Genomic DNA, 56,587 nt, shown 5'->3' on the forward strand with positions numbered 1-56,587 from the left:
AAGAAAATGATCCAACGGGGGGATGCCAATGTTTGGCACGTCTTGGATGAAGTAATCACGGGACACCCGGTGATGTTAAACCGCGCCCCCACCCTGCACCGTTTGGGCATTCAAGCGTTTGAACCGATACTGGTGGAGGGCCGGGCGATTCAGTTACATCCCCTCGTCTGTCCCGCTTTTAACGCTGACTTTGACGGGGACCAAATGGCCGTACATATTCCCCTCTCCCTGGAGGCACAATCGGAAGCGCGCTTATTGATGTTGGCCTGTCATAATATTCTCTCACCGGCGACCGGTCGCCCGATTGTTGCCCCTTCTCAGGATATGGTTTTGGGTTGTTATTATCTCACGGCCGAAAATCCCAAGGCCCAAAAGGGTGGAGGTCGTTATTTCGCCAGCATGGATGACGCTATTCGCGCTTTTGATCAGGGATTGGTGGATCTGCACGCTTCTGTGTGGTTGCGTTTACCAGTCGGAGAAAAGGTGAAAACCAATAAACCCGATGAGGAAGTCCTGGAAACGGAAACTCTCCCCGATGGCAGCATCTGGAAATATTATCGGGAGCGCAAAACCCGGGAGAAGGATGGTGAGATAATTTCTCAGTATGTGCGTACTACTGTAGGGCGAATTATCTACAATAAGACGATTCTAGAAGCTTTGGTGGTCTAGAGAGAGATTAGGTTAGGGTGGGCAATGCCCACCTTAATTTTTAGGCTAAAGCGGCAATACATTCTATTTCCACTAGCACATCTTTGGGAAGACGGGCCACCTCCACACAGGCCCGGGCCGGGGCAGTTTCCGGGGGGAAATAACGGGCATAAACTTGATTCATCGCCCCGAAATTGGCTAAATCCGAGAGAAAGACGGTAGTTTTCACCACATTTGACCAATTAGCCCCGGCAGCGGTTAAAATGCCCTCTAGATTGGCCATAACTTGTTCGGTTTGGGCGCTAATTTCCCCGGAGACGATTTCACCCGTGACGGGATCTAGGGGAATTTGTCCCGCAACAAAGAGAAAAGGACCGGTAGCGGCGATCGCTTGATTATAGGGACCCACAGGGGCCGGAGCTTTATCAGTACGGATGACCTGATTATTCATGGGCAGGATAGTTAAAAAAGATGACATTGAATCAATTGAATATTTTCCCAGTTTTTCGATCGCTTGCAGTTAATTTTCGCCGGTTAGGGGGTTTAATTTTGACTGATTGTCTTTGTCGAAGGTGCGCTAAAAGCGATTGTACGAGAAATAAGTCAACATTTATGACGTTGCAATTCTGCATCTAACTCTGTTAACAAAGCATATATTCTATCAAAATCATGTTGAGTTTTAGAAGGAGCGTCATAGGTTCTCAAAGTACCTTTAGTATGAGTATGAGCCGCTCGATTGCGACTTCTCTTTAGATTAACAAGATCACCTTTTAAAGCACTAATTTTACCGGTTTTTTCTAACTTTTTTTCGATTTTTTCTAATGTTGCTAAACCAATAACCATAATCAACATTTTTCTAAAAGCTTCATATTGAAAGTTAGAGTTAGGCTTAATAATCTCGTCTTTGATGAATTTTTGGTTAGCTGGGGACTTTAAGCATCGTTTAGCACATCTTAAAACTATATCATCCATAGTTTCCTCGATCCAGCCACATAATTCTATAAGAGCTAGTTTGGAATAAGAAGAAGTTTTTTGATTATCAGCTGTAGGGTCATTATAGAGTTGATCAAGCCTGTTTAACGTCTTGAATAAATAACTTTTAGTAATCATTACCAGTAGATGAAAAAATTTTGATAGATGTATTAATTCTCTCTAAAGCCTTATCTTTTTGATAAATACCACTAGCTAAATTTTTAGTTAAAAATGGTTCAGATTTTATTAATCTAGAATACTTGTCTTGTAATTCATCATTGGAGAGATTGACTAAAGTATCTAAATTTTTGGCAACTCCTAAAAGAATTCCTTCTGTAATAACTTTACTGGTTTTGATTGGTTCTCCTGTGGAAATTTTATCATAAATTAAGTCAACAGTTTGCTTAAATAATCTATCTTTAGATTGAATAAAATCTTCATGAGCCAATCTATGTTTATACATATAATCATTTAAAAATCTGGTCAATTTCCCCTTGTAGTTGTGGTATCCATCATAAAAAGCAAAGAAACGAAGCACTAATTCTTCATCTTCAAATCGAGATGCTTTTTGATGCTTTCGATCCATCAGCAAAAGCCAGTTTTCATATTGAGCGCATTCTTTTAAAAAAGTATTAAACTCGCCATTATAGATACAATTTCTGATCTCCTGATTATTAAGTTTTACTCCACCGGTATTTAAGCGATGGAAAATGTTAAAAATATAATTATTATGAGCTTTTTTGCTGGAGTCATAGCGAATCATGGTGATGGGAATAGTCATATTTTCTACGCGTTCATATAATTCTTCATGCTGAGTTTTTATTTCCTCAACTGTTTTTCCAGAAATAGACGAATCTACATCGGGTAATTTTGATAGCTTCCAATCTTCAGTAGTTAAAAATTTGACGATGGTAGTAATTCGTTGTAATCCATCGATGATATAGCGTTTATCTGTCTTATAGTCAAGACTAATACACATACTAGGAATCGGTAACTGTTTCATTAAACTATCAATAAAACGAGTTTGTTGTGGATCAGTCCACACCACATCTCTTTGAAAATATGGATCGATAACCAATTGTTTTTTTTGATACATTCTAACTAGATCAGAGCAGGATCGCTGCTCATTGTAAGCAATAATATCTACAGGAGGAAAATCCACATCATCTTCTTCCTCTAGATACTTTTCTTCTTCGGCTGCTAGTAATTTCTCTTCTTGACTGAGATAATTAACCATAATTTTTATCCGTCCTAATATTGCCAATTCAAAAATGAAACGCACGACTCCTTAAGAGTTGACAGAAAAAGGCTCATCAGGTACTGTCTGATCAATACAACAACAGATCAGACCCAAAAACGAAGCCGCCAACATCTTAACATAGAACAAAGAAACTTGCTCTATCAAATTGGTCAAGAGGGAAATTTATCTCAATGGCAAATGGCAGCTGGGATGTCATCAAAGCACGACCAAAGCGAGAATTAAGAAGGAATCAAGGTTCCCTCGGATGCTATCTACTGAAAATTGGTATCTTCATCGATTAAGTTAGCAATGGGAGTATAATAATCCAGTAATCCAGTGACAGGATAACGGTCTGCTAGAGCGATCGAGGGAATATAAGGTATGATTAGATAGTCTTCTGAATCTATATCTAAATCATGATCGGTAGTTTCATCTATATCTATATTTTTGTCAATATGTTTTTGTAAAATTTGCCAAGCATGAGTAACTTTAGTTATTCCTGTATCACTTAAATCAGGAACGGGTGAAAAAACAAAATTAAGCGAAAGTCGGCCAAAAGAAGTCAAAGATTGCAAAAGAAGCTCGATTCCTTTTTGATTTTGTTCGTTAGGAAATAAAAAAATAATTGCTTCGTTGGCTGCCTGTAGTAAAGATAAAGCTCCCCATTCATTGATTCCAGTACACGAATCTACTAAGATAAGATCAGGTTTTAACTGATTTTGAATCTCTCGACTAAAATTTGACCAGAGTGTTTCCCCATTATCGAGAATTGTTGTTGCTCGCAGATCATCAACTTTAGTAATGTAATCAAGACTCAAATCACCCGCAGGAACAATAAATAGTCTTCCCGTTGCATCGGGAATATTAACTTCTCCAAATATTTCAGTGATATTAATCTTTGCTGTTACACCTTTTGGTAAATAGGATTTTTCATAAAAATAGTCCACAATTCCGTATTTCGGTGAGGGATTTAAGGGGAAAGCTGTGCTTAACCCCGGTGCTTCTAAATCCAAGTCAACAGCTACTACTTTACGACCTCGCATCGCTAAAATCCAAGCAACATGAATTAAAGCAGTTGTCCTACCTACTCCCCCTTTAAAAGAATAAAAAGTTACGGTTCTAGGAAGACAAAGTTCAGGAGAAGACGGTGATTGATTTTGTGGATTAGCTGACCACAAGGCTAAATCTTGCCAAGTGTGAATTGATTTTTCGTCCAGAAGTTGTGGAGCTTTTAGATCGAGAGAGGCTGCCTCCTGAATAGTATATAAAGATATAAAACCTAAAGATTTATGCTGTTGTTCTATGTCATTTTTAACTGCTTCTCTTCGCTGAGTTGTTGATAAATTTTCAAACTTATCACTGACGATAGTTATATTCAAAAGTCCAGCAGTAGATACATTGAGATCAACCCATTCTTGTGCTTCTTTTTGAACATATATATCTGTTAATTTTTGTTTCAGTGATCTTAACCAAGTTTCTGACATAACTATCTCCTTAAAGTTGAGTAGCTTGTTTCTGAAGCCATCTTTTCAGACCTGTATAAGCTGATAACCACTCTTTGTATTTATCGTCATTCGGTTCACTGCTGGAATAACGCATATCTATAAAATTTTGACTAGGATTTTCTACTATATTAATCCATTTTATCACGTCTGGATAATTTTGAACTCTCGAATAGAGACGATTATTACTTTTTAGAGCAGCTGTCAAACTGTGACCCGGATTAGTTATGGTATGTCCGGGGTTATTGGACTTAGTTTTCCATTCTTTATTGGATACCGAAGCTAAGATCATAGATTTCAGCAAACATTCGATCGTAATACCTCCAAAGTGCATAGCAGCTATTTTCCTATTAGATTTACACAGTATTTCTGTATCTTGATGACGTTGTAAAAAAGCTGATTGGTAATCTTCCATCCCTAATTATCTATTCCCTAGAGTTAATACCTGTGAATAAGTTTTTAGCTGAGTATTAAACAAGGGTACTTTATTAAACAATAAAGCACCCTTTTAATTTAGCTTAGAACTCTCCTTTTAAAGCGGCATTACAGCGCTCGCAAATAGTGGGATCATCGGCAAATTTTCCCACTTGAGTGGAATAATTCCAACAGCGATCGCATTTTTCGCCGTCTGCTTTGACGATTCCCACCGAAACAAAGTCGGATTCTCCTTTATATTCTGCGGTTTGAATCGCGCTAATATCACTGACTAATTCCACTTGGGAAGAGAGAAATAGATAACGCAATTCATCAACTTTATTTCCCGTTAAACTATCACAATTGTTGAATAATTCTAACTCCTGTTGTAAGGTTTCATCGGGAACATAAAGTAAAACTTTTGCCTCTAAAGAAGCACCGATCGCCTTATCATTTCTGGCAGTTTCCATCACCTTATTAACTTCGGTGCGTAGCTGCCGGAATTTGGCCCATTTATCGGCCAATTGGCGATTATTCCAAGCAGGATCGATGTTTAGCCATCCTGACTCAAATACCGATAAATAAGGAGTTTTGTAGGGTAGAAATTGCCAGATATCTTCCGCTAGATGAGACAGGACCGGAGCGATCGCTTTAGCAAGATTTTCTAAAGCAATAGCATAAACTGTTTGACAACTGCGACGACGGAAAGAATTAGGATCGGAAATGTATAAACGATCCTTAGCAATGTCGATATAAAAGTTAGATAAATCGACAACACAAAAATTCTGTACCGTCTGGAAAAAGCGGAAAAATTGGAAACTTTCAAAAGCTGCCGTTACTTCCGTAAACACTTCCGAGATACGATGTAACATATAGCGATCAATCTCCGGTAGTTCTTCATAAGCTACCGCATCCTTAACGGGATCAAAATCATTTAAACTCCCCAGTAAAAACCTGGCAGTATTCCGGATTTTATTACGGATATCTACCAACTGTTTAAGAATATTTTGACCGATATTCACATCATTGGTATAGTCCACCGAGGACACCCATAACCGAATCACATCTACCCCATAAGCGGGTTCTTTTTTCTGGTCTTTACCACCATTAATGATCACATTGGGATCGATGACATTACCCAGAGATTTACTCATTTTTCGTCCTTGTTCATCCAAAACAAAACCGTGAGTTAACACCGTTTTATAGGGAGCAATACCATTAGCAGCGACACTGGTTAATAAACTCGATTGAAACCATCCCCGATGCTGATCCGATCCTTCTAGATACATATCCGCAGGATAACTTAATTCTGGTCGAGCATTAGCCACCGCATTCCAACTAGAACCAGAATCAAACCACACATCCATAGTATCCATTCCCTTGCGATAACTGCGACCATTATCGCGATAACTGGGAGGCAATAATTCCTCTACAGATAACTCCCACCAAGCATTAGAACCCTTGACTGCGAAGATAGCTTGAACGTGATTAATCGTCTCCTCGGTTAACAGAGGTTCATTCGTTTCTTCGTCATAAAAAACAGGAATAGGAACCCCCCAACTGCGCTGACGAGAGATACACCAATCGCTTCTTTCACTAACCATAGAAGTGATGCGATTCTTACCGGTTGCAGGAATCCAACGCACCGAATCAATTGCTTCTAAAGCTAATTCCCGGAATCCTTCCACGGAAGCAAACCATTGTTCTGTTGCGCGGAAAATTGTCGGTTTTTTGGTTCTCCAATCGTAGGGATATTTATGCTGATATGCTTCTTCTTTGAGTAAGGCACCCTTTTCTGTCAGTGCTAAAATTATCGCTTCATTAGCATCTTTCAGGACATTTAACCCCGCAAATTGTCCCGCTTCTGCGGTGAAATTTCCCTTATCATCCACGGGAGAAAGTATCGGTAAACCGTAACGTTGGCCGACGATATAATCCTCCTGACCATGGCCGGGAGCAGTATGAACTAATCCGGTGCCGGAATCAGTGGTGACATAATCCCCACCGATGAGAATAGCACTTTCTCTGTCAAACAAAGGATGACGATATTTAGTATGTTCTAATTCCAGACCTTTAACCGTTGCTTTAATCGTCAAAGTCCTGTTAAAAGTATCGGCCAATTTTTCGACTAAATCCGTCGCTACGATTAGATAATTAGACTCGCTAGTTTCTACCACTGAATAGTTTAATTCTGGGTTTAATGCGACGGCTAAATTCCCGGGTAAAGTCCAAGGGGTAGTCGTCCAGATAGCCACGGATAAATTAGGCAAAAATGGCGTTAAAACCGGGGTTGAAACTGATGTGATCGGGAAAGCAACATAGACACTGCGGGAAGTGTGACCTTCGGGATATTCTAATTCTGCCTCAGCTAAAGCGGTTTGAGAACTAGGACTCCAGTGAACCGGTTTTAGTCCCCGATAAATATAACCTTTTAGGGCCATTTTTCCGAATACGGCAATTTGAGCGGCCTCGTATTCAGGTTGTAGGGTTAAATAGGGATTTTCCCAGTCTCCCCAGACTCCATACCTTTTGAAACCTTCACACTGTTCTTTTTGCGTTTGAAGGGCAAAATCGTGGGCTTTCTGACGTAATTTCAAAGGGGTTAGACCCTCTTTTTCCGAGCTTTTGAGACTTTGTAAAACCTTTAGTTCGATCGGCAACCCGTGACAATCCCAACCAGGCACATAGCGCACTTTGTAGCCTTGCAGCAGTTTATATTTATTGATAATGTCTTTGAGAATTTTATTTAAAGCATGACCGATATGCAGAGACCCGTTAGCGTAGGGTGGTCCATCGTGGAGAATAAATAATTCTTTGGGGTTATTTTGCGCTAATTTCTCATATATTTGCTCATCTTGCCAGAATTTCTGGATTTCTGGCTCACGTTTGCTGGCATTTGCTCGCATATCAAAGTCAGTTTGGGGCAAATTAACGGTATCTTTGTAACTTTTAGCGTTGGACATTCTAGCAAACCTATGGATATCAATCGTTTTCGGGATTCATTCCTAAATAACGTCCCTTTGAGAGTCGTTATCTCTAGTCTGTCACATAACTGTAATATAAATATTACAAGTGACAATCATCGATCTATAAGTCTAGCGAGATTGTGTCCAAGAGCGATGATTCCGAAAGGCTATAATTCAGTTATTCAAGGATAGGGAGCATGGGGACGATGGTGACGAATCCTAATTTTTTTTATGTCTCTCCAGAAGTGTATCTAGAAGGGGAAAGAGTCAGTCCGATCAAGCATGAGTACCGAAAAGGACGGATTTATGCGATGGTAGGCGCAAAAAAGCCCCATATTGTCTTAAATACAAATCTAGCCACTTTATTGAGTATCCATCTCGATGATAGTCCCTGTCTTGTTCTCACTTCCGATATCAAAGTCCGGTTAGAGGAGGCAAATTGTTATTATTATCCCGATATTGCGGTGGTTTGTGACGAGAGAGAGATTAACAATACCGATGATTTTATTCTCTATCCCGTTCTGATTATTGAAGTATTATCGAAATCTACGGAATCCTTTGATAGGGGTGATAAATTTAGCGATTATCAAACCTGTCCCACCTTAAAAGAATACATTCTTATTCATCAAAATCAGATGAAAATTGAATGTCACCGTCGCGAGGATTCGGGAGTTTGGCAAGAACAGATCTATGAAGCGGGAGATGAGGTAGAATTTACCAGTGTAGGATTCCGGGGATCGATCGCTTCTATCTATCGCAAAGTCCCCGGTTTGGTATGATTGCCATTCTTTCTTGACATCGCACTTTTATGTGTCTAGGGATAGGGGGATATCTGTCTCCCTTTGCCTAAAAACCGAGATTATCAAGCATTTAATTCTATTTATCACACCTCTAGGAAGTTTTCCTTTTCGGTAGCTGTTCGTCAATACCAATTTAGGTTATACTTTATGTCTATGGGAAGCGATCGCTGTTAGTTTCCCACTGTCCTAGGGAACAATAAACATAGCTGAAAGACAGCACTCGATCATGTAAGGTCAGGTGAGGTGACAATGGATAAATCAAACCTAAATAAGCAATTAGTAATTAATAATATTCAGGAATTTGCCGAGCTTGTTGGTAATTATGATCAAGCTTGGAAGCTTCTTGTGGGTAAAAAGGTTAGTCGTATTCGTGCAGAAGTGAAATACAAAGGGAAAAAGACGGGGATAAAAGGCACTAAGAATTATAAATATGGACAAATCATCAACATAAAATACGAGGATGATACCGTGTCTGTGCATATTAAGTATCAGCGTAATTTTTTTGCTGAATATAAAATCGAGAAAATTATTAATCAATTTAGTGATATATTTCCCTTTATTACCGTACAAGAAATTTTCCAAAAAGTACCAGAAATAAAAAATAAAATACTAGAGGAGATTTATCAAACTCTTGAATATGATTTCCTTAATGTCAATAAACTTTATCAGGAAAGATTGTATAAATATCTGACTAAGGAAGAATTTGGACAAGAAAAATATAGATTTGTGCAATCTTGGCTAGAAAAAAATCTAGGAAGAAAACCAGATTTAGAGCAGTCTGTAGCCATTGGAGAAGTTAATAATAATATCCAAGTCTTAGCGCGTGCGGGGAGTGGCAAAACTAGCACATTAGTCAACAAAGCTTTATTTTTGCAGAAACATTGTGGTATTTTACCAAGGGAAATATTAATACTAGCTTTCAACCGCAAAGCAGCCGAGGAAATAAGAGAAAGAATTGAACACAATTCAGCAAATAACATTCCCTATGTGATGACATTCCATGCTTTAGCTTATGGGTTAGTTCACCCAGAAGAAGAACTAATTTTCGATCAATCCGGTGGGGAACAAAGAAAAAGCAAAGCTTTACAATCAGTAATTGATGATCACCTCAAGTCTCCACAGTATTTCTCAAAGATTCGTGATTTAATGATGGCTAAGTTTCGCGGAGATTGGGAAAATCTAGTTAGAGGTGGTCATTTATTAAATCGAGAAGAAATGTTATCTTATCGTCGTTCTCTACCCAGAGAAGGATTAGATGGTAGATACTATAAATCCTTTGGCGAAAAGGCGATCGCAAACTTTTTATTTGAGCATAATTTATTCTATAGCTACGAACGTAACTATGATTGGAATGGCATAAATTATCGGCCAGACTTTACCATATTTACTGGCAAAAATCAAGGAATTATTATTGAATATTTTGGATTACAGGGTGATCCAGATTATGACGAAATGTCCGCAAGAAAACGTCAGTTTTGGCAAAATGCTCAAAATCAAGCTCGATGGCAATTTCTTGAATTTAATCCTGGGGATATAAAAGCATCACAGGAGCAATTTGGTAATTTACTGAAGCATAAACTTGAAAGTTTTGGTTTACTCTGTAATAAACTGAGTGAAGATGAAATTTGGGCAAAAGTCAAAAGACGCTCGATCGATCATTTTACCAAAGCGATGGTTCAATTTGTGCAACGCTGTCGCCAGCAGTTTTTAACCACTGAAGAATTAGAGAATAAAATTTTTAATCATAATTGTCTAGAGGAATTTGAGTCACAGTTTCTAGAATTAGGACAGGTTTTTTATCGAGCGTATCTAGAAAGATTAAAAGCTACAGGAGAAGAAGATTTTGACGGATTAATGCAAACAGCATCTAAATTGATCACCTCTGGACAAACAATTTTTAGACGGAAATCCAGTGGGGGTGATTTAAGATTACTTAAATATATTTTAATTGATGAATATCAAGACTTTTCCGAACTATTTTACCGCTTGATCACAGCCATTAGACAGCAAAATTCTCAAGCTTGTTTTTTTTGTGTAGGGGATGATTGGCAAGCTATTAATGGTTTTGCTGGCTCAGATCTTAACTATTATCAAAACTTTGCTAATTATTTTCCCAATTCTCTAAAATTAAATATATCAACAAATTATCGTTCAGCCTCTGCAATTGTCACCACAGGAAATAATTTGATGAATGGTTTAGGAAAACCCGCTCAACCTCATAAAAAAGAGTCGGGATTTGTTAAACTGGTTGATCTACAAGATTTTGAGCCAACCCCAAGAGAGATTGAAGATCATAATGGGGATCATATTACTCCTGCTTTATTACGTTTAATCAAGAAGATTATTATTGAAAATAATCAAGAAGTGGTTTTACTCAATCGCAAAAATAACCTGCATTGGTTTGTCAATTATCAAAATAAATTAGAAGACTTTCTTAATGCAATCCGTGGATATCTCCCCGAAAATTTGCGAGATCATTTGACTATTTCCACATCCCATAAATATAAAGGATTAGAAAAACAAGTTGTTATAATTTTAGATGCGGTTAATCGTTCCTATCCTTTAATTCATCCCGATTGGGTTTTTACTAGAATTTTTGGCAGTCATCCCGAGGGAATTGTTGCCGAGGAACGTCGTCTTTTTTATGTGGCTATCACCCGTGCGATCGAGCAACTCTATATAATTACAGAAAGTCCTAACTATTCGCCCTTTCTTGCCCATTTAAATCTGAATAAAATTAATTGGCAAGAATATCCAATACCAGGAGATAATTCAAAATATATAACTATTGAAATCGGCAATCAAAAAGGGAAGGGTTCTCACCCGACTATTCAGATTAGAGACTTGCTAAAAGCTCAAGGATATAAGTGGAATTCCCATCAACATCGACAAATTTGGTATCGTCATGATTTAAGGGCTAGTTTCACCACGGTGGATGATTTCTTCCATCAGTCTTCTTGGTATGCTATTGCTGATGGAGTTGAGGTGTGTTTTTATGACGATTTTCGCAATTTATTATGTGTTTGTCACGTTAACAATGGACAGCATGATTATCTGAAAGCACCGAATATTGAGTTATATTCTCAGGATTTAGAGCCTTGACATACTCCCAAGTTATCAATTGTTTCTCCCCGCTCCCCTCTCCCCTATCACCCCACTTCCCCCCGCATCGCGTACGCAGTAACCACCCCACTGTCCTATACTTTTTAAACAGGATTTAGTATTACTGTGATCATCTTTAAGTAGGTAGGCGTTAAAAGTTGTCAGATCCCCCCGCCTATCGGCATCCCCCCTTATCAAGGGGAGATCAAGGGGGGATTAAAGGCAAAATCCATTTTTAATTTAATTATAACCAGCTACTTATCAAAAAAAGAGGAGAAAAAAGCAAGTTTTGCCCTTCTCTCCTCCAGTCTAGCGATTCATTACATTGAAACAGCAGTGAGTAATTTTTAATTACTATCCACCGCTTTAGTAAGCACCATTATTTTTGGGAAAAACCACAACACCGATAGTTTTGAAGACTACCCAGATATCGGTTAACCAGTTACGGGAATTAACGTAATACACATCCATCTGCACCCGCATGGGATAGGGGATGTCATTACGTCCAGAAACTTGCCATAAACCAGTTAAACCGGGGCGAATAGTTAAAACTTTGTCGATGCGATTGCCATATTTCTGCAATTCTTCGGGAACTAAAGGCCGCGGACCGACGACGCTCATATCTCCCCGCAGGACGTTCCAGAATTGGGGAAACTCGTCTAAACTGGTTAAGCGGAGAAATTTGCCAATCCAAGTTATGCGGGGATCGTCCTTCAGCTTGAAATTATCCTCGAATTCCGCTCGCAGTTGGGGAGAGTCTTCCATCAGTCTCTCTAACACCTTATCGGCATCCATTACCATAGTACGGAACTTGATACAGTTGAAAGGCTGGAAGTTTTGACCGACGCGCTTCTGCATATAGAAGACTGGACCGGGGGAGCTAATCGCGATCAGTAAGGCTAAGATTAAATAAAGCGGCGAAAAGAAAATTAGAACCGATAGGGAGAAAACGATATCGAATAATCGTTTTGAGGTATCGCCGTCTAAAGCTATTAACCAAGATTTTTGATGCCGTCTACCAGAGACCGAAGGTTTGAACCCTCGCTTCATCAAAGCTTGTAGAGCCTTGACGGAGATAAGTTGGCTATTAGCAGTCATCTTACTCCTTCACATCACACACACCACACAGTAACCATGATAAAGCCACAAGACTGAAAAAACAAGTCTTCTGGCCAATAACTGGCACGGGTTATTTTAGAGCCTTTGTACTGAAAAATTTCTGATTAGGGTTTGCGGCAAAAAGTTCCTGGCTGGGGTTAGGAGTCAGTCCCGATGAAAAAATTTTCACCCCCACAGATGAAAGAGGTTTCCTTCCCTACACCCGTTCGGACCTCGGCGTGAGCTTTTGTCGAACGCTGAGCTCACGGCCGAAGCCCACACCCTACACCCTTTTTCCAGTCAGGAGTCAGTAGCCGGTCGTCAGGAGGGGAAGTCAGAATAACAGAATGACCTTGCCCACTGGCAAGCAGAACCCTTTGCAATCGCCTCTGGAAAGTGCAAGGGTTTTGAGTCTCTCGGATCGATTTCTCAACCTTCGTTTCTGGCACTTTTTTGGCTAAAAAAGTGCCAAAACCGTTTTCTAGTAAGGCTTTCAGTAATTTTCAGCAAAAATTAATTATGCAACAGGTTTAATAGATAAAAGGGCATCATTTGCTGATACCCTTTGTGGCTGAATATTTAAGTAGTCACAGATTTGACCCTAAGGATGAAGTATGTTCTTATGTGCGCTCGTCTCCTGACTCGGAGAATTCTGACTCCCGAAAACGAAAACTTTATACTTCATCATTAAGATAAATCCCCTGCTTAGGCAGTGCGTTTTTTCATACTACCTAGTTCTCGAATGCCTAACCAACCGATCAAACTATAGCAAATCGATAGCAACATACTTTGAATACCAATTCTTAACCACTGTTTCAAAGCCTCCAAGTTAGCTTGGCTTTCTGCCTGTTTTCGCCGATCTTGCAGCTGAGTTTGTAGCTGATTTTTGATCTCATCTAATCGCTGTTTAAACTCCTTCGGTTTTTTGGATAAATCCCGTAAATTAGTTAATTGTTCTCTTTGTTGACGTAGGGTCTGTAACTGTTCTGTGCTGATCGTTTGTCCTTGGAAACGACCAGTTTCAATTACTTGATTTCTCTGAGAGATCTGCTGTTCTAATAGTTGGGGATTTTGCGATAGAGTATTCAACTGGGCTAAGAAAGCCTGAATTTGTCCCTCTCCTTGATCAACACCCTGTTCAATTTGAGTCAAAGCGTTGTTTTTAATCTGGTTGATATTATTGATGTGAACAGGAATCATCAACAGAAAAACTAAACCCAACAGTGTAGAAAGAATAAAGATCGGCCAACGCAATTCAAAGCGGGATTTCCTAGGAATAACATCTCTATCTCTATTGTTAGCTTCAATCCAGTAAGCAATTAAAACGAGAATGATACCCAGGAGAGGAACAATTCCTCGATCAACAAAGGTGGTGACGAACCCTACCTGCCATTGGGATTGACTGAATTGATAGGGCAGCGGCAGGATAAACCCATCCAAAAGGAAGGAAATAATGAAAACCAATCCCGTTAATTTCAGGGACAAAGAAGTAAAGCTGTTCATCGCTGTTTCTGTAATGGTATGTCAATGAATAGATTCATTAGTCTGTTTAAAAGTTCTCGCTGGGGATTCCCAGAAGGATTTTGCCGAGAGGCCCTCTGACAAACTGCAATTTCTAGTTAACTCTCGTTTAACCTCCCGCTAAACCCTACGTTAAACCCTTCGGCTTGTCAACCCCTGTCGAGAATCGACTTTAGAAATATTACCTCAATATGGTATCGGTAAACTTATCCCTGTCAAAGAATAGCTCTCTCGCAAAAATCAAAAATCTTCCTTTAGCTGAGAAGACGGTCGCCAGGAGGAGAAAAAAGACAATAGAAAACTATAATATCGATAAAAACTAAGATTATAGCAAATTTATCCGAATTTTTAGATATTTTGACCCGATAGCACTTCGATAACTTACTTTTGCCGCAGGTCTAATAAAATTTTCCCAAGCTCTCAGACTGGGTTTCCCCCCGTATCTCTTACCTAAGACAGAGGCTGTCAAAGGATAAAATTTTCCCAAGCTCTCAGACGAGTCCTGAATCGTTAGCCTATAGTAAAGACAGCCCCCCTGAGTCGATAACAAAACCCATGCAGAAATTGGTGGAAATTTTAGCCGATAAACAAGCTCTGATCGCAAAATCTCTGGCGCTGGTTCTGGAAAAAATCACAACCAGCCTCGACCAACAGGACCATTTTACGATCGCTCTGTCCGGCGGTAGCACCCCGAAACCTCTCTACGAAGCTTTATCCTCTCAACCCCTCGACTGGTCAAGAATTCACGTTTTCTGGGGAGATGAACGCTACGTTAGTCCCGATCATCCCGACAGTAATCAACGCATGGCCCGGTTAGCATGGCTCGATCGCATACCGATCCCGGCCGCTAATATTCATCCTATGCCCACGGATGACCCCGATCCCCACCGGGCTGCCCAAAAATACGATGATCATCTCCGCCAATGGTTTGGGGTCAATTCGCCCGATTTTCCCGTTTTTGACCTGATTTTATTGGGAATGGGCGATGATGGTCACACCGCCTCTCTCTTTCCCCACACGGCAGCTTTAACGGTCAGCGATCGCTGTATCACCGTCGGCGAGAAAGATGGTAATCCCCGCTTGACTTTTACTGTTCCCCTGATCAATCAGGCCCGTTGTGTGATCTTTATCGCTGCCGGCGAAAGTAAACGCCCCGCTCTACATGAGATTTTCTCTGCCTATGGTGACTCTTTCTCCTATCCTTCCCGTCTGATCCACCCCCCGGCCGGGGAATTATACTGGTTACTCGATGCCGCCGCCGGTTCCTCTTTTGTCTAGAGAATAGGGAAATGGGGGAATAGGGAAATGGGGGAATTCAACTAAAACCCCAACACCCCCCGCAACGCGCACGCAGTGACCACCCCAACACCCCCCGCAACGCGCACGCAGTGACCACCCTAACACCCTAACACCCCAACACCCCAACACCCTAACACCCTAACACCCTAATCGGCTTTTTTAGTTTTTCCTTTTTTCTTAAAAATGATCGTTTGTCCCAATTGCGAACATACTAACCCCGATGAGGCCACTCAATGCGAGGCCTGTTACACTCCCTTGCCACGGATGTCTTTCTGTCCTAGTTGTGGGGCAACCATCCAAACTGATGCCACCTTTTGCGGTCAGTGTGGCTACAATTTACAGCCTAATTCTGTCCCCATGGTGGCAGCCGAGGCCGAACCTGAACCTGAACCCGTCCCACCGGTCCCTACAGCCACCGGCGCCTCGATCGCACCTCCTCCTGTTGCCCCCCCACCGGTTCCGGCTGCCACCCGCCTACAGATGGAAATGGCTAGTCTCCAGCACCTACAAACCGATAGCAAAATTGAATTACCCCTACATCTATCGGTAATTCATATCGGCAAACCTAACGCTCGCATTCCCCCCGATATCGATGTTTCCGGTTTTCCCGATTCTGATATCGTCTCCCGGGTTCATGCCGATATCCGCGTCGAAGGAGGCATCTATTACCTCGAAGACAGCGGCAGCGCCAACGGAACCTACGTTAATCACACTCCCCTACCCCCCGGCAATCGTCATCGTCTCCGTGCTGGCGATCGTATTTCCCTCGGTAAAGGGGACAAAATGACTTTTATTTTCCAAATGTCTTAAAAGGGTACAGGTGTTAGCGGTTAGGGGTTAGGGTTTTAGGGTTTTAGGGTTTTAGGGTTTTAGTTGAATTCCCTCATTTCCCCATTTCCCCATTTCCCCACTTCCCACTCCCCACTTCCCACTCCCCAATTCATAATTCATAATTCATAATTCATAATTCCCACTCCCCAATTCATAATTCATAATTCATAATTCCCACTTCCCACTTCCCCACTGAAAATTATGGGTACAAATTGGCGAATCGGCTCTTTATTGGGCATTCCTCTCTATATTGATTCCTCCTGGTTTTTGATTTTGGCTTTTGTCACCCTGATCAATGCCACCGATGCAGAAATTCAGTCTCAGGCTGGCCAAAGTTCTATTTTAGCGTGGTTACTTGGTTTAATCATCGCTTTATTGCTGTTTATCTCGGTTTTACTCCACGAATTAGGTCATAGTTTCATGGCCCGATGCCAAGGTATCAAGGTCAATTCCATTACCCTATTCCTCTTTGGGGGTATGGCCTCGATCGATCGAGAATCGCGGACTCCTCCAGAGGCCCTGCAAGTAGCGATCGCTGGACCCCTCGTCAGTTTTCTCCTGTTTTGTCTCCTATCCCTAGCCAGTCACTTACCCTATTTAAACGCCAATTTAACTTATATATGCGGGCATTTAGCGATAATTAACCTGTTTTTGGCTTTATTTAATCTTATCCCTGGTTTACCCCTCGATGGCGGTCAAATTTTCAAAGCAATCGTCTGGCAAGCGACTGGCGATCGCTGGAAGGGTTTACATTGGGCTGCGATCAGTGGTCAATTAATCGGTTGGTTGGGGATTATTTTGGGGATTTTCTTGGTTCTCTTGACGGCAGCTGTGGAGGGAGCTTGGTTAGGATTAATGGGCTGGTTTATCCTCAGAAATGCCCGCGCCTACGATAATTTAACTAATTTACAGGAAAGTCTCCTCAATTTCACGGCAGGAGAGGTGATGAGCCGACATTTGCGGGTTTTAAACGCCCATCAAACCCTAGAGGAATTCGCCCAAGAATACGTTTTAGACCGAGCGGCTGCCAATACTGCTTATTTTGCCGCATCCGAGGGGCGTTATCGGGGATTAATTCGGGTGGAAGATTTACAGGCGATCGAGCGGAGTTTCTGGTCAGAAAAACAACTGCTTGATCTTGCCCATCCCCTCGCGGAAATTGCCACTGTTGAGGAAAAAACCCCCTTAGTGACGGTGGTGCAGAAATTGGAAACCATCCCAGACCGCATGATCACGGTGTTAACACCAGCCTCCGCCGTAGCGGGAGTGATCGATCGCGGCGATATCCTCAAGGCAATTGCGATTAAATACCAAATTCCCCTAGAGGAAACGGATATTGAACGCGCTCGCGAGGGAGTTTACCCCAGTTATTTGCCCTTAAATGTTATTGCTGCCGCTCTCGACAAGAGTGAACCGCCAAAAATCGGCGAACCTTCCTTAATGTCCTGACCTAGAGAGGATGGACGGTAATAATCTTGAATATGGCTAATGCGAAAATTTCCTCGCTGGTTAACCTGCCACAATTTCCCCGTTTCCACATCTAAACAACTTAACCAGCCTTGGCCGTAGGCCCAAGTATCAATACAAATGGCATGGCCGAGATTAACCGGTTTACCGCTTTTTTGGCTGGTATGGCCGCAAATCATGGTTTTTCCCGAACTATGGGCGGCGGGATATTGAAATTTCTCCCAAAAGAGTTTGTATTCTGGTTGTCTGGCTAGGGGTAGATTGGGATCGAGACCAGCGTGAACAAATAAATGATTTGCAGTTTCGTAGCTATTTATACAGACTTTTCCTAAAAAATCCCAGTGGGATTCAGGAATTTTAATCAGGTGGCCTTCGCTATAGGATTTGAGGGTGGCTTTACCGCCTTTTTCTAACCAGAGACGCTGTTTGAGGGGGTTATTACGGGCTTGCAGCATGATAATCTCGTGATTGCCTTTGAGGGGAATCAAATTTCCCTGTTTATGTAGGGAAATCAGGCGATCGATCACCCCTTTCGAGTCTCTGCCCTTATTAACGTAATCACCGAGGGTGATTAAAGTATCTTGCGGTTTGGGGTTGACGATCTCTAGCAAGTGATCTAGAGCTTTTGAGCAACCATGTATATCGCCGATCGCTAAGGTTCGCATGAGGATTTGGTAGGGGATTAGGGCATAGGTAGGGTTTGCGGCAAAAAGTTTTTCGTGGGGGCAGGGTGTGGGGTGTGGGGTGTAGGGTGTAGGGTTTTACCGATTTTGAGGTGGTCAGTTACCTAATTTTCAGGGAAAAAGTCCAGGAATTTTACCCCCGATCCCTCCAATGGTAGGCACTTTTTGAGGTCAAAAAAGTCTAAAAGCCTTATCAAACAAAGTTTTTAGATTTATTCAGCAAACCCTAGGTAGAGGTAAAAGTATTAAAGAAATCTGTTCACGACAAACAGCGATTATCGCTGATCTTGCTTAGGGTAACAAAAAGGCTTAGAGTAAAATGTACCATAAATTATCAAATCTACTAAATTAATTAAGCTGTGCCGAAAGTTGTTATTGCAGGTAACTGGAAAATGCACAAAACCCAGAGAGAAGCTTTGGAGTTTTTGCAAGATTTTAAATCCCATCTAGATGAAACCCCCGACGACCGAGAAGTAGTTCTTTGCGCCCCTTTTACAGCTTTAGCTGTCCTCTCTAAAACCCTCCACGGTGGTCGTATTCGCTTGGGGGCGCAAAATGTCCACTGGGAAAAATCGGGGGCTTATACGGGCGAAATCTCGGCGGATATGTTAACCGAAATCGGGGTTCACTATGTGGTTATCGGTCACAGTGAACGCCGGCAATATTTCGGCGAAACCGATGAAACCGTCAATTTAAGGGTTATATCTGCCCAAAAACAAGGTTTAATCCCGATTATCTGCGTGGGAGAAAGTAAAGCCCAAAGAGATGCCGGAGAAACGGAAAAAGTAATTATCAAGCAAATTCAAGCAGGTTTAGTCAATGTTGACCAAAAAAACCTCGTTATCGCCTACGAACCCATCTGGGCGATTGGCACGGGGGAAACCTGCGAAAGTGAGGAAGCCAATCGGGTTATCGGTTTGATTCGGCAACAATTAGACAATCCCGAAGTCACCATTCAGTACGGGGGTTCGGTAAAACCGGATAATATCGATGAAATTATGGCTCAATCGCAGATAAACGGGGCTTTAGTCGGTGGGGCGAGTCTAGACCCCGCCGTATTCGCTAGGATTGTTAATTATCGTTAATTGATTTCTGCTGCCATGACGCTATTTTCCAAAACCCCGATGCCTTCTATTTCCACCCGAACCTTATCCCCCACCTGCATCGGTCCGATTCCTTCGGGAGTTCCCGTTAAAATCACATCCCCCGGCAGCAGGGTCATCACTTGGGAGATATAAGCCACCAAGACATCGGGGGGAAAGACCATATCACTGAGATAACTGCTTTGTTTGGGTTCGCTGCCGTCATTGAGAAAAGTGGTTAATTGCGCCCCGATACTCAATTCCCGGACAATCCAGGGGCCGAGGGGACAAAAACTGTCAAATCCTTTCGCCCGCGTCCATTGGCTATCTTTTTTCTGTAAATCCCTAGCGGTGACATCATTAGCAATGGTATAACCCCAGATTTTGCTTCTGGCCTGGGCTGTGGTGCAGTTTTTGGCGGTTTCTCCGATAATTAATGCTAATTCTCCCTCATAATCTACTCTTTCCGATTGGGGCGGATAAAAAATTGTTTCACCATCGGCGATAATTGTCGTCGGTGGCTTGAGAAATAAAAGCGGTTCTTCCGGTACAGGTGTTCCCATCTCGGCGGCGTGGGCGCGGTAATTTTTGCCCACAGCAATAATTTTCGACGGGAAACAGGGGGCTAATAGTTGGTAGCTATCAGGTTCTAATTCTATTTTGGTTAGTTGCCCTCCTTGCCAGGGAGGGGCATCAAAGACAGCAACGCTACGGTTTAGCTGTAACAGTCCGTAGAAGATTTGTCCTTGACGATGTTTCACTCGTACATAGCGTTGCGCCATATTTTTCTGGGAATGACTAGCGATCGACTCTCGGATAGTAGTATGATCATATATCCTTGCTTCTTTATTAAAAGCTAGAGAGTTATTAAAATCAATTAACCTCTGGCCTTGACAAAGAAGCCTTCTAGTCCATAAGGATTCTGACATGAGCAATAACTACGAAACTCTTTACATTCTCCGTCCCGATTTAGGGGAAGAAGTCGTTCAGCAACAAGTGGAACGTTATCGGACTCTGATTAGCGAACACAGCGCCACAGACATTGAGGTTAAGGTGTGGGGTAAAAAACGCCTGGCCTATCCCATCAAAAAACTCAATGATGGTGTCTATGTGCAGATGAATTATCAGGCCAGCGGCAAACAAGTCGCCCCCATGGAACGGGCCATGCGTTTAAGTGATGAGGTTATTCGTTATTTAACCCTAAAACTCGATCGCGTGGTGGCCCCCCCGGCCGATTTATCTCCCCTAACGGAAATTCCCCCCTCTCCTATCACCGAAGCAGTGGTGGAAGATGACGGTATCTCCGCTGAAGATTAATTATAGTCACAACTGTGTCGGGTCAATGCCCAATTCCCGTAATCGGGCAAAAGCGCGGTCGCGTTCTTGTTGTGCTTGGTCGCGTTCTTGTTGTGCTTGGTTGCGCTCCTCAAAGAGGGTTTCAGGGTCTTTAAATCGTTCCCCATCCGGATAAAAGACCTCTAAACCCTCTTCAAACATCTCAAACCGAATCCCTAGGATTGGGGAAGTCCAGGGAAAATTCAAGGCCGTTACTGGGAAAAAATCCTCTTGCTGATTGGGTCGCACCAATCCCCAGAAATCATGGGAGTCTGGGTCATAGAAAAACATTTCTAATACCCCATACTCCCGATAGAAAGACTGCTTTTTGAGCATTTCCCTGGCACTATTGCTCGGAGAGAGGATTTCAAACACTACCTGGGGGGCAATATGGTCTTCTTCCCATTGTTTATAGCTGCCGCGCTCACCAGGTGGACGGCCGAAAACTACCATGGCATCGGGAGCTTGACGGGGAGCGGGTGGTACAGTTACCTGCTGGGGATACCAGAGCAAATCTCCGGCAACAAAGACGGTTTGCCCTTTAAATAAATACCTGAGATTGGCAACCAAGCGAACAATCCAGCGATATTGAACTGTGTTGTCGGCCATAGGTTTACCGTCGGAGTCAGGATAGAAAAGTTGGGGTTCGATGGGTGCTTGAACCATGCTTTATCTCTTGCGATCGCATTTTTGCCTAACTTTATTGTATCACCGCAAATCCTGGGTTTAAAACCCCATCCTAAAAGGACGGCTTGGCCTTGTACTAAATCCGTTGAGTATGGGCTACATATCAGGAGAGGCACTCATGCAAAAGGCAAAAGTCAAAGGGGAGAATAAATAATCATTTAATAACAGGATTTAGTATTATATCTAAATTTTTAATAAAGTCGAGGTTGAAAATTATCGGGAATATCCAATTCAAATACTTGGTCATGAATCCGAGCCACATAAAACCCTTCTTGCAGAATTTTTTCCCGTAATTCTGATGATAAATGAACTGCCGCTAATATGCCATAGAGTTTTTTATCTTTGTGTTCAGGAAAAAAGCGGCGAAACCGTTGCAAAATACTTTTTAATTGTGAAATAGACTCCTCTCTAGCATGACTTTTAACCTCGACGATATAAGCAGTATTTAGCTCACCATTGGTATAGGCAAGGACATCAATTTCTAGGTGTTTTCCATCTTTACTGACTCGCACACTGGGACTAACAACTTCCATACCAAAGCGTTGTCTGAGAATCTTTTCCATTGAAGGGAGGGCAAGTCCTTCGGTAAAACTGCCGAATTTTGCACCGAGTCCCCCAATTTGCTGACCTAATTCTTTGAGTTGTTTGTCAGTTTTCTTCTGTTGCTGACTAACTTCCTTCAATAGTAGGTCAGTCTCCTTCAGTTGTTTGTCGGTTTCTTTTTGAGCAGTCGCTAATTCGGCTAAGAGTCGCCATACGTCTTCGGATGTAGTTGCCACAGCTAATTTTTTCTCTCTGATTTAGTCTATTGCTATTTTACTGAATTTTGCCGATTCATGAAGAAGATAGTGCTTTTGCCTTTGAGTAAGAGAGCGATAAGTAGGGCGTGTTACGCTGTCGCTAACATACCTTTATTTTTATAAGTAACTTAGAGTATTTTTAAGATTTGATAAGTTTAACGGCAAGAGCTTGACATCTACAGACAAAAATGCCATTATAGCAACCGAAAGGCCATTTTTTAGGAAGCATTTAGTTATGACATTAGCAAAACTAAATTGATTGTCGGGGGGGAGGCAAGAATAGCTTATCAAAATTAGCCATCGCTTCCTCTGCCATTGCTTTTAGCACTCTAGCAATATCACCAGTTCAAGCTGCTCAGCTAATTATTCCCAACACAACTGTTTTAGGGACTAATGTTTTTTCTGGGCCAACTTTCACGGTTTCTCAAAACTTTCTTCCGTCAGACACCTTAAGTGTTAATGTGTCTGGAACAGTAGATATCTGGGCTGGAACATTGGCTATGAATGCTGCGGGTATTATTACCCAAACAACACAGCCAGGATTCAGTGTGGGACAAACTATCGCGGCGGGTTCCGGGGCAACACGTCCGGGTCAACCCAGTGGTTCTCTACTTATTGGTAATAGCACACTGGGATTTTTTCCTCTATTCTCAGCTAATGCAGCCAATGGTTTAGGCAGTGCCAATCCACCAACAAATTTATCATTATCTGGTGTGCCTTTATCCAGCATATTTACAAATGTAGGCTTTACGGGTATTGCTAATGGCACTGTTCTTCAGTTTCGTATCAACGATATTAATTCTTCTGATAATAGCGGTCAATTTGTCATTTCCTCCCCTCCGCCATCTACCTCAACCCCTGAACCTAGCACAATTTTAGGCTTAGGTGTATTAGGATTGGGTGCTTTCTGCCAGCGCAAACTATCTCAAGGGAAGAAGTCAAAACAGGACAATTGAGTTGAGAACTTTGGGATTTATCCCCCCTTAATCTTCCCTGAATAAGGGGGATATCTGACAGTTTTTAACACCTACCTACTTATATAAAAATAGGGGTTGGGTTGAGCAATAGCAAGGACTAACCTGCTATTTTGTAATTTTCAAAGGTAGGTCTTTTTCTTTTCTAACTTCTCAACATAAGTCAATGGCCTCTTTGATATTTTGTAGAGCTTCTTCTTGAGTCTCACGAAGTCGTTCAGCAACAAGTCGCCTTCATGGAACGGGCCATGGGTTTAAGTGATGAGGTTATTCGTTATTTAACCCTAAAACTCGATCGCGTGGTGGCCCCCCCTGCGGATTTATCTCCCTTAACGGAAATTCCCCCCTCTCCTAAGTAGTCGTGCAAAATTAATTTCTTGGTTAGGATAGGCAAAAGGCAAAAGGCAAAAGGCAAAAGCTTTATCGAAATGTGTAATTAATTTTGCTTAGGTACTTATCACCGAAGCGGTGGTGGAAGATGACGGTATCTCCGCTGAAGATTAATTATAGTCACAACTGTGTCGGGTCAATGCCCAATTCCCGTAATCGGGCAAAAGCGCGATCGCGTTCCTGTTGTGCTTGGTCGCGTTCTTGTTGTGCTTGGTTGCGCTCTTGTTGTGCTTGGTTGCGCTCTTGTTGTGCTTGGTTGCGCTCCTCAAAGAGGGTTTCAGGGTCTTTAAATCGTTCCCCATTGGGATAAAAGACCTCTAAACCCTCTTCAAACATCTCAAACCGAATTCCTAGGATTGGGGAAGTCCAAGGAAAATTCAAGGCCGTCACCGGGAAAAAATCCTCTTGCTGATTGGGTCGCACCAATCCCCAGAAATCATGGGAGTCTGGGTCATAGAAAAACATCTCTAATACCCCATGCTCCCGATAGAAAGACTGCTTTTTGAGCATTTCCCTGGCACTATTGCTCGGAGAGAGGATTTCAAACACTACCTGGGGGGCAATATTGTCTTCTTCCCATTGTTTATAGCTGCCGCGCTCACCAGGTGGACGGCCGAAAACTACCATGGCATCGGGAGCTTGACGGGGAGCGGGGGGTACAGTTACCTGCTGGGGATACCAGAGCAAATCTCCAGCGACAAAGACGGTTTGCCCTTTAAATAAATACTTGAGATTGGCAACCAAGCGAACAATCCAGCGATATTGAACTGTGTTGTCGGCCATAGGTTTACCGTCGGAGTCAGGATAGAAAAGTTGGGGTTCGATGGGTGCTTGAACCATGCTTTATCTCTTGCGATCGCATTTTTGCCTAGCTTTATTGTATCACCGCAAATCCTCGGTTTAAAACCCCGTCCTTTTAGGACGGCTTTGCCTTAGACCTCCTGCCAAAGTTGTATAAGTAGGGTTTGCTACGCTGTCGCTAATACACCTTTATTTTTATAAGTAACTTAGAGTATTGTTAATATCGATTAAGGTCAATGGTAAGATTAAGTAAAATCAATGGTTAATATATATACTTCTAGGGGTATATATATTATAGTTTGGGCAAAACCACATTCTTTAAGAGGTATTTGCCTATGTCATTAGCAAAACTTATCAAAATTTCCATCGGGGGGGGGTAGCACTTATCAGTCTCGCCCTCTCTGTTGAAGCTGCTCAAGCCATTTCTTTTAACATTTCTTGGACGGGAGCTAATGGCTATAACTTGACAGGGATGTTTGGTTACAATGACTCCTTGATTGGAACAGGGCCGATCACGGGCGGTCAACTTGACTTTTTCATGATGGAAGTCTTCCAAAATACAACTTCTCTGGGGACTTGGCAGCCCAGCCAAGGAGGAACATTCAACTTTAACTTCAATACCACGACAGGACAATTTTTAGTTGGTGGATCAAGCGGTTCTACTACAGGTCAAGTGTGGGGACTATCTGGTCCCTCGGTTGGCTTCGCATCGGGCGATAATGGGCAAGTTGTAGGCAATCCCAGCTTTATTTTTAGTTCTTTTATCCCCATAGCACAAAGTACCCTAACAGCCACCGTCAAACAACCTATTTCCGTCCCCGAACCCTCAAGCTCTCTGGCTATTCTCGTTGCAGGAACGGCAGTCGGATTGGGGGCTTTCTCGAAGCGGAAGTTAGCTCGATCAAAGAATAAGTAGCCTGCTTTTTTAACTGGTATTATCCATAGAGTACAGCAGAATAGGTTCCGCCCCCACCCTACCTAGGGTGTTTTTTTGTCAACAAACTAGGGATTTTTGCGATTATATCCCACATTCCGCACCCTAAGTGTCACAACGTCTCGAAAGAGGAAGGGGCGTGAGTCAAAATACTTATCTAGAGGAGTGAGTTGGCGGCAAGCTGCCGCCAACTAAGCCGAAAAATTCAGGGTTCCCCGTTCATTCTCAATAAACAGCACTTGTTGAGAATGACCAGGCAATCAGACTTAACATCTAGCGGCGAGATGTTACAGTTGCTCGCTTTGTTTTGTCACCCCTGGAAGTCAATCCATCTGGTCAAGATAAGAGATAATATTCCTGGCAAGGTTTGCGGAAAAATCTCAAAATGTTGCGCCTCTCATCCGTTAAGTAGGGTTTGTTGAAAAAGTTTGTTGGTGGGGTTAGGAGTCAGGCTTCGGCCGTGAGATCAGCGTTCGACAAAAGCTCACGCGGCTCGACTGAGCGCTCGACAAAAGCTCACGCCGAAGTCTCGCCGAACGTCCGAGGTCTGAACGGAGTCAGGAGTTTCAGGCTTTGTTGCCCTCTCTTTTTGTACCAGTCTATGTACTACAGGAAAGATAATGCAAGATTTTTGAGGGTTCCAATCCTATTTTCGCAGCACGAACATCGGATTTTAACAGGTCAAAAGCCTTATTTTAAGAGGGTTTTACCATTATTCAGCAAACCCTAAGTAGTCGTGCAAAATAAATTTCCTAGTGAAGATAGGCACTCATGCAAAAGGCACTCATGCAAAAGCTTTGTGGGTCAGAATTACTCTAACCATCGAGAGTGATCAAGAGCGAGAATTTTGAATGGCAGTAATTAAACCTCTCACCTCCTCGGTTCCCTCGGAAGCTTCAAAGGAAGTGGGAAATTTACCCTTAGCAATCATCCGCAATCCCAAGGGAGCAATACTTAATAAACCCTGTAAATCGCGCCAATAATTGCCCAGCACATAGAGGCCGAATTGGCGTTCATCAACCCATCCCCCTGCTTTGACTAATTCCACTAAAACTTTCCGGTGACGAATGGGACGACTACTATCGGCCGACTTGCGAGCGAGTATTTCCTGTTTAATTTTACCGATCTGATCCATAGGAGCCACTTCCATAGGACAAACCGCATTACAGAAATAGCAACGGGTACAACCCCAAACCCCTGCGGTGCCTTGGTTATAAAGTTCTAGGCGACCTTCTTGATTACCATCGCGGGAATCTGCTAGGGTGCGCTGCGCTTTTGCTAAAGCGTGGGGTCCGACAAAATCGGGATTGACTTGCTTGGCGTTACATTCCGAATAACAGGCCCCGCACATAATGCAGTTACCCATCTGATTGAGATTGGCTCTTTCTTCTGGAGTTTGCAGAAATTCTCGTTCGGGAATGGTGCGCGCTTGACTACTAATATAAGGTTCAACCTTTTCTAAATCGTCCCAAAACGGTTGCATATTGACGATTAAATCCCGGATAATCGGTAAATTACCCAGGGGTGCGATCGTGATTTCGGGAATTTCTCCGGCATCTTTTTGGCTACAATGGTTTAATTCACTGGCGATATTTTGTTGACAAGCCAAGGCCGAACGACCGTTAATTTTCATAGCACAGCTGCCACAAATTGTGTTGCGGCAATTTTTGCGAAAGGCCAAAGTTCCATCAAGTTCCCATTTGATGCGATTAAGGCAGTCGAGAATTGTATTTCCCGCCTCCACCTCTAGGGTAAAATTTTCTAGGTAGGGGGTGTCGTTGGGTCGTTGACGCAGAATTTTAAAATAAACTTCCATACTCGGCACGGGGATGAGGGACTCCTAATACTCAGGATAATCGATGTTAACGGGCCAAGGGGGAGCTAGTAATGGTAATTAATCCTTAAGATTTTCCCCGGTCGGTTGAGCCAAGGGGTGGGTATCTAGGCCTAATGATAGATGGGCAAGTCGATCGAAAACAGTTTAATCCCCCCGGATTTACTGCTCTGGGTCATTAGTTTTTTGCCAACTCCAACCACAAGTATATTTTCTCAATTCCTTGCTAGGTATAGCTTAAACGGTTTTTTGTCCTCACTTTCTCCCCCCTGTTTTCCTCGCACCCGACCAAAAATTGCCAGAGTCTTGGCCAAAAATTTCCTCTCCCCCACAAGGTTTACACTTACTACCTAGTCTGGGGTCTTCTTAGCACGATTGTCATCACCGAACCATCAGTTTTAAAAAATTTATTATTCCCCTCTAGACATTTTTGGCAAGATTTTTGGTATGATCAATTTGTCAGTGTAAACTTAATTGACAGTCAGTCAAAAATCAAGAGACATTAAAAAGTACCATGAGTGATATCTCTCCTACTCCCCTAACCGGGAAAGCTCTACTTCAAAAAGTCAAAGAGTTATCCCACTTACCCCGTCGCGAAACGGCAAAACGTTGTGGTTACTACTCTCAAAGTAAAGATGGCCAAGTTCGGGTCAATTTAACCGACTTTTACGATGCTGTTTTAGGTGCAAAAGGGGTTCCTCTTGATCCCGAAGGGACTAAAGATGGCCGCGGCCGCGAACCCACTTTCCGGGTTAGTGTCCATAAAAATGGTCAAATCGTCATCGGTTCCACCTATACCGAACAAATGAACTTGCAGCCCGGGGATGAATTTGAAATCAAACTTGGCTACAAGCACATCCACCTCAAACAAATGGAATCAGAAGAACCGGCAGAAGCTTAAATGGGTTACGGAGTAGGGATAAGGATAAAAAAAATCGGCAGTCAAAAGGGCTAGTTTTGACAAGACCGACCAAAAAGACAATATAGATTCTTACCCCTAATTCTAACCCCTGACCGCCTCTTTTATCAACTTGAGGGGTTTTCCTTAAGCACTTTTTCTTCTTTTTCGCAACCCCCTAGGGATGGATTTTTGTTGGAGCTAGGCTTTAGCAGAGCAAAGTTCCACAGTTATTCTATCCCTAGAGGGTTTGTTTTATGGGTGTTAGGGGTAGGGGGTAGGGAAATGGGGAAATGGGGGGATAGGGAAATTCCAACTAATACCCCAAAACCCCAAAACCCCACACCCCAGACCCCACAACCCACACCCCCATCAGCTAATTGACAATGGAGATTGCCGCCTTAATAAAAATTATTATTTTCCTGTTAGTCTGGTTAATTCTCTGGCTGCCCATTGCCATTGGTTTAGGGAGTCGTTTGGGATGGCAACCGCTGCAAGGGACAAAACCTGACCAAAAATTACCCCTAGTGGCCTCTCTTTACGCCTTGGCTCCCTTAGTTATCTGGGGATTATTGAAGATAGAGGGGAGCAGCCTCGATAATTACGGATTAATTTGGTCATTTTCCCTCTTTATCTCCCTAACCAAAGGATTAATCTTGGCAGTGGTGGGATTAGGGATAATTTTTTTCCTAGAGGGGATTTTGGCCTGGGTACATTGGCAGCCCAAAAATCTAACTCGCGCTTTTTCCTTGAGTTTACCCCTGTTGATAGTGGCCCTCTGGGTGGGTATTACCGAGGAATTAATCTTTCGGGGCATCTTTTTGAGCCAATTAAGCCAAGAATACGGGTTTTGGGTGGCGGGAGCCATTTCTAGCCTAATTTTTGCCCTGCTGCACCTGCTTTGGGAACGTCAGCAAACGCTGCCGCAACTACCCGGTTTATTTCTGATGGGCATGGTTCTGGTCTGGGCGCGGGCGATCAATCATGGTAGTTTAGGATTAGCTTGGGGACTTCATGGCGGTTGGGTGTGGGGATTGGCCTTACTAGACAGTGCCGAATTGATGTCTTACAGCGATTCTGGGTTAGTTTGGGTTAAAGGTATCTATAACCAACCTTTAGCGGGGTTAGCTGGCATTCTTTGCCTCTTGGGGACAGCTTGGGGGTTAAACCTGCTGCAGTAGCCAAAAGCCGGTAAAAGTGCGGCCAGAATCATCCGGTTGTATGAGAAGAAAGTGCCAACCTTGGCTTTCCTCTTTGGTTGCCTGATAAACATTGGCTGCCCGGGCCACTTCTTCATCCTCGTAGGTTAGGAAAATCCAACGTTCATTTAGGCCCGATTCCAAGACCAAACCGCCCGATCGCCCCGTTTCTGTGGGAATATGATCGATAAATACTGGGTTAATTTCCTCCAACCAACGAGCGATCGCCAGAGATTTTTTACCACCGGTAATCACCACACCGGGGATCATTAAAGTGGAGGCTAAACCTAATTTTAAAGGAGAAAAGGCCTCTGGTAGGGAAAGAATCGGTATTCTGCGATCGCCAAAAAAATTAACTAAATCAACGGCGGGAAAGCGAGCAAAACGCCACTCTTGACCTAAAAATTGGTCTGGTAGGGGTTGCGGTGGAGGAGAGTCGATATTGATGGGGATTTGCCGTAATTCTAGCTGTTTTTTCAGGGCATTAACGTGACGGGTTAACCGGATTTTGATCTGTAAATTTTGACCAGCGAGGAGAAATAAATTGGCGCATTGGGGGCGAAAAACTTGGATAATTTCCGGAGGGGAGACTTGACAAGCTTGCCGTAACTGTTGGGTTAACCAGTCGCTATTAGCTTGGGATTGGGGACAGGAATTTTCATAGATAAGATGACCGAGAGAATCGAAAATTAACAATTGCCAGACTGTCTCAAGAGGAGAAGAAGATGAAGATTTATAAAAATCCGCTTGCCAAATAGTCATAATTCACTAAAAAGCCACCAGTAAAAAGTCAAAAAATGGGCACATCTCAGTTTTGTTGAAATATCTATAGGACATTTTGGGCGCACGCAATGCGCCCCTACCATTGGCGCGATAATATTATTGTCGGGGCGAATTGTATTCGCCCTCTTTTAATAACTGCTGCTGCTAACCAATATGTGAGAGAAAGTCACAAATAGGAGATGCACCCAACTAAAAATTTTACCTTACCAAGACTTTAAAAATCTAGGAGCGAGACAAAAAAGGCTATATACTAGGGAAAGCTATAGCAAAAAAGTCGAGACAATGGAAGAAAATTGGCTAGAAATTGGGACAATAGTAGCACCCCAGGGACTGGAGGGAGAATTGCGAGTTTTATCGGTATCAGATTTTCCCGAACGTTTTCAGAAGCGAGGGATAAGGGGAATACAAGGACCCCAAGGAGGAGAAATCCGAGAAATTGCTCTGCTCAGGGGACGTGATCTACCGGGCAAAAATGTTTATGTTATCAAGTTAGAGGGGGTTGAAAATCGTGAACAAGCCGAAGCTTTGCGCGGATATAAATTATGGGCAAATAAACTAGAAAAACCTCGCCTAGAAGCGGATGAATATCATGTTAGCGAGCTAGTCAACTTAGAGGTTTATCATCACCTGACAGGAGAAAAAATCGGGGTTGTAGTAGATATTTTGTGGGCGGGTAATGACATTTTAGCAGTGCAACTAGAAGCAAATCTCGCCCCCCTCAAGAAAAAAAGTTCATCCTCCGACTCAGGGGCCCGGGCCCTGATCCCCTTCGTCAAAGAAATTGTGCCACTGGTGGATCTAAAAGCGGCACGCATCGAGATATCGCCACCACCGGGGTTATTAGAGATCAATTTATCCTAGGCTGATTCTTGATGGTGGATTTTGACAAAGATAAGGTAACACTGGAACGGTGAGGATTAGCTGCTTTTTTAGCTAACTTAACAACACCTAGTCATCGTTACGGACTGCTAACCAACCGTGACAATTTTTGATTTTTAGAGGAGGTCCACTTTTGTCACGGAAATGGGTAATCTCAAAAGGAAAGACAGATATTATTTTGATGAAAGGCTATGGGTATCAGCATCCTGAGAATCTTGGCGATCGCAGCTAATAGTTTTCGCGAGGTTATTCGCGATCGCATTCTTTACTTTATCGGGTTTTTTGCCTTGTTGATGGCCTTCGCTTGGCGTTTATTACCAGAAATTGCGGTGGGAACCCATCAGAAAATCTTTCTTGACTTGGGATTAGCCGCTATCGGATTATTAGGGGTAATTGTCGCGGTTTTTGTGGGTACAGGGCTAATTAATAAGGAAATTGACAAGAAAACTATTTTAGTTTTGATTCCTAAACCCCTGAGTCGGGCCGAATTTATCCTCGGTAAACACTTGGGTTTATCCGGGGTTTTAGCGGTGATGTTGGGGGTAATGTTGGTGATTTACCTGCTGATGTTGCTGGGGATGAAAGTATCTTTTCAAGCTTTACCCCTAATTGTCTCGGTTTTCTATCTCGGTTTGGAATTAATTCTGATCGCAGCCGTGGCGATCGCTTTTGGGGTATTTACCAGTTCAATTTTAGCCACGTTAATGACTTTTGGGGTCTATCTCATGGGTCACATCAGCAAAGATCTGATCCAATTGGGTATAATCAGCAAAAATGCCAATATCCTCGCTATCACCAAAAATATTTATCTAATTCTCCCAGATTTGGAGAGATTAAATTTTAGAAACGAGGCCGTTTATGGTTTGCTGCCTAGTGCTGATGTCTTAATCGCTAATGCCCTCTACAGTCTCGTTTATACTGGTCTATTATTGGGTATCTCCATCCTCATCTTTTCACGACGACAATTTTAACTGGGGTTGCCGAATCAAGGCATGAATGTCATCGCCATCGATTAGTTTATAGAGATGATTAGCCATGAAATTAAAGGCACAACTGCATATTTTAAGTCGAGAGGCGGTCAATTACGGACTGACCACCGTAGTCATGGAAGAAGCGGTTAATCCCGTCCTCGCGGCCATGGCCAGACAGTTAAAACATTTACAATACTATGTGGTGCAGAATAGCCAGGGTGATTGGTTACTAACCACCTTAGCTCATCGGCAGCAGCCGCAACAGGAGAAAAGGGTAATCTATGCCTTTGCTACGGAAAAAATGGCCCTATCTGCCCAAAATACCGCCCATTCACCCCTATCAACGCTCCTGATTCCCGTAACCCATCTTTTATTCCAATTATTTGCTCTAGAAAAAGTAGATAGTATTATTTTTCTGGAAAATGCACACACCGCTCAAACGGGAAAAGAAATCACCCGGACCCAATTAAAGGCCAATATTGAAAAACAACTGCAAAAACTAGCGGTAATTCCTCCCCATCTTGCTTAATCTAGTGTCACCGGAGAGATTTTTGAGAAAGGAAGGTGTCGCTAGTGTAGGCCACACTTCACCCCATCAGATATAGTATAAGTAAAGTATATACATCCTCAACAATAGGGTGGTCAGGATGAATACAAAAACCCCCAACTACTAGACCGCCAGTGTCAGGATGATAAAACGGCCCTCGATTGTCAAGCTGTATCCCTAACAATGGAGCAGTTAAACTAGGAGCCGTCGGAGGCGAAAGTCTCACCCACGTTTCTCAAGGGGAGGAGATGGAGGTAACTCTATGATCAAACCCTAATAGATAGATTGGAATCTATCAGTATCCGCCGCCACTAATACCTTAAATCTTAGCCAGAATGCCAGATTTACACTTGCTTAATTCTCATCCACAGGCCCTAGAAACTGCCTTCATCGCCACTGCCGACCGGTCTTTTTCCTACCCTCTATCCCTCGACCTGGACACAATTAATCAACGTTTTGACTTCGCTAACGCTGCGGAAATCGTCGCTTGGTCCGCGGCCACCTTTGGGGAAGGTTTGGTGATGAGTACCAGTTTCGGCATTCAGGCGGCGGTGATGTTGCACCTCGTCACCGCAATTATCCCCGATATTCCCATCATTTGGATCGATACCGGCTATCTTCCCCCGGAAACCTATCAATTTGCCGAAGAATTAAGCCAACGCCTCCATTTAAACCTGAAAGTTTATCAATCTCCCCTCAGTCCCGCCCGCATGGAAGCAATCCACGGTAAACTGTGGTCAAATAACGATCTCGACTCCCTCAATCTCTACGACAAAATCCGCAAGGTGGAGCCGATGCAACGGGCCTTGAAGGAATTAAAGGCCACCGCTTGGTTAGCAGGTTTACGTCGCGACCAAACCGACCACCGCAAAACTCTCCAATGGGTCAATCAACAGGGCGAACGTTACAAAATATTACCGATCCTTGACTGGAATGCCAAAACCATCTATGACTATCTGACTAAATACGATCTTCCCTACCATCCCTATTTTGATCTAGGTTATGTCTCCGTCGGTGATTGGCACTCCAGTCGGCCTTTAACCGCCGATGATAGCAACGAACGAGACACCCGTTTCAAGGGTTTAAAACAAGAATGCGGTCTTCATTTACCCTTAACCCCCGGAGAAGCACAAAGTCTCGACGCAAGCTCCCTATAACTGCCGGGGTGGAAAATTTGCCGGTGCGATCGGTTCCTAGACGTTAGACAATGGTTAATGATTATTAATCCCCCATTAACCATGGCTATTTTAGAAAGTTTTCTCGAAGTCGGCTCTCTCAAGTGGTTCTATCGACAGGTTAACCCCGCTCAACAACCGGACACAACCCCCGTGATCCTACTCCATGGTTTACCCGCCCATGGCTATATTTGGCGGGAATTATTGACCAGTTTAGAAGAATATAACATTAATGCCATTGCCCCCGATTGGATCGGTTCCGGTTTATCCGCTAAACCCGATGCCAGAGATTTCGCCTACACACCTAGCGCTTTTTGTCAAGCCTTGGCCGATTTTATTCAAGCTCTCCAATTGCCGAAAATCTCCCTCATTGTCCAGGGTTTTTTAGCCTCCGTCGGGTTACAATACGCCCTAGAAAATCCTGATAAAATTGAGCGCTTGATCGTTTTAAATACTCCCCTCTCCAGTGATGTTAAATTACCCTGGATAATGAAACAATGGGGGCTACCTTTCCTCGGAGATATGGCAACTCAAGACCCCTTATTAGTCGATCGTACTTTAGAAACTGGTAGCGGTTTTGTGATTAGTGATGCAGATCTGGCTATTTTCCGTCAACCTTATCTAAAAACTTCGGCAGTGGGTCGCGCTTTACTGGCCACGATTCGCAATTTAAACCTATCGAAAACTATGGCAGAAATTGAGACAGGTTTAGAGAACTTTGAAAAACCTATCCTTTTTGTCTGGGGAATGGCGGATCCTTGGTTATCTTCTGTCACTGTCGAAAAATTAGCTACTAAATCAGGAGTGGAATTAATCCCCCTCGCGGAAGCGAAACACTATCCCCAAGAACATTGGTCAAAAGAAATTAGTCCCCGGATTATTAATTTTCTCGGACGCAAAACCTAAACCTCGATACTTTCTAGGAATTGATAGCAAAATTTCCCTAGAAAGTATTGATCAAGTTATCCTTAGTATATCTGGACTTCCCCGTTGACAAAAAGCCATAAGCTGTGCTGTAGAAGGGATTAAGAGAATTTACGCCGCCCCGTTACTGGGTACAAATCAGGGAAACTCCCAATAAATCTAACGCTTTTTGTTGCAGTTGGGTCGGTCGAGTTATCTTAGAAAAACGATAACTTCCCTCTCTAATCGTACATTCCACTGTATTCAAGCAAATTGTCCCCAGGTCTTCCAACAAAGTCCGAAAACTATGCACAGGAAAGTTCTCTTGATTCCGTTTTTTTCTCTCTTTAGACTGAGCGGATTCACTCCGATTGGCTTTAATCACATTCAGAGAACCATCATCAATTTCTTCATCCTCAAATAATAAAGGAGCCAAGCACTGTTTTAAATGCCATTCCACATAATAAGCCAACATACATAAAAAGATATGAGCTTTGACTCTATCACCCTTATAATGATAGATAGGACGTACCTTTAAATCAATTGACTTATAACAGCGAAATGCCTCCTCCACTTGAGATAAACTTTTATAAGCTTTAACCGTCGTCGCTGCATCCATCAAGGTTGACTCCAGAGAAGTTCTTAACACATACACACCATCCAAGGCCGTTTCTTGAGCGATTAATTCCCGCTTACGCTGATAAGAAAAGCCTTCTTCTGTTATCTCTAGGTTATAGTATTTATTGACCTTAAACTGATTAAGAATCTTGCCCACTCTCAAAGCTATCTTATCTTGGCCCTTTAAAGCTCTTTTCTCCCTTTGAGTCGCCTGAACAATCAAATCTAGTTCCTTCTCTACCGCTTCTAATAATGCCTCTCTTTGTAGTTGATTTTTCTGGGCGATTAAGGGATTCCGACAAGCAATTAATCTTTCTTCGGGATAATCTTCACTCTCAAATTCCACCAAGTTTACCTGATCAAATAATCCTAATTGAATCACTTCCACCTCAGCCAGTTTCCGAATTTGAGGCTTAGTTAAACCAGTAATATAGTCTAATCCTTCTATCGGTTTTACTAATTCCTTGATTTTCGAGTTAGTTAAAATTCCTCTATCACTTACCCAGACCACATTCTCAATCCCCCAACCCTTTCTGACTTTCTCAATTTGTCCGCTTAAAGTAGCACCATCTGAAGTGTTTCCTTCAAATACTTCTACCGCTATCGGACAACCCTTAGCTGAACAGAGCAAACCAAACACTATCTGAGTTTTCCCCTTCTTTTTATCTCGATTATACCCATATTTTCCCAGTTCACAACCATTTCCTTCTAGGTAGGTAGAAGTGACATCATACAAGACTAATGTTCCTGATTCTAAGTGTTTAATTGCTAGGTGCTTCTCAATTTTCTCTTGTTTTTCTAATAACCAATCTAAGGCGTTATATAATTCGTCTTCATCGCCTTTCTCTAAGTCTAACAATTGTCCTAAACTCTGACTACAAGTCTCACTATTAAACCCTCTCGCTGTGGCTAGTTTCGATTTAGGATTGATGATTCTTGCCACAATCATCGCCACCACTAAGTTTCTGATTCGTGAGGATTTTTCACTGATTATTTTATCTAAACCCAATTTTTTAATCGTCTCTAAAATAGCCATTACATGACCAGGAGGAAGACTTCTAATCACTTCAAAATGATTGGGAATGCCTTCATTCATGGACAGTGTTGCTCCTTTAAGAGCCAGTTTCAGATTTTCGATAATATCATCGGGTAATTTTGAGAGATTGGCAAGGGTTCTTTTTTTGACTTGATCTCCTTCTCGGTAGGATTCTCGAAGAAGAACAGCGGGGGGAGAATTACGGTTAGGAACTTTTTCTATATACATGGCTATCATTTTAGCAAATGGAGAGAATTCTTGTCCATTAAGAAATGTTACAAATTACATGGGTACATTAAGAAAAGTTAAGGGGGTGCATCCATTGATGGATAAGGGTTTTCGGCTATTATAGTATATATGTATGGGGGAAGTTCAGGTATATCACTGTAGTTCTGCACTGGCCACAGCATCTGGAAATACCAGCTTTAGGAAGGATAAATATAACAAATAATCCCCCAGATATTAATAATTTAACCGATTGGGAGCGAGTTAAATCGATGAGCGATGCAGAAATCGAGGCTAATGCTTTGTCAGATCCCGATGCGCTCCCTTTTGATGATGATTGGGAAAATGCGGCGATTATTCCTGCTTACAATAAATTAACATCTCAATAATTGCTAAAACTGATAATTGTCTCAGGGTTACTTGTTATGAAAGTTTAATAGACTGTTGATCAAGAAAATAGTGATAAAATTTTTTGTTAGCTCAAAACAATAAGCAGGGAATCATTTGATAGTAATCATTCTACATTACCCTCAAATCGAATTACTTAATATTAATTATTTGAACCATATTTTCAAGTCTATGTATATAGGCCTGATGATATCTCCATGCTTCTAAAATACTTTGTAATAATTCATCTTTTGAAAAACAACCAGAATCAGCTACATCTTCAATTTGTCTGATTAGATCATCTTCTAACTCCAATTCTAGCATACTCACTTGTTTTGTTGTGTCTGCCATACTTTTATCTATCTAAAAGTTGATGGAACTATCATACCATAGGAACTCAGCACTGTGGTATCTATTAAACCCCACAATATACCCATTGCTAGGTCTTGCATATATGTATATATAATACCACCTACTAAATACCCTATTATACCCCCTGTTGTACCTAATCATGAATAAAACCTAAGATTATTTTAGTTAAAATTTGCGAAAAATAGCCTTTTAATAGCAAATAAGTCGATAAGTCGATGGTATTTGACCTATTGCATCCATTAAGTACCATCAGGACTCGTTTATGTTGATTTGACATATCTGGTGCGATTGCTTGACATATCTGGTGTAATTGCTTGACATATCTGGTGTAATTAGGGTAAGATCAGGTACTGTACTTAGGATGCTAGGTTTCTAAAGGCAGACTATTATGAACATCTATAAGAAAGGACGATGACAACCCTTAAATCAGACTGTAGGGTCAATTCATGAATTGACCCTACTATAGCCCTCAATGGTAAAAATGGCTCTTCTCGACCTTACAGATAACACCATCGATACAATCCATTCACTGAATTAACAAAAAAAAATGGCCACCAGACAATTTCGAGTAAATCTTAGTCAAAAGGACTCTGAATATCTTAAAGAAATAGCTAAAGAGCTAGACTTAACAGAGTCTGAAGTCATTCGTAAAGGATTAAAACTCATGGCTTTATATGCTAAAACTGAGACGGAGGAAGATACTCAATTAATACTGCAAAAAGGTAATGAACAGAGACCACTACTAATTGTTTAGTTATGACCAGTGATTCAAAAAATGAGACAGAGGAAGTTAACAACCCAAAAGATCCCAGCGCTTCTTTGGTTCTTCCAACTGAAAGGAACTCTGTGCGTCATAATCTAAAGAAGAATCCGGAGCCTTATCATTTAGACAATGAAGTATCTGAATTTGGTAAACCAGCTACAGCTATATCACCCTCAGACCAAAGACATAATTTTAATACTAAAGTAGCTGGTTCCTTAGCAACGTGGCTTTGGATTGGATTGTTATTCACTGCTTTTTCACAAATTGTTTCTATTTTTTTCATTTCTTTTGCTTCTCTTGGAATTTTTAATTTAAATATAAATTTGAAAGCTATCGAAGAACAAGAAGTACAAAGTAGAGTGGATAAAGCGGCAACCCTAATTAATGATTCTTCTAAGACAATTTATACTTTTTTAGGGCCAATAGCTACAGCAGTCACCGCCTTTTATTTTAGTGGTTTGGGTAGTTCGTCGAAAACTAACGATGAAAACTCTGAAAATGAAAGAAATGAATAGAACTTTTAAAAAAACACGAAAAAATCTCTCCCATTGGTAATTTTAGTACAAAGGCTAGAAATCTCAACCCCAGAAACCTCTCCTCCCCACTCTCCTATACTTTTAGATTGGAAGAAAGTTTTAGCTTAATTAATCTGGCTACAGGCCTGTTTTTGTCGTTTCTAAATACCCCTGATAACTTGACCGGAACTGTTCGATCGATAAGTCCTTTGTCCAATATTCTACCAGAGCATGACCCCAGGCCCAAGCTTCCCTGTCGGCAGTGCTAGAATTTTCTAATAGTATTGGCCAAAGTGCCAATAAATCAAAACTTTTATTCTCTGGATTCAAGAGAGAAGAAAGCTCGTAGGCCATCTGTAATTTACCGATCGCTACTGGTAATTGTTCCACAGGAATTTGTTCAGCTAAAAGATAGGCTAAAGTCGGTCTTCCCGTGGCTAAAGTGGAGATAAAACCTAGAATAGGACTTTTTAATAGGGCCGTTAAACCTTGCCCCGTGGCCATCTGTAAAGTATAGCGATCAATTATTTTCGCCGCTGCCAGGGTTCGAGTTTCCAAATCCGCTAAAAAACGGGCTAAACGCAACTGTTTTGCGGGTGAAATTGCCCCCAGTAAAGCGATTGATAACTCCTCATCCCCCCAAGCTTCTCTATCTGGCTGTTGACTGACCATCGGCAAAATGCGATCGCAGAGATCCTCGAATAATTCCGCCCGATACTGCAAGCATTCGCGGATATTGACTTCTTTGGGACTTTCTCCCGTCAGCCAATTATAGGGAGGTTGCCACTCTCGCAGCGGACGCAGGCGATCGACTTGAGAAACACAGACTATAACTGGTAAATTGTCAATAGTTTGTTGCAAATCTTTAAGAAAAGCCTCATCCATGGCCAGGGCGGGATCGAGGGCGGGGGTGACAAGAATTAATAAATCGGCGTTTTTGGCATAATTAAGAACCTTTTGCCGATCATCAGCCCGATTTGCCTGTTCGTAGCCCGGGGTATCCCAGAGGATTAACTCGTCCCCTTCTGGGGTTTGCCAATGGTAGGATTGGATCGCGTCGGTACTGGGCAAGAGATCCACTTGGGCTAAATCGGCCCGAAAGAGAGTATTAATTAAACTGCTTTTGCCGGCCCCGGTGCGTCCAACCAGCAGAATGTTAACCGGTTGGCGATCGATTTCCGTGATCGGTTCCGCTTGGGCGAGAATTTCCTTGAGAGTAGTGGTGGCGATTTTCGTCTTGGTGGGGAGAGTTGGGGCGAGATTGCCGCCACTGTAGAGTAACACCGCTTGGCGAGAGAGGTTTCTTAGGGCATTTTCCCGCAAAACTTGCCCTAAATTGACTAATAATTGCTGATCCGCTCGATCGCTGTACTTTTGACTGGCAACTTTAGCCACAGCCGCAGCGGGATTGATCACCCATTGCGCCCAATTCCAGACCTGCCAAAGTTTCTGGGCCGAGGGTTGCAATTTTTGATAAACTTCGTAGGCCTGATAGGCTTGGCCGATGGTGATTTGATTCAGGGCCGGAGAAAGATTCTGCATCCAGCGATCGCTATCATCCACAGTTCCCCGAATTAAACCGTAGGCCTGGGGAATGTAAATATTTAATAAGGGGTACTTGACATCGGGGTAATATATATGGGCGATGGCACTGACCAAATCCTGACAGCGTTGCCAAAAAGTCGCCCAATCTTCCCAAACCGGGCGATCATTGCGGGCCTCGACGATAATCCTCTCGATAATTTCCTCGACATTGCCCCCGGAATCACCGCCAGGAGGGGTTAATTCTGCCTTAATTTCCCCAATGGTGGCCTCAATTTCCCTGACCACTGGGCGCGTCCATTTGACCAACAGGAAGCGCCAAGCCACAAAAATCAGGGTAAAAACTGCCCAAATCCAATTTAAACCCCATTGATTGATCTGGACACTGGCGGCCACGATCAGAAAAATCACCACGGCGGCGATCGGAACTGCTAAAATCAACCCTTGCCAAGTTTTTAACCGTAACATTGCTCGATCTGGTTTTTTTCCATTCTACCGATCTCTGATTCTCGGTTAGAGGGCAGAAATTAAGCTCTCTTGGGTTTGGTGGGTAAAATGTATTCTAAGATACAGTACCGCCGGCGAAGGACTAGAACAAACCACAAAGACACAAAGGACACAAAGATTGATCGCTCCTATATAAGTTAAACCGATCACACAAAGAATAAGAGAGCAGAAATTAGACAGTGGCATCAATTTGGGCGAGGATTGCTGTGGACAACTGACAAAGTTGTTGATGACAAGGACCATTACTGGCCATGATCCCCCCCCATTGCCGCACATCGCCGCGATTATAGCGCACGGGTTGACCGTCAAAATAGGAGAATTTGCCGCCTGCTTCCGTTAAAATCAACTCTGGAGCGGCAAAATCCCAGTCTTTAGCCGCCGATTTTCCCGATAGGGAGATATAAACATCGGATTTTTGTTCGAGGATCGTGGCTATTTTACAGCCCACACTGCCCACATAATTTTTACCGAAGAAGGGTATTTGACTTAATAAATTATCAAAACGTTGGTCGCGATGGGTACGACTAACCACCAGATAGAGGTCGGTAATTTTATCTTTATTGGCAACTTTTACCTGTGTAATAATTCCGTCGCTAGTTTCTAGAAAAGTACCTTTTCCTTTTTGGGCAAAATAGAGTTTTCCTTGATCCGGCAGGGCAACCACGGCGATGATCGGTCTTCCTTGATAACATAAGGCGATATGTAGGGCATATTCTCCCGTTTTGTCGATAAAATCGCGGGTTCCGTCTAAAGGATCGATAATCCATACCCAATCTTTCGGGATAGCTTCATTACCCTGGTGGGTTTCCTCGCTTAGATAACCAAAGTCGATATCAGAAAAATTGGCTTGTAATTCCCCTAAAATATAATGATTTGCCGCTAAATCCGCCGCCGTCACCGGTCCGCCTTTTTTTTCCTCGTTGACGGCTAAATCCTGTTCACCCCGGTGGTAGGATTGGAGGATTTTAGCACCACCCCAACCCACGGCACGAGTCACAGCTAAAATGCGATCGAGTGTTTCGGTATCTTGACAGGTTAAATTAATCATAAAATAGCCTCAGTTTTTCAGACTTATTATCCACTAAATTGAAAGACTGGCTTCTTAGCTTATCATCCCTTGCTTCCTAACCTCCGACTGGCTTAATTTTGCTCTTGCCAAAAATAATCGGCGGGTTTTTTGGTTTCTGCTGGTGATGATTGGGGAGCGTCTCCCAAGAAAACCGAACGCTGGATGACGCGATCGCCTAATCTTCTTTGGACTCGACTGGGAATGCCGTAACCGTAGGCAATATGACCTTTTCCTGCTAGGACGATGATCTGATATTCGGGATGAGCTTGCCAGAATTTAGCGATCGCATCGGCCATAGTTTCATCCCAGAGAACCTGTGCCAGAAAAAAGCGATCGAATCCCTGACTTTTGCCCCCCGTGTGTTGCTGATAAACGGCTAGGATCTGTTGACGGTACTCCTCGTTATCCTGGTTTATTTCGCTTTTAGGGGGGATGTAGGTCATTTCTGAGGTGGAGAGGCTTTCTAAGCCCTCCTGTGCCACTTTTCTAGTGATTTCCGTGGGTGTATTTAGGGCGATCGCTGGTAGTTTTTTCGCCTTGGCCAAGCGCAGGATCGGGGCGTAAAATTCCCAATCAAATCCCCAACGTTGGTCGTATTCACTTTTTTCTCTTAACTGATTTTCGCTAATTTTGCCGGCTAAATACTGATCCAAATAGATTTGGTAAGGACGTTGAAACATCTCGAAAGCGATCGCTATTTGGGGATTATTAGCCTGTAAATACTTGATAATAGCTAATTGGGCCTGATGATCGGCTTGACTATCGTGTCTTTCTCCCAGATAAATAATCTCGGCTGTTTTTAAATCTGCCAGAATTTGTTTTTGGCTATTAGTAAAACTCCAGGCCCGGGGCAGCAAAATAAACAGTAAGCAGAGGGCAAGGAAAACGGGAAAAAAGCGTCGAGAGAATTTCATCTTTTTAAAGGCCTTTTAAAAAACTGATCTTAACCGAAGCCAAGAAAAAAAGGGTGGACAATGCCCACCCCCAAAAATTTTCAGAGAACCTTTCTGGTTTAGTAGGTTTCTACGTGCCAGCGATGTTCTTTTTTCAGTTGTTTCTGATAGACAGACCAATCAGCGCCATTTTTAGCGGCAGCACCACTGATAGCATCGTCGATACCATCTTCCATCCCTTTCAGTCCGCACATATAAGCGTGGGTTTTGGGACTTTGGAGTAGATTCCAGATTTCGTCAGCGTGTTCGGCTACCCGGTGTTGAATATACATTCTGCCGCCCTGGGGATTTTGCTGTTCCCGGCTGATGGCATAGGTGAGACGGAAGTTATCGGGGAATTCCGCCGCGATTTGCTCTAATTCTTCTTGGTAGAGAATATTGGCCGTTTTGGGAACTCCGAAAATCAACCAAGCTAGACCTTTGAATTTATAATCTTCGTGTTGTTCCTTGAACATCCGCCAGAGGAAAGCCCGGAAGGGAGCGATTCCCGTCCCGGTGGCCATCATAATGATGGTGGCATCTTCATCACTGGGTAGCAGCATTTCTTTACCCACCGGACCAGTAATAGCCACATCGTCCCCCACCCCTATATTACAGAGATGGGTGGAACAAACCCCATAAACGGTTTCCTTGGTTTCTGGGTGTTGGTATTCCAATTGACGCACGCAGAGGGATACGGTTTTATCGTCTAATTTATCACCATGACGGGTGGAGGCGATCGAATAGAGTCTCAATTTATGAGGTTTGCCATTAGCATCGGTACCCGGGGGGATAATACCGATACTTTGCCCTTCTAAATAGCGTAAATCGCTCCCAGAAAGGTCAAAGGTGACGTGTTGTACGATGCCGATACCTCCCTCATCAACGAGAGCATAATTCTCGATACATTTGCCGATAAAGGGTTGATTCGGACGGTAGATGTTGACGGGGATATCTGTTTTTTCTTTCGCTTGGGTCATGGCCTTTTTCTTGGTCTGTTCGGTGACGGGCGATGATTGAGCGATTGGCTGTGGTGTGGAGGCACTAGAAACAGTTGCTACGGGGGCAATCCCATTTAAGGGTTTGATGCTGACGATACGACCACCTAAACGGGTAATCCGACGCATTTCTTGATTCATGCGACTGTAGGGAACCGTGAAAAACACGCTTCCACTCTGACGGATTGAATAATCCAAGCTGTCAGTATTGTCGTTTTGATTGAGACCCACCACTTCGTAAACAAAGAAACGGTTTCCCGCTAGTGTACTCGGACTGTACATTAAATATAACTCCCAACTCAAGTCACGATAATCGTTCCATAGTTTAGCCTACCATCGGTACACTACACCTAGGCCTAATTGAGAGTTATCTTAAAAAAACCACAGACATCGCTTTTATCCTTTTGGATAGGATAGGTTAAGTCTCTGGTTAAAATCTGTTACATTTGCAGCATTTTACTTTTTATTAAGATTTCTGCTACTTTTCCCTATTTATGCTACAAATCCCCCTAGTTTACCTGATCAGGACAAAAGCGGGGGACAGATATTACCGATAATTATTTTTTCAACTACTGGGCCGCAGCTGCGTTTAAGGGTTTAATGCTGACGATGCGAGCGCCTAAACGGGTAATCCGACGCATTTCTTGATTCATGCGGCTATAGGGAACAGTTAAAAAGACACTGCCACTCTTACGGATAGAATAATCTAGGTTATCAGTATTGTCATTTTGACTCAAACCGACGACTTCATAGACAAAAAGGCGATTTTCTTTGGCACTAGAGAGACTTTGCATCGAAATGGCTCCTACATTGATGTTATAGTTCTCTAGTTTAGCCTAGCGGGGAGACTAGCAATCTAGTTAATTGCTGATTTACGGCCGTTCATTGTACCATGACGCTCGATCGCAATTGTCCACAGGCCGCATCGGTCGCTAAACCTCTCGAATAACGGACAGTAACGGCGACTTTTTCCTGTTCTAAAATAGTTTTAAAAGCCTTAATTCTCTTTTCATCAGGCCGTTGATAATCCACCTCTTGAATGGGATTATAGGGGATTAAATTGACGTGAGACTGAAACCCTTTCACCAGTTTGACTAATTCCCTTGCGTGTTCCGGTAAATCATTCACTCCCGCTAAAAGAATGTATTCAAATGTCACCCTTCGTCCCGTGATTTGAACGTATTCCTGACAGTCTTGGATCAGATTACTTAGGGGATAATGGTCGGCACTGGGGATTAATTTAGCTCGAACTTGTTGATTAGAAGCATGGAGACTAACAGCAAAAGTTACTTGTAAATTATGTTCCGCTAGTTGCTTGATTTTATTGGGTAATCCCACGGTAGAAATCGTTAAACAACGCTGACCGATACCCACATCTTGATTAAGGGAATGAATCGCTGTCACCACTTCGGGGATATTTAATAAAGGTTCCCCCATCCCCATAAACACCACATGACTAACTCGCTGCTGAAAATCCTCCTGTACTGTTAACACTTGGTCAACTATTTCATAAGCTTTTAAATTACGAGTAAAACCCCCTTTTCCCGTGGCACAAAAATCACAGGCCATCGGGCAACCCACTTGGGAAGAAACACAGACTGTTAATCTTTTTTCGCTGGGAATTCCCACCGCTTCGATAATTAAACCATCCGCCAGTTTTAGCAGATATTTACGAGTGCGATCGGGTGCTACACTGCGATAATGTATCAGGGAACGACCGATAGGATAATCCGCCAGCTTGCTGCGCCATTCTTGGGGGAATACGGAAATATCCGCCAAAGAATGCGCTCCTTTTTCGTATAGCCATTGGTGTAATTGTTTCCCCCGATAAGCAGGTTGTCCCTGGTCTTTTACCCAGTCGGTCAGTTCCTCTAAAGATTTCGCTAGTAAAGTCATAAGTAGGTAGGCGTTAAAAATTATCAGACACCCCCGTTATCAAGGGTAGGGTTGATTCATGAATCAACCCTACCTTATTAAGGGGGGATTAAAGGCAAAATCCATTTTTAATTTAATTATAACCAGCTACTTAAACTTAGCCTGACGACAAAAACAAATCTAGTCTTAAGCTTGATCTTTTTTACTTTTCACCTAACCTAACTGTTCAAGGGGAACTGTCAGTGCCATAATAATCGATGGACTTCGATCGAGAGCAGAAATTTTATGAGTTGCCGGCCAAAAAAGCCAATATGGGGGAATAGAGAGCTATTCAGTTGTAAAATCAATATTTAAGCGAAAATTTATGAAAATCGCTATTTTATCCCAAGATGCTTCTCTTTATTCCACCAAGCGACTGAAAGAGGCGGGAGAAGGCCAAGGCCATGAGGTACGAGTGATCAATTATTTGCGCTGTTACATGAACATCACCTCCCATAAACCCACGGTTGTCTATAACGGTCAACCCTTGGAGAGTTTCGACGCAATTATTCCCCGCATTGGTGCCTCAAAAACCTTCTATGGAACCGCAGTCGTCCGGCAATTCGAGGTGATGAATGTTTTTACTGCCAACGACTCGCAAGCAATTTCCCGGTCGCGGGATAAATTGCGTTGTCTGCAAATCCTCGCTAGGGAAGGGATAGGTTTACCGGTGACGGGAATTGCTCACGCAATTGAAGATATCGATGGTTTAATCGAAACCGTCGGCGGCACCCCTCTCGTGATTAAATTATTAGAAGGAACCCAAGGTATTGGGGTAGTCTTAGCGGAAACAGACCAAGCAGCCAAGTCAGTTATTGAAGCTTTTCGGCAATTAGAGGCTAATATTCTAGTACAAGAGTATATTAAAGAGGCCAGTGGGGCAGATCTGCGCTGTTTTGTCATCGATGGAAAAGTGGTAGCCTCGATGAAACGACAGGGGGCCGAGGGGGATTTTCGTTCTAATCTTCACCGCGGTGGCAAAGCAGAAAAGATAAAATTAACCCCGGAGGAACGCAGTACGGCCATACGGGCCACTAAAGCCATGGGTTTACGGGTTGCTGGTGTGGACTTATTACGGTCTAATCACGGGCCTGTGGTTATCGAGGTCAATTCCTCTCCCGGTTTAGAAGGAATAGAAGCGGCCACCGGTGTGGATGTGGCCAAAAAAATTATCGATTTTGTCGCTAAAAATGCCACCCTAGTCCTAAATCGCGATCGATATCAATATTAGCCGTCAGCCTTGCATCAGTTATCAGTTATCAGTTATCAGTGGGTAAGTTATCAGTCAATAGTATTAAGCGATAAGCTCGGAGCTGCCTTTTTACTGAAAAAGCTCCCCACACCCCACACCCCACTTCCCCACTTCCCCACTTCCCCACTTCCCCACACCCCACACCCTACACCCCACACCCTACACCCCACACCCCTTAAACAGAATTTAGTATCAGTTATCAGTCGGCAAATACACGGACGCTATCGGGAATAATCGATAGTTTTACCTTTGTACCGATTTCTAATTGGGTGTTAATCGTTGTTCTAGCGTGGATTTGGCTGCCGGTGGCCGTTAGCAGACAGTAACGGTACTCCCGCCCCAAAAATTGGCGATCGCAAATAACCAGATCTCCCGTCTCATCCGGTTTAATTTTGACATCTTCCTCTCTCAGCATCAATTCCCCTTTGTCCAAATCTTGACCATCGGGAATTTCCCAGAGTCCTATCTCGGTTTGCCATTGTTCCCCCTTCCGTCTAGCGGGGAGAAAGTTAGCTTGGGTGACAAACTCGGCCACGAATCGCGAGGCCGGATGACTATAAATTTCTTCGGGATTGTTAATTTGTTCTAATTTTCCTTGACAAATGACCGCAATTGTGTCACTGATCACCATTGCTTCCTCCCGGTCGTGGGTGACAAAAATGGCTGAGATACCAGTCGCTTTCAGGATATGACGGATCTCGTGCCGTAAGCGTTGCCGGACCTGCACATCGAGATTACTTAAAGGTTCATCTAAGAGGATTAAAGAGGGTTTTGGGGCTAAAGCGCGGGCGAGGGCGACTCTTTGCTGTTGTCCTCCCGATAGCTGATGGGGATAACGTTTTTCTAGTCCTTGCAGTCCGACTAAATCCAAAGTTTCCGCCACCCTAGCGTTAATAGCTTTGCTCGATAATTTCTCCCCAGAATTTTTTAACCCAAAGGCGATATTGTCAGCGATGGTTAAATGGGGAAAAAGAGCGTAATCCTGAAAAACCATGCCCGTATTGCGTTTTTCTGGGGGAATAAAGGTTTTTTCGTCGGCAACTATTCGCCCTCCCAATTCAATCACTCCTTGAGATGGTTTTTCAAATCCCGCAATCATCCGCAGTAGAGTGGTTTTCCCGCAGCCCGACGGGCCCAATAATCCGAGAATTTCGCCCTCTGTTAAACTAAAACTGATATTATCGACAGCTAGAGTAGGAGAAGCGGGAAAACGCTTGTTAACCTCGGATAAACGCAGAATTACAGACTTTTTCATGGTGGGAAAGACAATCGCCCAGTCAGTGGCAGGGCCATTTACTTAAGAATTATTCCTAATTAGTTCACTATTATTGTTTATAACATCTCAATGGACTAATTAGGAAACTTTCTCAAAAATTTCATGCTCACACCTGAAGATATTATTCTCGTTCCCCGGGGGGCCGAGCATAGCTCAATCCGTCGAGGATTAAGGAAAATCGGCGATTTAGCCCCGCAAATTATCCCGATTAACCTTGGCGGTCCAGAATTCCTCGACAGTTCCCCAGTCTCTAGGCAATCTCTAGAATTTCTTAATAAGTTTACAGGAAAAATTGTGCTGATGGGATTAGCGGGCAGTCTCAGCGATCGCTATCGGGTCGGAGATGGGGTAATCTATCAAGGTTGTGGCGCAGAAAAGGGGAGTTATTGGCAGTGCGAACCAGAAATAACCGCAGAAATCGCCCAATTAACCGGATATAGTCTCGTTAAAGGTTTAACAAGTGATCGCCTGATTAGCCAGTCCGAGGAAAAACGACGTTTAGGACAGGGTGGCTATGAAGTGGTAGATATGGAAGGAGCAAGGATTTTAGCGGCTTTACGCGGGCAAAAAGTGGCAATTGTGCGCGTGATTAGCGACGAGGTGACACAGGACTTACCCGATTTAGCCCCGGCAATTGATAATCAAGGTCAGCTGCGACCATTGCCCCTAGCTCGACAAATGTTAATCCGTCCTCTCCCGGCCTTCCATTTGATTCAAGGTTCCCTAAAGGGTTTATCCGTACTAACTCAGGTGGCGCGAAGGTTGTGCGGCAGTAATTTTTAAAATTTGCTTGCAGATTATTTTTTTTCTGTGCTATAGTGGTTAAGCTAAAATCAAGCGGATGTGGTGGAACTGGTAGACACGCACGTTTGAGGGGCGTGTGGCTTACGCCTTGCGAGTTCGAGTCTCGCCATCCGCATAAACTTTTATCTGCCCTCTGACAAGAATTGCCCTTGTCACCTATCGTCAGGGATGGATATTTGGCCATCAAAATTTCCCAACTCATCCTTTCAGGTGGCTTAGGTTTGACTAAGTTTAGTTAAGCGGTTGCGAGGGGCTATTTAGCCAAAGCACTAGGTCGTTTAAGGTTGTAAAATCCAACAAGGCCTCAGCTAAGGACTCTAATTGCTCGATTTCTAAAGCCTGAATTCGGGCAGCCAACACCTCATCCACTGCACCAAAGCGACGTTGCAACAGACGCAAAATCAGGGCAGATTCTCCTTCCAGTCGTCCTTCCAGTCGTCCTTCCAGTTGTCCTTCCAGTCGTCCTTCCTCCTTGGCTTCACGATATACCCTTGTATCTGCCAATTGTAGTCCTAGCATTGCTTCCACCTCCTGCCGACTCAAGTTAGTAAATTTATAGACCATAGCGATTTAGCCAAAGCACTAGGTCGTTTAAGGTTGTAAAATCCAACAAAGCCTCAGCTAAGGACTCTAATTGCTCGATTTCTAGAGCCTGAATCCGGGCAGCCAACACCTCATCCACTGCACCAAAGCGACGTTGCAACAGACGCAAAATCAGGGCAGATTCTCCTTCCAGTCGTCCTTCCAGTCGTCCTTCCAGTTGTCCTTCCAGTCGTCCTTCCAGTCGTCCTTCTTCCTTGGCTTCACGATATACCCTTGTATCTGCCAATTGTAGTCCTAGCATCGCTTCCACCTCCTGCCGACTCAAGTTAGTAAATTTATAGACCATAATTGTGGCAATCATTTCCATTATGGCGCGACTGGCTTCTGTATCTGCAATTTGCTCTTGGGTTCGTGCCAGTAAATAGCGGGCTTTTTCTGGTGCTTGGGTTTCTTCCACAGTAGTGAGTACCATCAAGGCAACCCCTAGGGGTAACTGCTGAATTTCCCCTAATTCGTTCAGATAAATTCGATGCACTTGCTCACAATTGAGGAGCGCTCGGTAGGGATGGGTGTTACTTTGTTCTAGGCTGCGGGTGGGATAGATGACAACAATTTGCCAATCGGTAAATCGTTCTCGCTGGCGGTAGAAATATAAAAATGATTCACCAAAAACCCTTTCATAGAGTCGTTCGTCTTTTTGAAATTGCACTTCGCAAAAATAGATTACCCCGCTACTATCATTATCGGGTGGCAGGAATACGCCATCGATCTCAAATTTGGGTTCTTTGACGGCTACGGAGTCAAAGCGGTATTCGGTGGCATTATCTGGTGGGTTTTCCAGTAAATCGAAGAGAAGGGAGGGGGATTGTTGAAAAAGCCGGTAAAATATCGAGTCTCGTTTCATGATGATCGGGATTGCACCTAGCAAGCTTTCCCGATCTTCCCATAAAACCCCCCAAAAAAAGAGAGAGGAAACCCGCGTCTCCTCTCCTCTCCCTTGAGACATTATTTTCCAGCTTTGCGGACAGCACCCCTGATTTATTCTCCCCTTTGACTCTTGCATGAGTGCCTGAGTGCCTCTCCTAACCAAGATTTATTCTCCCCTTTGACTCTTGCATGAGTGCCTGAGAACGTAGCGACTGTCTTGATTGTCAAGGGGTAACTCAAAAAACAATCAAGGAGTTGCTGTCGAACCTAAAATCTCAAGCCAGAAAAAAAGCGCAGCAAAAACTAAGTCGCTCAGGTTAAACCAAAGCAAGCGCAACCCTTGATCAGAGATAACAAAAAGTGTGAATCTCTAGGAACAAGGTGGTAAATTGTCAGCAAGCTGCCAAGGCTGATTTTGGCGAACCATTGCATTAAGAATAACTAAGATTTTCCGCACACAAGCAGTCAGAGCCAGTTTTTTTGATTTACCTCGTCCGACTAGGCGTTCGTAAAAAGTTTTAATCACCGGATTATGACGCATAGCTACCACCGCTCCCATGTAAAGAGTCGCCCGAATCTGAGCGCGACCTCCCTGAATCATTCGCTTACCTTTATGTTGACCACTATCATGATTAATCGGTGCGACACCGACTAAGCGAGAGATTTGTTTGGCGGTTAATTGACCGAGTTCTGGTAAGTCGGAGACGAGAGTAGTAGAAATTACTTGACCAATCCCCGGCACGGTTTTGAGTAAATTGACTTTCTCGAGCCATTGTTGGTTAGCTTGGGTCAATTCCTCAATTTCTTGATTGAGTTTTTCGAGGCAGTTATCGAGATACTCAAGATGGGCTTCGATATCGACCAAAGCTTTACCGCGAGCGCGTTCCCGTCGGTTTTTTTCGGCAGTCCGCATCTCGACAAGTTGCCGGCGACGACTAATTAAGTCGCCCAATTGACGAGATTCTTCCGACTCAACCGCTAATATTTGCGGTTGCATTGCCTCGCCAAAATGAGCTAAAATTTGAGCGTCAATGGCATCGGTTTTGGCTAATTTACCAGTGGCTTTAGCAAAGTCTCTTCCTTGACGGGGATTGATTAAGGCGACGGGTAAATCCGCTTCTTGTAATTGAATCACCAGTTCAGTTTCTAAACCTCCTGTTGCTTCCAGAACGATGAGGTTGACAGTGTAGGATTTTAGGGTTTCGACCAGTTTAGATATGTCCTCCTTTGTGTTAGCAACTTTCATCGCTTTACCGAGGGGACGGAGGTAAACATCTAGGGTCGCTTTACTAATGTCAATGCCTACCCATTGAGAGATATTTTCCATGATTGAACCTAACTAAAGCAAGCAGAATTGATGGTTATTTTGGAGAGCATCCCCTTGATTTTACTCATCCTTGCCCGATACGGTCTCTTAGCTTAACAATTGATTGTTTTCGCCACGACCCCGGCGACTGTTCGAGTTTTGTCAGGGAGATTATGGTGGTGACCCTTGCTACGAAGCGGTCTTTTCCGACCAAGGTTGGGACGGTCTACCACCTCTCTCAATATACAAGGTTGGGTTGAAGCATGAAACCCAACGCCCGATTATGTTACGCTACCGCTAACCCATCCTACAAATAATTGTGCCTACGGGAGCATCTCACTTACGCGATAAGTAATTATACTTAGCCTAAAAGCCACTCTTAATCGTGTCTTGGAACGAAATAGAGGCTTTTAAAGACTGCGTACATGGAGAATTAAAACAAGAATTACCCTCGAAAAGCCTATTTTTCCACTAAGTATTTATGCTCATTGCAAAGGTGAGATGCTCCCTGTGCCTACCTACTTATCTGTTCAGCCTGAAACAGAAAAACGCCTTAAAAAGATTTTAAACTCTATCAAAGATCAAGAAAAATTTGCCCAAAGCATTATTGATTATCAGATTGCCGAATTACAAAAAAGCAATTTGAATCTAAAATTAGATTTAGCAGCTCTGGAAAAACAATATAAAATGACATCCCAAGAATTTTATCAGCAATTTTCTCAAGGTATTTTAGGAGATGAATCGGATTTTATAGTTTGGTCTGGACTATATGAAATCCTTCTTCAAAACGAGGCTAATCTCCAGGAATTAAAATGATTGAAGCCTATTTTTTGCAACTCGAACAAACCATTCGAGAATTTCCCAATGTGAGATATTTATCGCTGACCAAGAAAATTTATAACGCAAGTCAAGGTTATATTAATGGTTCAATTATTTTTGAGAATAATCATCGCTTAGACTTTGTTGAAGTAAAAAATACTGACACAAAACCAAAGATAAAATATCGCTATCATTACATGAACGAAGCTCAAGTTATGATCTTCCGTTATGATAATGCACCCCACCATGTTGAAATTGTTAGTTTTCCCCATCATAAACACGAGGTTGATGACATTAAAGAAAGCCTTGAGCCAACTCTTGAGCAAGTGCTTTGAGAAATCGCACAAAAACAGCGCAATGTAAAACCGTAATTTTCCGCTAGAATTAGCCTTAATTAGGACTTGCTGAATAATGGTAAAACCCTTTTAAAATAAGGTTTTTGACCTGTTAAAATCTGATGTTAGTGCAAGAAAATAGGATTGGGACATTCAAAAACCTTGCATTATTCTCCTCATAGTACATAAACTGGTACAAAAAAAAGAGGGCAACAAAGCCTGAAACGACCGGCTACTGACTCCTGACTCCTAACCCCACCAACAAACTTTTTGCCGCAAACCCTAATTAAACACCACGCTTGTCGGAGCTATGGTTAACCTTACCGATAATAAAAATCGCCCTCTTCCCAGCGCCGAAGAATTACCATCTTCCGATGAAACTCCAGTGGACAATCAGTTAGGGTTTGCTGAATATCAGTGTAAGCCTTGCTAGAAAAGGGCAAAAAAGTGCAAGAAACAAAGGTTGAGAAAACGATCCGAGGGACTCAAAAACCTTGCACTTTTGCTCAGTGAGGGATGTCATTCTGTTATTCTGACTCCTTGGAGCAAACCCTATTTAAGAGCCAATTTTAAAGGCTTCTAGAAATAAACTATAGGTGATACCAATTTTGAGTAAATTGAAAGATTCTCGCAGAATCGGTGCTGGTTTAGCCTGAGCACTTTTTCGGTAAACAATCCGGCTAATCGCCTCCGTAAACAGCAGCAATAAACCGGCAGCGGTGACATCCCATTGAGCAGTTTGGCCTGCAGTGGTGACGATTGCTTGACCAGAAAAAACTCCAAATAAAACACAAATTATCTGTAGGGAAATCCGCCGCCAAGGATTACCAAAAAAGCTATTAAATCGACTGCTGGTGACATTAGCCAGCGTACTTAAACGGGTGCGTTGCATAGCCATATTTATTTAGAAGTAATACGATTAAGAAGCCACAAAGAAGTAACGATACCGGTAAAGTGCGCGAGAATTGTATTAGTATTGGCCTGCACAATTAACAGGTCAACGGAATTAACAAATTGACTGGGGTTAGAGGCAACATTAAAAGTACCTTGGGGAACATTGAGGGATTTAATTAAGACGATTCCCGCTAACGCTTGCGCTCCCAAAATCGTTAAAAACATCCCGATAATATTAGCGATTAAACCCTGACGGATTAACTGAATAGTATCGGATTTTTTTGGGCGACTATCTTGATCACCCCTCAACATTTGACGGGCAATTTTCATATAACGAGAGGAAAAGAAAATGGCGACTACCAAGAAACCAGCCCCACCAATGGCACATAAAACACCGATTTCAATACCAGAAGTGCGTTGTCTCGTCCCTAATAAACTAGCGGTAGCAATGAGTAATAAAACTCCTGAAATTACGCCCAGGACAATCTGCGTCCAAAAACCGACTCTTCCCTGACGTAAAAGGATATTAGCAGCCCGTTGGACGGCGGGGGGCAAGGAATAAAGATCAGAATCTCTCGGGGTGGATATATTGGTAATTTCTGATTGTTTGTCTCTCATCGGGGTTAAGCTAGGGATTGGGTAAATCTGGTCCTGATCTATTTTCGTCTTTTTTTTTGCCCATGGCTAGAGATTTAATCAAGCTCTGGCATAATTAATTTTTCATGGTTCAAAAAAGGCAAAAATAATGATTAAATTGCCTAAAATCTGTAAATAGACCATTTAATTGATTATTATTCATTCTTAATTCTCCTGACTACTGACTACTGGCTCCTAACCCTAACAACAATTTTTGATTTTTACCAGAGGTCTAATTTTGGCACTGACTGGCTATCTGTTTAGCTTCTATCTGTAAACGCTGGGCCATGCGAAACATTTCTTGACCGGTGTGGAGAGAGCGATCATCGTAGTTAAGGGTAAAGGTTTCTAATTCTTCTAGTCCATCAGTGAGATGATTGAGACAGTAGTAAAGAGAAGCGGCCACTTTGGCCATTTTGGCAGGGTTAGGCCGTTGGCAAAAGAGGGTTTTGGCTCGATCGAGATTTTGGCGACAGGTTTCTAGATAGTCTTGAAAAACAGCCATTAACTGATCATCGAAGGGATCGGCGGATAGATGATCGATCTGACCTTTGAGAGGCCGGATAATTTGACCGATCAGGCGATTAATCGGACTATAGGTCTGGTTATACCACTGTTTAACCAGGGCTTCGTCTTCCTGGACTGCTTCTTTGTAACGATGGTAATTTGCTTGGGCGCTGGCAGTGCGTTGGGCGCGTTTTTCGGGAGAATTGGCGATTAGTTGGTTATCGTAGTCCTTTCTTAGTCTCGGATCGCTTAAAATCTCGTAGGCGGCGTTAATAGCGACGATTTTATCGTGACTGGCACTATCGTTTTGACTATCGGGATGGAATTGTCTGGCTAAACGCCGATAGGCCCGTTTAATCTCCTCAGGGGTCGATTTATGGCTGATTTCTAAGGTTTGGTAGTGGTTGCCGGTCATGAGCGCAAGCGATCGATCTGTCTTTTATTATTATCGACTATGGTTAACGCAGCGGAGAAGGAGAATTGTCGAGAGTGGCAAGTTTTTTCAGTGAACAGTAATCAGTCATCAGTGGTACTAAATCTGGTTATTAAAAACTGATTATTTATTCTCCGTTTTGCATGATTGCCTCTGGCATGAGTGCCTGTCCTGATATGTAGCCTATACTCAACGGATTTATAGCGGTTTTCCCATGAATGAGGTAAGTAATGGTGACTGGGAAGTGTCAACAAAAGGGGAAGTACAATAGCAACCACGTGTGAACCAGCCATGAATATCTTTAAGGGTAATTGCGCTTAAAGCACCACAAACTGCTTGCCTGAGTTCTGAATAGTTGCGAGGTTCCAATAGACCTCTTGCATAAATCAGAGCGAAAATATCTCAACTAGAAGGAGAAAGGAACTTGGCTATCGTCATGAATGCAAGTTCAATTGAAAAAGCAACAGAGGTGGACTATTTCATCACCAATGTAGTCGAGGCAGATACAGTAACAGCGTCGTGGATAGTCAAGACTTACACCGAAAGAAATTGGTTGGAAGTATTCTACAGAGAAGCCAAAGGATGGTTAGGGTTAAGGGAATACCAAGTCAGGGATAAACGAAGCTTACTTCGTCATTTTATCTTGGTGTTTTGTGCCTATACATTTATCCTGTGGCATCAGTTAACTGGGGGATTGCAAAGGCGGTGGGCGAATCGACCTTTAAACACTTTTGTGGAAGCCTTGGCAGCTTTTCGGACAGCGATGTCTTTCCGTTTCTTTGAGTGGCTGACCGAGAATCGGGATGTGTTTGCCGCTTACAAAGCCTAAACTGGCTTTGTTTGGGCTTGAAATTTGTTTAAGTCCCATTAAGTCCCAATAGGGATTTAGTCGATTCATGCTACCCGATCGAACCATACCGGGTAACGAAGAACCTTTGATACTGCTCACTTAAAACTTAAATCTGATCACTGATAACTGATCACTGTTATTTATCTTCTGATTCTGCCCTTAACTTGATACCAAAGCCTTCTTAAACGTAGATCGAGAGAAAAACCCCGACGGGTGGGAATAACAATCGTGCCACCGATGCGATCGTGGAAAGCTTGGTTAAATTGCTCATCACCGATCGCCATACCACAATCGGCGAAAAGGGGCGAAGATAATAAAATCAAACTTAAAGGATTGCCGAAAAAAGTATTTAACCCTACCATCATTAAAGCTGCCCCGCCACCAGCGATCGC

The 56,587-nt window shown here is 42.9% G+C and carries 55 protein-coding genes, 1 tRNA gene and 5 pseudogenes (2 of these 61 running past the window's edge); 29 read left to right on the forward strand and 32 right to left on the reverse strand.

Annotation, left to right across the window (positions count from 1 at the left end):
- Positions 1-669 carry the end of a DNA-directed RNA polymerase subunit gamma gene (locus B5D77_RS09055; protein ID WP_004163413.1) on the forward strand. It extends 1,212 nt beyond the left edge of the window, so 669 of the gene's 1,881 nt are visible here — the last part of the coding sequence; the start codon falls outside the window, past its left edge; it ends in the stop codon at positions 667-669.
- Positions 670-709: 40 nt separating this feature from the next.
- On the opposite strand, the gene B5D77_RS09060 is transcribed toward B5D77_RS09055, so the two are convergent.
- From B5D77_RS09060 to B5D77_RS09070, 3 genes are all read right to left on the reverse strand, one after another.
- Positions 710-1,126, reverse strand: a complete 417-nt coding sequence (locus tag B5D77_RS09060; RefSeq protein ID WP_002771650.1) for a RidA family protein — start codon at positions 1,124-1,126, stop codon at positions 710-712.
- A gap of 125 nt (positions 1,127-1,251) precedes the next feature.
- Positions 1,252-1,758: a HEPN domain-containing protein gene (locus tag B5D77_RS09065; protein WP_106908695.1), complete on the reverse strand. Its 507-nt coding sequence runs from the start codon at positions 1,756-1,758 to the stop codon at positions 1,252-1,254.
- A complete protein-coding gene (locus B5D77_RS09070) occupies positions 1,748-2,857 on the reverse strand; it encodes a DUF262 domain-containing protein (RefSeq protein ID WP_106908696.1) in 1,110 nt (369 codons plus the stop codon). The genes B5D77_RS09065 and B5D77_RS09070 overlap by 11 nt, the downstream gene beginning before the upstream one ends.
- Positions 2,858-2,947: 90 nt before the next feature.
- On the opposite strand from B5D77_RS09070, the pseudogene B5D77_RS09075 reads away from it, so the two are divergent.
- Positions 2,948-3,135, forward strand: a pseudogene (locus B5D77_RS09075) (hypothetical protein); the annotation flags it as partial.
- Here the strand turns inward: B5D77_RS09075 and B5D77_RS09080 are convergent.
- From B5D77_RS09080 to ileS, 3 genes are all read right to left on the reverse strand, one after another.
- Entirely contained in the window at positions 3,133-4,344 is a 1,212-nt protein-coding gene (locus B5D77_RS09080) for a ParA family protein (protein WP_008202862.1), read from the reverse strand. The pseudogene B5D77_RS09075 and the gene B5D77_RS09080 sit on opposite strands and share 3 nt — an antisense overlap.
- A gap of 10 nt (positions 4,345-4,354) precedes the next feature.
- Positions 4,355-4,777, reverse strand: coding sequence for a hypothetical protein (locus B5D77_RS09085; RefSeq protein ID WP_008202860.1), 423 nt, complete (start codon positions 4,775-4,777; stop codon positions 4,355-4,357).
- A 103-nt stretch (positions 4,778-4,880) separates the two neighbouring features.
- Positions 4,881-7,739 carry an isoleucine--tRNA ligase gene (gene ileS / locus B5D77_RS09090; protein ID WP_106908697.1) on the reverse strand — a complete coding sequence of 953 codons (2,859 nt, stop codon included), beginning with the start codon at positions 7,737-7,739 and terminating at the stop codon, positions 4,881-4,883.
- A gap of 209 nt (positions 7,740-7,948) precedes the next feature.
- Between ileS and B5D77_RS09095 the strand changes: the two genes are divergently transcribed.
- Together B5D77_RS09095 and B5D77_RS09100 are read left to right on the forward strand one after the other, a co-directional pair.
- Positions 7,949-8,521 (forward strand): Uma2 family endonuclease, encoded by a 573-nt coding sequence (locus B5D77_RS09095; RefSeq protein ID WP_039900140.1) that lies wholly within the window; start codon positions 7,949-7,951, stop codon positions 8,519-8,521.
- Between the two features lie 270 nt (positions 8,522-8,791).
- The gene (locus B5D77_RS09100; RefSeq protein WP_106908698.1) at positions 8,792-11,644 is read left to right on the forward strand and encodes a UvrD-helicase domain-containing protein; all 2,853 of its coding nucleotides are present in this window, start codon (positions 8,792-8,794) and stop codon (positions 11,642-11,644) included.
- A gap of 366 nt (positions 11,645-12,010) precedes the next feature.
- On the opposite strand, the gene B5D77_RS09105 is transcribed toward B5D77_RS09100, so the two are convergent.
- Positions 12,011-12,742 carry a sugar transferase gene (locus B5D77_RS09105; RefSeq protein WP_008202852.1) on the reverse strand — a complete coding sequence of 244 codons (732 nt, stop codon included), beginning with the start codon at positions 12,740-12,742 and terminating at the stop codon, positions 12,011-12,013.
- 705 nt (positions 12,743-13,447) lie between these two features.
- The gene (locus tag B5D77_RS09120) at positions 13,448-14,245 is read right to left on the reverse strand and encodes an HpsJ family protein (protein ID WP_008202850.1); all 798 of its coding nucleotides are present in this window, start codon (positions 14,243-14,245) and stop codon (positions 13,448-13,450) included.
- 573 nt (positions 14,246-14,818) lie between these two features.
- Here B5D77_RS09120 and pgl point away from each other — a divergent pair.
- From pgl to B5D77_RS09135, 3 genes are all read left to right on the forward strand, one after another.
- Complete coding sequence (pgl, locus tag B5D77_RS09125) at positions 14,819-15,541, forward strand: 6-phosphogluconolactonase (RefSeq protein ID WP_008202848.1); 723 nt, start codon at positions 14,819-14,821, stop codon at positions 15,539-15,541.
- 204 nt (positions 15,542-15,745) lie between these two features.
- Positions 15,746-16,372 (forward strand): FHA domain-containing protein, encoded by a 627-nt coding sequence (locus B5D77_RS09130; protein ID WP_106908700.1) that lies wholly within the window; start codon positions 15,746-15,748, stop codon positions 16,370-16,372.
- Positions 16,373-16,594: 222 nt separating this feature from the next.
- Complete coding sequence (locus B5D77_RS09135; protein ID WP_106908701.1) at positions 16,595-17,842, forward strand: site-2 protease family protein; 1,248 nt, start codon at positions 16,595-16,597, stop codon at positions 17,840-17,842.
- On the opposite strand, the gene B5D77_RS09140 is transcribed toward B5D77_RS09135, so the two are convergent.
- Positions 17,761-18,525 carry a metallophosphoesterase family protein gene (locus B5D77_RS09140; RefSeq protein WP_008202843.1) on the reverse strand — a complete coding sequence of 255 codons (765 nt, stop codon included), beginning with the start codon at positions 18,523-18,525 and terminating at the stop codon, positions 17,761-17,763. The genes B5D77_RS09135 and B5D77_RS09140 overlap by 82 nt on opposite strands.
- A gap of 377 nt (positions 18,526-18,902) precedes the next feature.
- On the opposite strand from B5D77_RS09140, the gene tpiA reads away from it, so the two are divergent.
- On the forward strand, positions 18,903-19,628 hold the full coding sequence (gene tpiA, locus B5D77_RS09145; protein WP_106908702.1) for a triose-phosphate isomerase: 726 nt from the start codon (positions 18,903-18,905) through the stop codon (positions 19,626-19,628).
- On the opposite strand, the gene B5D77_RS09150 is transcribed toward tpiA, so the two are convergent.
- Positions 19,625-20,407 carry a fumarylacetoacetate hydrolase family protein gene (locus B5D77_RS09150; RefSeq protein ID WP_008202838.1) on the reverse strand — a complete coding sequence of 261 codons (783 nt, stop codon included), beginning with the start codon at positions 20,405-20,407 and terminating at the stop codon, positions 19,625-19,627. The two genes, tpiA and B5D77_RS09150, sit on opposite strands and share 4 nt — an antisense overlap.
- 145 nt (positions 20,408-20,552) lie before the next feature.
- On the opposite strand from B5D77_RS09150, the gene rpsF reads away from it, so the two are divergent.
- Positions 20,553-20,942, forward strand: a complete 390-nt coding sequence (gene rpsF / locus B5D77_RS09155; protein ID WP_008202835.1) for a 30S ribosomal protein S6 — start codon at positions 20,553-20,555, stop codon at positions 20,940-20,942.
- Between the two features lie 6 nt (positions 20,943-20,948).
- Here the strand turns inward: rpsF and B5D77_RS09160 are convergent, their stop codons facing one another.
- Positions 20,949-21,626 carry a Uma2 family endonuclease gene (locus B5D77_RS09160; protein WP_106908703.1) on the reverse strand — a complete coding sequence of 226 codons (678 nt, stop codon included), beginning with the start codon at positions 21,624-21,626 and terminating at the stop codon, positions 20,949-20,951.
- 212 nt (positions 21,627-21,838) lie between these two features.
- Positions 21,839-22,426, reverse strand: coding sequence for a DUF3782 domain-containing protein (locus B5D77_RS09165; protein ID WP_106908704.1), 588 nt, complete (start codon positions 22,424-22,426; stop codon positions 21,839-21,841).
- Between the two features lie 482 nt (positions 22,427-22,908).
- On the opposite strand from B5D77_RS09165, the gene B5D77_RS09170 reads away from it, so the two are divergent.
- Both B5D77_RS09170 and B5D77_RS27685 read left to right on the forward strand, forming a co-directional pair.
- Positions 22,909-23,403, forward strand: a complete 495-nt coding sequence (locus B5D77_RS09170) for a PEP-CTERM sorting domain-containing protein (protein WP_232306197.1) — start codon at positions 22,909-22,911, stop codon at positions 23,401-23,403.
- 239 nt (positions 23,404-23,642) lie between these two features.
- Positions 23,643-23,780 (forward strand): annotated as a pseudogene (locus tag B5D77_RS27685) (30S ribosomal protein S6); the annotation flags it as partial.
- 151 nt (positions 23,781-23,931) lie between these two features.
- Here B5D77_RS27685 and B5D77_RS09175 read toward each other — a convergent pair.
- Positions 23,932-24,651, reverse strand: coding sequence for a Uma2 family endonuclease (locus B5D77_RS09175; RefSeq protein ID WP_106908706.1), 720 nt, complete (start codon positions 24,649-24,651; stop codon positions 23,932-23,934).
- A gap of 433 nt (positions 24,652-25,084) precedes the next feature.
- On the opposite strand from B5D77_RS09175, the gene B5D77_RS09180 reads away from it, so the two are divergent.
- The gene (locus B5D77_RS09180) at positions 25,085-25,528 is read left to right on the forward strand and encodes a PEP-CTERM sorting domain-containing protein (RefSeq protein WP_106908707.1); all 444 of its coding nucleotides are present in this window, start codon (positions 25,085-25,087) and stop codon (positions 25,526-25,528) included.
- Positions 25,529-26,378: 850 nt separating this feature from the next.
- On the opposite strand, the gene B5D77_RS09185 is transcribed toward B5D77_RS09180, so the two are convergent.
- Positions 26,379-27,362 carry a succinate dehydrogenase/fumarate reductase iron-sulfur subunit gene (locus B5D77_RS09185; RefSeq protein ID WP_008202819.1) on the reverse strand — a complete coding sequence of 328 codons (984 nt, stop codon included), beginning with the start codon at positions 27,360-27,362 and terminating at the stop codon, positions 26,379-26,381.
- 532 nt (positions 27,363-27,894) lie between these two features.
- Here B5D77_RS09185 and B5D77_RS09190 point away from each other — a divergent pair.
- Positions 27,895-28,281, forward strand: a complete 387-nt coding sequence (locus tag B5D77_RS09190; RefSeq protein WP_008202818.1) for an AbrB family transcriptional regulator — start codon at positions 27,895-27,897, stop codon at positions 28,279-28,281.
- A 383-nt stretch (positions 28,282-28,664) separates the two neighbouring features.
- Positions 28,665-29,459 carry a CPBP family intramembrane glutamic endopeptidase gene (locus B5D77_RS09195; RefSeq protein WP_106908708.1) on the forward strand — a complete coding sequence of 265 codons (795 nt, stop codon included), beginning with the start codon at positions 28,665-28,667 and terminating at the stop codon, positions 29,457-29,459.
- Here B5D77_RS09195 and B5D77_RS09200 read toward each other — a convergent pair.
- Entirely contained in the window at positions 29,442-30,239 is a 798-nt protein-coding gene (locus B5D77_RS09200) for a Tab2/Atab2 family RNA-binding protein (protein ID WP_106908709.1), read from the reverse strand. The genes B5D77_RS09195 and B5D77_RS09200 overlap by 18 nt on opposite strands.
- Positions 30,240-30,542: 303 nt before the next feature.
- On the opposite strand from B5D77_RS09200, the gene rimM reads away from it, so the two are divergent.
- The 5 genes from rimM to B5D77_RS09230 all read left to right on the forward strand — a co-directional run bounded on the left by rimM (position 30,543) and on the right by B5D77_RS09230 (position 34,738).
- Entirely contained in the window at positions 30,543-31,121 is a 579-nt protein-coding gene (rimM, locus tag B5D77_RS09205; protein ID WP_008202811.1) for a ribosome maturation factor RimM, read from the forward strand.
- A gap of 209 nt (positions 31,122-31,330) precedes the next feature.
- Complete coding sequence (locus B5D77_RS09210; RefSeq protein WP_008202810.1) at positions 31,331-32,110, forward strand: ABC transporter permease; 780 nt, start codon at positions 31,331-31,333, stop codon at positions 32,108-32,110.
- Between the two features lie 64 nt (positions 32,111-32,174).
- Positions 32,175-32,639: a hypothetical protein gene (locus B5D77_RS09215; RefSeq protein ID WP_008202808.1), complete on the forward strand. Its 465-nt coding sequence runs from the start codon at positions 32,175-32,177 to the stop codon at positions 32,637-32,639.
- 353 nt (positions 32,640-32,992) lie between these two features.
- A complete protein-coding gene (cysH, locus tag B5D77_RS09225) occupies positions 32,993-33,814 on the forward strand; it encodes a phosphoadenosine phosphosulfate reductase (protein WP_008202807.1) in 822 nt (273 codons plus the stop codon).
- A 57-nt stretch (positions 33,815-33,871) separates the two neighbouring features.
- Positions 33,872-34,738 carry an alpha/beta fold hydrolase gene (locus tag B5D77_RS09230; protein WP_106908711.1) on the forward strand — a complete coding sequence of 289 codons (867 nt, stop codon included), beginning with the start codon at positions 33,872-33,874 and terminating at the stop codon, positions 34,736-34,738.
- A gap of 142 nt (positions 34,739-34,880) precedes the next feature.
- Here B5D77_RS09230 and B5D77_RS09235 read toward each other — a convergent pair whose 3' ends face one another.
- Positions 34,881-36,617: an IS1634 family transposase gene (locus tag B5D77_RS09235; RefSeq protein WP_106908712.1), complete on the reverse strand. Its 1,737-nt coding sequence runs from the start codon at positions 36,615-36,617 to the stop codon at positions 34,881-34,883.
- Between the two features lie 182 nt (positions 36,618-36,799).
- Here B5D77_RS09235 and B5D77_RS09240 point away from each other — a divergent pair, with 182 nt between their 5' ends.
- Positions 36,800-37,003, forward strand: coding sequence for a hypothetical protein (locus tag B5D77_RS09240; protein WP_106908713.1), 204 nt, complete (start codon positions 36,800-36,802; stop codon positions 37,001-37,003).
- A gap of 151 nt (positions 37,004-37,154) precedes the next feature.
- On the opposite strand, the gene B5D77_RS09245 is transcribed toward B5D77_RS09240, so the two are convergent.
- Complete coding sequence (locus B5D77_RS09245) at positions 37,155-37,352, reverse strand: hypothetical protein (RefSeq protein ID WP_002762603.1); 198 nt, start codon at positions 37,350-37,352, stop codon at positions 37,155-37,157.
- Positions 37,353-37,920: 568 nt separating this feature from the next.
- Here B5D77_RS09245 and B5D77_RS09250 point away from each other — a divergent pair.
- Together B5D77_RS09250 and B5D77_RS09255 are read left to right on the forward strand one after the other, a co-directional pair.
- Positions 37,921-38,127 carry a hypothetical protein gene (locus tag B5D77_RS09250; RefSeq protein ID WP_002762605.1) on the forward strand — a complete coding sequence of 69 codons (207 nt, stop codon included), beginning with the start codon at positions 37,921-37,923 and terminating at the stop codon, positions 38,125-38,127.
- 2 nt (positions 38,128-38,129) lie between these two features.
- Positions 38,130-38,651 carry a hypothetical protein gene (locus B5D77_RS09255; RefSeq protein ID WP_106908714.1) on the forward strand — a complete coding sequence of 174 codons (522 nt, stop codon included), beginning with the start codon at positions 38,130-38,132 and terminating at the stop codon, positions 38,649-38,651.
- 138 nt (positions 38,652-38,789) lie between these two features.
- Here the strand turns inward: B5D77_RS09255 and B5D77_RS09260 are convergent, their stop codons facing one another.
- The 7 genes from B5D77_RS09260 to rlmN all read right to left on the reverse strand — a co-directional run bounded on the left by B5D77_RS09260 (position 38,790) and on the right by rlmN (position 45,595).
- Entirely contained in the window at positions 38,790-40,661 is a 1,872-nt protein-coding gene (locus tag B5D77_RS09260) for a GTPase family protein (RefSeq protein WP_106908715.1), read from the reverse strand.
- A 45-nt stretch (positions 40,662-40,706) separates the two neighbouring features.
- The gene (locus B5D77_RS28040) at positions 40,707-40,886 is read right to left on the reverse strand and encodes a hypothetical protein (RefSeq protein WP_008202793.1); all 180 of its coding nucleotides are present in this window, start codon (positions 40,884-40,886) and stop codon (positions 40,707-40,709) included.
- A complete protein-coding gene (locus B5D77_RS09270; protein WP_106908716.1) occupies positions 40,873-41,748 on the reverse strand; it encodes a 3'(2'),5'-bisphosphate nucleotidase CysQ in 876 nt (291 codons plus the stop codon). The genes B5D77_RS28040 and B5D77_RS09270 overlap by 14 nt, the downstream gene beginning before the upstream one ends.
- A gap of 92 nt (positions 41,749-41,840) precedes the next feature.
- On the reverse strand, positions 41,841-42,683 hold the full coding sequence (locus tag B5D77_RS09275) for a ChaN family lipoprotein (RefSeq protein WP_106908717.1): 843 nt from the start codon (positions 42,681-42,683) through the stop codon (positions 41,841-41,843).
- Positions 42,684-42,781: 98 nt separating this feature from the next.
- Positions 42,782-43,981 carry a ferredoxin--NADP reductase gene (gene petH / locus B5D77_RS09280; RefSeq protein WP_008202728.1) on the reverse strand — a complete coding sequence of 400 codons (1,200 nt, stop codon included), beginning with the start codon at positions 43,979-43,981 and terminating at the stop codon, positions 42,782-42,784.
- A gap of 287 nt (positions 43,982-44,268) precedes the next feature.
- A complete protein-coding gene (locus B5D77_RS09285; RefSeq protein ID WP_002795571.1) occupies positions 44,269-44,493 on the reverse strand; it encodes a phycobilisome linker polypeptide in 225 nt (74 codons plus the stop codon).
- Positions 44,494-44,581: 88 nt separating this feature from the next.
- Positions 44,582-45,595: a 23S rRNA (adenine(2503)-C(2))-methyltransferase RlmN gene (gene rlmN, locus B5D77_RS09290; protein WP_008202724.1), complete on the reverse strand. Its 1,014-nt coding sequence runs from the start codon at positions 45,593-45,595 to the stop codon at positions 44,582-44,584.
- Between the two features lie 343 nt (positions 45,596-45,938).
- On the opposite strand from rlmN, the gene rimK reads away from it, so the two are divergent.
- The gene (gene rimK / locus B5D77_RS09295; RefSeq protein ID WP_008202721.1) at positions 45,939-46,844 is read left to right on the forward strand and encodes a 30S ribosomal protein S6--L-glutamate ligase; all 906 of its coding nucleotides are present in this window, start codon (positions 45,939-45,941) and stop codon (positions 46,842-46,844) included.
- A 220-nt stretch (positions 46,845-47,064) separates the two neighbouring features.
- Here rimK and B5D77_RS09305 read toward each other — a convergent pair whose 3' ends face one another.
- The gene (locus B5D77_RS09305) at positions 47,065-48,120 is read right to left on the reverse strand and encodes an ABC transporter ATP-binding protein (RefSeq protein ID WP_106908719.1); all 1,056 of its coding nucleotides are present in this window, start codon (positions 48,118-48,120) and stop codon (positions 47,065-47,067) included.
- A 123-nt stretch (positions 48,121-48,243) separates the two neighbouring features.
- Here B5D77_RS09305 and B5D77_RS09310 point away from each other — a divergent pair, with 123 nt between their 5' ends.
- Both B5D77_RS09310 and B5D77_RS09315 read left to right on the forward strand, forming a co-directional pair.
- Complete coding sequence (locus B5D77_RS09310; RefSeq protein ID WP_106908720.1) at positions 48,244-48,924, forward strand: hypothetical protein; 681 nt, start codon at positions 48,244-48,246, stop codon at positions 48,922-48,924.
- Between the two features lie 54 nt (positions 48,925-48,978).
- Positions 48,979-49,060 (forward strand) — tRNA-Leu (locus B5D77_RS09315).
- 116 nt (positions 49,061-49,176) lie between these two features.
- Here the strand turns inward: B5D77_RS09315 and B5D77_RS09320 are convergent.
- From B5D77_RS09320 to B5D77_RS26580, 3 genes and pseudogenes are all read right to left on the reverse strand, one after another.
- A pseudogene (locus B5D77_RS09320) lies at positions 49,177-49,509 on the reverse strand (DUF4351 domain-containing protein); the annotation flags it as partial.
- Positions 49,499-50,392 (reverse strand): Rpn family recombination-promoting nuclease/putative transposase, encoded by an 894-nt coding sequence (locus tag B5D77_RS09325; RefSeq protein ID WP_106909983.1) that lies wholly within the window; start codon positions 50,390-50,392, stop codon positions 49,499-49,501. The pseudogene B5D77_RS09320 and the gene B5D77_RS09325, both read right to left, overlap by 11 nt.
- A gap of 393 nt (positions 50,393-50,785) precedes the next feature.
- A complete protein-coding gene (locus tag B5D77_RS26580; protein ID WP_193565363.1) occupies positions 50,786-51,742 on the reverse strand; it encodes an IS110 family transposase in 957 nt (318 codons plus the stop codon).
- A gap of 480 nt (positions 51,743-52,222) precedes the next feature.
- Between B5D77_RS26580 and B5D77_RS09330 the strand changes: the two genes are divergently transcribed.
- The 3 genes and pseudogenes from B5D77_RS09330 to B5D77_RS25820 all read left to right on the forward strand — a co-directional run.
- On the forward strand, positions 52,223-52,537 hold the full coding sequence (locus tag B5D77_RS09330) for a hypothetical protein (RefSeq protein ID WP_106908721.1): 315 nt from the start codon (positions 52,223-52,225) through the stop codon (positions 52,535-52,537).
- Entirely contained in the window at positions 52,534-52,875 is a 342-nt protein-coding gene (locus B5D77_RS09335) for a DUF6516 family protein (protein WP_106908722.1), read from the forward strand. Before B5D77_RS09330 ends, B5D77_RS09335 begins: the two co-directional genes overlap by 4 nt.
- A 310-nt stretch (positions 52,876-53,185) precedes the next feature.
- Positions 53,186-53,275: pseudogene (locus B5D77_RS25820) on the forward strand (Uma2 family endonuclease); the annotation flags it as partial.
- 156 nt (positions 53,276-53,431) lie between these two features.
- Here the strand turns inward: B5D77_RS25820 and B5D77_RS09340 are convergent.
- The 3 genes from B5D77_RS09340 to B5D77_RS09350 all read right to left on the reverse strand — a co-directional run bounded on the left by B5D77_RS09340 (position 53,432) and on the right by B5D77_RS09350 (position 55,327).
- Complete coding sequence (locus tag B5D77_RS09340; protein WP_008195985.1) at positions 53,432-53,773, reverse strand: DUF565 domain-containing protein; 342 nt, start codon at positions 53,771-53,773, stop codon at positions 53,432-53,434.
- A gap of 2 nt (positions 53,774-53,775) precedes the next feature.
- Positions 53,776-54,387, reverse strand: coding sequence for a DUF3611 family protein (locus B5D77_RS09345; protein WP_008195984.1), 612 nt, complete (start codon positions 54,385-54,387; stop codon positions 53,776-53,778).
- A gap of 250 nt (positions 54,388-54,637) precedes the next feature.
- Positions 54,638-55,327, reverse strand: coding sequence for a J domain-containing protein (locus B5D77_RS09350; protein WP_008195982.1), 690 nt, complete (start codon positions 55,325-55,327; stop codon positions 54,638-54,640).
- A gap of 406 nt (positions 55,328-55,733) precedes the next feature.
- Between B5D77_RS09350 and B5D77_RS09360 the strand changes: the two are divergent.
- Positions 55,734-56,174, forward strand: a pseudogene (locus tag B5D77_RS09360) (IS701 family transposase); the annotation flags it as partial.
- A gap of 161 nt (positions 56,175-56,335) precedes the next feature.
- Here B5D77_RS09360 and B5D77_RS09365 read toward each other — a convergent pair.
- Positions 56,336-56,587, reverse strand: partial view of an RDD family protein gene (locus B5D77_RS09365; protein ID WP_008202692.1) — the 3' portion only. The gene runs 297 nt beyond the window's last position; the window shows 252 of its 549 coding nt (coding positions 298-549); the start codon falls outside the window, past its right edge — the gene reads right to left on this strand; it ends in the stop codon at positions 56,336-56,338.

It is taken from the genome of Microcystis sp. MC19, from assembly GCF_003019735.1.
Classification (GTDB): Bacteria; Cyanobacteriota; Cyanobacteriia; order Cyanobacteriales; family Microcystaceae; genus Microcystis.

Excerpts from the sequence above, each read along its gene's own strand:
- B5D77_RS09060 (WP_002771650.1), bottom strand. The coding sequence starts at position 1,126 with ATGTCATCTTTTTTAACTATCCTGCCCATGAATAATCAGGTCATCCGT.
- B5D77_RS09065 (WP_106908695.1), bottom strand. The coding sequence starts at position 1,758 with ATGATTACTAAAAGTTATTTATTCAAGACGTTAAACAGGCTTGATCAA.
- B5D77_RS09070 (WP_106908696.1), bottom strand. The coding sequence starts at position 2,857 with ATGGTTAATTATCTCAGTCAAGAAGAGAAATTACTAGCAGCCGAAGAA.
- B5D77_RS09080 (WP_008202862.1), bottom strand. The coding sequence starts at position 4,344 with ATGTCAGAAACTTGGTTAAGATCACTGAAACAAAAATTAACAGATATA.
- B5D77_RS09085 (WP_008202860.1), bottom strand. The coding sequence starts at position 4,777 with ATGGAAGATTACCAATCAGCTTTTTTACAACGTCATCAAGATACAGAA.
- ileS (WP_106908697.1), bottom strand. The coding sequence starts at position 7,739 with ATGTCCAACGCTAAAAGTTACAAAGATACCGTTAATTTGCCCCAAACT.
- B5D77_RS09095 (WP_039900140.1), top strand. The coding sequence starts at position 7,949 with ATGGTGACGAATCCTAATTTTTTTTATGTCTCTCCAGAAGTGTATCTA.
- B5D77_RS09100 (WP_106908698.1), top strand. The coding sequence starts at position 8,792 with ATGGATAAATCAAACCTAAATAAGCAATTAGTAATTAATAATATTCAG.
- B5D77_RS09105 (WP_008202852.1), bottom strand. The coding sequence starts at position 12,742 with ATGACTGCTAATAGCCAACTTATCTCCGTCAAGGCTCTACAAGCTTTG.
- B5D77_RS09120 (WP_008202850.1), bottom strand. The coding sequence starts at position 14,245 with ATGAACAGCTTTACTTCTTTGTCCCTGAAATTAACGGGATTGGTTTTC.
- pgl (WP_008202848.1), top strand. The coding sequence starts at position 14,819 with ATGCAGAAATTGGTGGAAATTTTAGCCGATAAACAAGCTCTGATCGCA.
- B5D77_RS09130 (WP_106908700.1), top strand. The coding sequence starts at position 15,746 with ATGATCGTTTGTCCCAATTGCGAACATACTAACCCCGATGAGGCCACT.
- B5D77_RS09135 (WP_106908701.1), top strand. The coding sequence starts at position 16,595 with ATGGGTACAAATTGGCGAATCGGCTCTTTATTGGGCATTCCTCTCTAT.
- B5D77_RS09140 (WP_008202843.1), bottom strand. The coding sequence starts at position 18,525 with ATGCGAACCTTAGCGATCGGCGATATACATGGTTGCTCAAAAGCTCTA.
- B5D77_RS09150 (WP_008202838.1), bottom strand. The coding sequence starts at position 20,407 with ATGGCGCAACGCTATGTACGAGTGAAACATCGTCAAGGACAAATCTTC.
- rpsF (WP_008202835.1), top strand. The coding sequence starts at position 20,553 with ATGAGCAATAACTACGAAACTCTTTACATTCTCCGTCCCGATTTAGGG.
- B5D77_RS09160 (WP_106908703.1), bottom strand. The coding sequence starts at position 21,626 with ATGGTTCAAGCACCCATCGAACCCCAACTTTTCTATCCTGACTCCGAC.
- B5D77_RS09175 (WP_106908706.1), bottom strand. The coding sequence starts at position 24,651 with ATGGTTCAAGCACCCATCGAACCCCAACTTTTCTATCCTGACTCCGAC.
- B5D77_RS09180 (WP_106908707.1), top strand. The coding sequence starts at position 25,085 with ATGTTTGGTTACAATGACTCCTTGATTGGAACAGGGCCGATCACGGGC.
- B5D77_RS09185 (WP_008202819.1), bottom strand. The coding sequence starts at position 27,362 with ATGGAAGTTTATTTTAAAATTCTGCGTCAACGACCCAACGACACCCCC.
- B5D77_RS09190 (WP_008202818.1), top strand. The coding sequence starts at position 27,895 with ATGAGTGATATCTCTCCTACTCCCCTAACCGGGAAAGCTCTACTTCAA.
- B5D77_RS09195 (WP_106908708.1), top strand. The coding sequence starts at position 28,665 with ATGGAGATTGCCGCCTTAATAAAAATTATTATTTTCCTGTTAGTCTGG.
- B5D77_RS09200 (WP_106908709.1), bottom strand. The coding sequence starts at position 30,239 with ATGACTATTTGGCAAGCGGATTTTTATAAATCTTCATCTTCTTCTCCT.
- rimM (WP_008202811.1), top strand. The coding sequence starts at position 30,543 with ATGGAAGAAAATTGGCTAGAAATTGGGACAATAGTAGCACCCCAGGGA.
- B5D77_RS09210 (WP_008202810.1), top strand. The coding sequence starts at position 31,331 with ATGGGTATCAGCATCCTGAGAATCTTGGCGATCGCAGCTAATAGTTTT.
- B5D77_RS09215 (WP_008202808.1), top strand. The coding sequence starts at position 32,175 with ATGAAATTAAAGGCACAACTGCATATTTTAAGTCGAGAGGCGGTCAAT.
- cysH (WP_008202807.1), top strand. The coding sequence starts at position 32,993 with ATGCCAGATTTACACTTGCTTAATTCTCATCCACAGGCCCTAGAAACT.
- B5D77_RS09230 (WP_106908711.1), top strand. The coding sequence starts at position 33,872 with ATGATTATTAATCCCCCATTAACCATGGCTATTTTAGAAAGTTTTCTC.
- B5D77_RS09235 (WP_106908712.1), bottom strand. The coding sequence starts at position 36,617 with ATGTATATAGAAAAAGTTCCTAACCGTAATTCTCCCCCCGCTGTTCTT.
- B5D77_RS09245 (WP_002762603.1), bottom strand. The coding sequence starts at position 37,352 with ATGGCAGACACAACAAAACAAGTGAGTATGCTAGAATTGGAGTTAGAA.
- B5D77_RS09250 (WP_002762605.1), top strand. The coding sequence starts at position 37,921 with ATGGCCACCAGACAATTTCGAGTAAATCTTAGTCAAAAGGACTCTGAA.
- B5D77_RS09255 (WP_106908714.1), top strand. The coding sequence starts at position 38,130 with ATGACCAGTGATTCAAAAAATGAGACAGAGGAAGTTAACAACCCAAAA.
- B5D77_RS09260 (WP_106908715.1), bottom strand. The coding sequence starts at position 40,661 with ATGTTACGGTTAAAAACTTGGCAAGGGTTGATTTTAGCAGTTCCGATC.
- B5D77_RS28040 (WP_008202793.1), bottom strand. The coding sequence starts at position 40,886 with ATGCCACTGTCTAATTTCTGCTCTCTTATTCTTTGTGTGATCGGTTTA.
- B5D77_RS09270 (WP_106908716.1), bottom strand. The coding sequence starts at position 41,748 with ATGATTAATTTAACCTGTCAAGATACCGAAACACTCGATCGCATTTTA.
- B5D77_RS09275 (WP_106908717.1), bottom strand. The coding sequence starts at position 42,683 with ATGAAATTCTCTCGACGCTTTTTTCCCGTTTTCCTTGCCCTCTGCTTA.
- petH (WP_008202728.1), bottom strand. The coding sequence starts at position 43,981 with ATGTACAGTCCGAGTACACTAGCGGGAAACCGTTTCTTTGTTTACGAA.
- B5D77_RS09285 (WP_002795571.1), bottom strand. The coding sequence starts at position 44,493 with ATGCAAAGTCTCTCTAGTGCCAAAGAAAATCGCCTTTTTGTCTATGAA.
- rlmN (WP_008202724.1), bottom strand. The coding sequence starts at position 45,595 with ATGACTTTACTAGCGAAATCTTTAGAGGAACTGACCGACTGGGTAAAA.
- rimK (WP_008202721.1), top strand. The coding sequence starts at position 45,939 with ATGAAAATCGCTATTTTATCCCAAGATGCTTCTCTTTATTCCACCAAG.
- B5D77_RS09305 (WP_106908719.1), bottom strand. The coding sequence starts at position 48,120 with ATGAAAAAGTCTGTAATTCTGCGTTTATCCGAGGTTAACAAGCGTTTT.
- B5D77_RS09310 (WP_106908720.1), top strand. The coding sequence starts at position 48,244 with ATGCTCACACCTGAAGATATTATTCTCGTTCCCCGGGGGGCCGAGCAT.
- B5D77_RS09325 (WP_106909983.1), bottom strand. The coding sequence starts at position 50,392 with ATGAAACGAGACTCGATATTTTACCGGCTTTTTCAACAATCCCCCTCC.
- B5D77_RS26580 (WP_193565363.1), bottom strand. The coding sequence starts at position 51,742 with ATGGAAAATATCTCTCAATGGGTAGGCATTGACATTAGTAAAGCGACC.
- B5D77_RS09330 (WP_106908721.1), top strand. The coding sequence starts at position 52,223 with ATGCTCCCTGTGCCTACCTACTTATCTGTTCAGCCTGAAACAGAAAAA.
- B5D77_RS09335 (WP_106908722.1), top strand. The coding sequence starts at position 52,534 with ATGATTGAAGCCTATTTTTTGCAACTCGAACAAACCATTCGAGAATTT.
- B5D77_RS09340 (WP_008195985.1), bottom strand. The coding sequence starts at position 53,773 with ATGGCTATGCAACGCACCCGTTTAAGTACGCTGGCTAATGTCACCAGC.
- B5D77_RS09345 (WP_008195984.1), bottom strand. The coding sequence starts at position 54,387 with ATGAGAGACAAACAATCAGAAATTACCAATATATCCACCCCGAGAGAT.
- B5D77_RS09350 (WP_008195982.1), bottom strand. The coding sequence starts at position 55,327 with ATGACCGGCAACCACTACCAAACCTTAGAAATCAGCCATAAATCGACC.